The organism is Alcanivorax sp. DSM 26293 (assembly GCF_900107995.1).
In the GTDB taxonomy this organism is placed as follows: Bacteria; Pseudomonadota; Gammaproteobacteria; order Pseudomonadales; family Alcanivoracaceae; genus Alcanivorax.
Map to the genome: position 1 here is coordinate 259704 of NZ_FNUM01000005.1, position 41835 is coordinate 301538.

The 41835-nt window shown below is 59.0% G+C and carries 46 protein-coding genes and 1 riboswitch (1 of these 47 cut by a window edge); of the genes, 21 read left to right on the forward strand and 25 right to left on the reverse strand.

All coding sequences use genetic code 11. The features are described 5' to 3' along the window. Together C4S63_RS11145 and C4S63_RS11150 are read left to right on the forward strand one after the other, a co-directional pair. Positions 1-342, forward strand: partial view of an exo-alpha-sialidase gene (locus C4S63_RS11145; RefSeq protein WP_234999997.1) — the final stretch only. Its footprint begins 858 nt before the window's first position; only the last 342 of its 1200 coding nucleotides appear in the window; the start codon falls outside the window, past its left edge; it ends in the stop codon at positions 340-342. Then, positions 332-979 (forward strand): hypothetical protein, encoded by a 648-nt coding sequence (locus C4S63_RS11150; protein ID WP_103917593.1) that lies wholly within the window; start codon positions 332-334, stop codon positions 977-979. The genes C4S63_RS11145 and C4S63_RS11150 overlap by 11 nt, the downstream gene beginning before the upstream one ends. Here the strand turns inward: C4S63_RS11150 and C4S63_RS11155 are convergent. After that, positions 931-2475 (reverse strand): sodium:solute symporter, encoded by a 1545-nt coding sequence (locus C4S63_RS11155; protein ID WP_103917594.1) that lies wholly within the window; start codon positions 2473-2475, stop codon positions 931-933. The two genes, C4S63_RS11150 and C4S63_RS11155, sit on opposite strands and share 49 nt — an antisense overlap. A 72-nt stretch (positions 2476-2547) precedes the next feature. After that, on the reverse strand, positions 2548-3147 hold the full coding sequence (locus tag C4S63_RS17615) for a cold-shock protein (protein ID WP_082810900.1): 600 nt from the start codon (positions 3145-3147) through the stop codon (positions 2548-2550). A 263-nt stretch (positions 3148-3410) separates the two neighbouring features. On the opposite strand from C4S63_RS17615, the gene C4S63_RS11165 reads away from it, so the two are divergent. Continuing rightward, positions 3411-4457 carry a GNAT family N-acetyltransferase gene (locus tag C4S63_RS11165; RefSeq protein WP_103917595.1) on the forward strand — a complete coding sequence of 349 codons (1047 nt, stop codon included), beginning with the start codon at positions 3411-3413 and terminating at the stop codon, positions 4455-4457. A gap of 376 nt (positions 4458-4833) precedes the next feature. Here C4S63_RS11165 and C4S63_RS11170 read toward each other — a convergent pair whose 3' ends face one another. From C4S63_RS11170 to C4S63_RS11205, 8 genes are all read right to left on the reverse strand, one after another. Further along, positions 4834-5199, reverse strand: coding sequence for a hypothetical protein (locus C4S63_RS11170; protein WP_103917596.1), 366 nt, complete (start codon positions 5197-5199; stop codon positions 4834-4836). A gap of 194 nt (positions 5200-5393) precedes the next feature. Beyond that, positions 5394-7301, reverse strand: a complete 1908-nt coding sequence (locus C4S63_RS11175; protein ID WP_103917597.1) for a M48 family metallopeptidase — start codon at positions 7299-7301, stop codon at positions 5394-5396. Between the two features lie 10 nt (positions 7302-7311). Beyond that, positions 7312-7899 (reverse strand): LemA family protein, encoded by a 588-nt coding sequence (locus tag C4S63_RS11180; protein ID WP_062817435.1) that lies wholly within the window; start codon positions 7897-7899, stop codon positions 7312-7314. Between the two features lie 318 nt (positions 7900-8217). After that, complete coding sequence (locus C4S63_RS11185; RefSeq protein WP_062817434.1) at positions 8218-8673, reverse strand: DUF962 domain-containing protein; 456 nt, start codon at positions 8671-8673, stop codon at positions 8218-8220. Between the two features lie 160 nt (positions 8674-8833). Then, positions 8834-9745, reverse strand: coding sequence for a heme o synthase (gene cyoE, locus C4S63_RS11190; protein WP_063508476.1), 912 nt, complete (start codon positions 9743-9745; stop codon positions 8834-8836). Between the two features lie 2 nt (positions 9746-9747). Further along, the gene (locus tag C4S63_RS11195) at positions 9748-10818 is read right to left on the reverse strand and encodes a heme A synthase (RefSeq protein ID WP_062817432.1); all 1071 of its coding nucleotides are present in this window, start codon (positions 10816-10818) and stop codon (positions 9748-9750) included. A gap of 13 nt (positions 10819-10831) precedes the next feature. Continuing rightward, a complete protein-coding gene (locus C4S63_RS11200) occupies positions 10832-11446 on the reverse strand; it encodes a hypothetical protein (RefSeq protein WP_062817431.1) in 615 nt (204 codons plus the stop codon). Continuing rightward, positions 11446-12198 (reverse strand): SURF1 family protein, encoded by a 753-nt coding sequence (locus C4S63_RS11205; protein ID WP_103917599.1) that lies wholly within the window; start codon positions 12196-12198, stop codon positions 11446-11448. Before C4S63_RS11205 ends, C4S63_RS11200 begins: the two co-directional genes overlap by 1 nt. Positions 12199-12358: 160 nt before the next feature. Here C4S63_RS11205 and C4S63_RS11210 point away from each other — a divergent pair, with 160 nt between their 5' ends. Further along, positions 12359-12616, forward strand: coding sequence for a twin transmembrane helix small protein (locus tag C4S63_RS11210; protein WP_063508474.1), 258 nt, complete (start codon positions 12359-12361; stop codon positions 12614-12616). Positions 12617-13093: 477 nt separating this feature from the next. Here the strand turns inward: C4S63_RS11210 and C4S63_RS11215 are convergent, their stop codons facing one another. Next, complete coding sequence (locus C4S63_RS11215) at positions 13094-13423, reverse strand: DUF1820 family protein (RefSeq protein ID WP_062817428.1); 330 nt, start codon at positions 13421-13423, stop codon at positions 13094-13096. 401 nt (positions 13424-13824) lie between these two features. Here C4S63_RS11215 and coxB point away from each other — a divergent pair, with 401 nt between their 5' ends. From coxB to C4S63_RS11235, 4 genes are read left to right on the forward strand one after another with little or no spacing between them, the layout of a single operon-like run. Continuing rightward, positions 13825-15033: a cytochrome c oxidase subunit II gene (gene coxB, locus C4S63_RS11220; protein WP_062817427.1), complete on the forward strand. Its 1209-nt coding sequence runs from the start codon at positions 13825-13827 to the stop codon at positions 15031-15033. Positions 15034-15047: 14 nt separating this feature from the next. After that, entirely contained in the window at positions 15048-16655 is a 1608-nt protein-coding gene (ctaD, locus tag C4S63_RS11225) for a cytochrome c oxidase subunit I (RefSeq protein ID WP_062817426.1), read from the forward strand. A 29-nt stretch (positions 16656-16684) separates the two neighbouring features. Next, a complete protein-coding gene (locus C4S63_RS11230) occupies positions 16685-17260 on the forward strand; it encodes a cytochrome c oxidase assembly protein (protein WP_062817425.1) in 576 nt (191 codons plus the stop codon). A gap of 29 nt (positions 17261-17289) precedes the next feature. Continuing rightward, positions 17290-18168 (forward strand): cytochrome c oxidase subunit 3, encoded by an 879-nt coding sequence (locus C4S63_RS11235; protein ID WP_062817424.1) that lies wholly within the window; start codon positions 17290-17292, stop codon positions 18166-18168. Positions 18169-18428: 260 nt separating this feature from the next. Here C4S63_RS11235 and C4S63_RS11240 read toward each other — a convergent pair whose 3' ends face one another. The 3 genes from C4S63_RS11240 to C4S63_RS11250 form a co-directional block, all read right to left on the reverse strand. Further along, complete coding sequence (locus tag C4S63_RS11240) at positions 18429-19088, reverse strand: alpha/beta hydrolase (RefSeq protein WP_063508473.1); 660 nt, start codon at positions 19086-19088, stop codon at positions 18429-18431. Positions 19089-19216: 128 nt separating this feature from the next. Further along, positions 19217-22123, reverse strand: coding sequence for an RNA polymerase-associated protein RapA (gene rapA, locus C4S63_RS11245; RefSeq protein ID WP_103917600.1), 2907 nt, complete (start codon positions 22121-22123; stop codon positions 19217-19219). Positions 22124-22187: 64 nt separating this feature from the next. Then, a complete protein-coding gene (locus C4S63_RS11250) occupies positions 22188-22973 on the reverse strand; it encodes a helix-turn-helix domain-containing protein (RefSeq protein ID WP_103917601.1) in 786 nt (261 codons plus the stop codon). Between the two features lie 143 nt (positions 22974-23116). On the opposite strand from C4S63_RS11250, the gene C4S63_RS11255 reads away from it, so the two are divergent. From C4S63_RS11255 to C4S63_RS11270, 4 genes are all read left to right on the forward strand, one after another. Further along, entirely contained in the window at positions 23117-23503 is a 387-nt protein-coding gene (locus tag C4S63_RS11255; RefSeq protein WP_103917602.1) for a hypothetical protein, read from the forward strand. A gap of 132 nt (positions 23504-23635) precedes the next feature. After that, the gene (locus tag C4S63_RS11260; protein ID WP_063508469.1) at positions 23636-23815 is read left to right on the forward strand and encodes a hypothetical protein; all 180 of its coding nucleotides are present in this window, start codon (positions 23636-23638) and stop codon (positions 23813-23815) included. Positions 23816-23884: 69 nt separating this feature from the next. Beyond that, on the forward strand, positions 23885-24076 hold the full coding sequence (locus C4S63_RS11265; protein ID WP_063508468.1) for a DUF1272 domain-containing protein: 192 nt from the start codon (positions 23885-23887) through the stop codon (positions 24074-24076). Beyond that, positions 24063-24911, forward strand: coding sequence for an alpha/beta fold hydrolase (locus tag C4S63_RS11270; protein WP_160052760.1), 849 nt, complete (start codon positions 24063-24065; stop codon positions 24909-24911). The genes C4S63_RS11265 and C4S63_RS11270 overlap by 14 nt, the downstream gene beginning before the upstream one ends. A gap of 111 nt (positions 24912-25022) precedes the next feature. Here C4S63_RS11270 and uca read toward each other — a convergent pair whose 3' ends face one another. From uca to C4S63_RS11325, 11 genes are all read right to left on the reverse strand, one after another. Then, a complete protein-coding gene (gene uca, locus C4S63_RS11275) occupies positions 25023-28610 on the reverse strand; it encodes an urea carboxylase (protein WP_103917604.1) in 3588 nt (1195 codons plus the stop codon). Between the two features lie 86 nt (positions 28611-28696). Continuing rightward, positions 28697-29338 (reverse strand): urea amidolyase associated protein UAAP2, encoded by a 642-nt coding sequence (locus C4S63_RS11280; protein WP_103917605.1) that lies wholly within the window; start codon positions 29336-29338, stop codon positions 28697-28699. Positions 29339-29348: 10 nt separating this feature from the next. After that, a complete protein-coding gene (locus C4S63_RS11285) occupies positions 29349-30065 on the reverse strand; it encodes an urea amidolyase associated protein UAAP1 (protein ID WP_103917606.1) in 717 nt (238 codons plus the stop codon). 16 nt (positions 30066-30081) lie between these two features. Next, positions 30082-30873 (reverse strand): ABC transporter ATP-binding protein, encoded by a 792-nt coding sequence (locus C4S63_RS11290; protein ID WP_103917607.1) that lies wholly within the window; start codon positions 30871-30873, stop codon positions 30082-30084. Between the two features lie 2 nt (positions 30874-30875). Further along, positions 30876-31694 (reverse strand): ABC transporter permease, encoded by an 819-nt coding sequence (locus tag C4S63_RS11295; RefSeq protein ID WP_063508462.1) that lies wholly within the window; start codon positions 31692-31694, stop codon positions 30876-30878. A 61-nt stretch (positions 31695-31755) separates the two neighbouring features. Beyond that, positions 31756-32820, reverse strand: a complete 1065-nt coding sequence (locus C4S63_RS11300) for a putative urea ABC transporter substrate-binding protein (protein WP_063508461.1) — start codon at positions 32818-32820, stop codon at positions 31756-31758. Positions 32821-32876: 56 nt separating this feature from the next. Then, positions 32877-33016: riboswitch (guanidine-I (ykkC/yxkD leader) on the reverse strand. A gap of 232 nt (positions 33017-33248) precedes the next feature. Next, positions 33249-34034: a dienelactone hydrolase family protein gene (locus C4S63_RS11305; protein ID WP_062817410.1), complete on the reverse strand. Its 786-nt coding sequence runs from the start codon at positions 34032-34034 to the stop codon at positions 33249-33251. 82 nt (positions 34035-34116) lie between these two features. Further along, positions 34117-34464: a hypothetical protein gene (locus C4S63_RS11310; RefSeq protein WP_234999998.1), complete on the reverse strand. Its 348-nt coding sequence runs from the start codon at positions 34462-34464 to the stop codon at positions 34117-34119. A gap of 45 nt (positions 34465-34509) precedes the next feature. Continuing rightward, on the reverse strand, positions 34510-35052 hold the full coding sequence (locus C4S63_RS11315) for a glutathione peroxidase (RefSeq protein WP_103917608.1): 543 nt from the start codon (positions 35050-35052) through the stop codon (positions 34510-34512). 71 nt (positions 35053-35123) lie between these two features. Beyond that, a complete protein-coding gene (locus tag C4S63_RS11320; RefSeq protein ID WP_062817409.1) occupies positions 35124-35486 on the reverse strand; it encodes a HopJ type III effector protein in 363 nt (120 codons plus the stop codon). A gap of 192 nt (positions 35487-35678) precedes the next feature. Beyond that, positions 35679-36074, reverse strand: coding sequence for a hypothetical protein (locus C4S63_RS11325; protein WP_103917626.1), 396 nt, complete (start codon positions 36072-36074; stop codon positions 35679-35681). A 69-nt stretch (positions 36075-36143) separates the two neighbouring features. Here C4S63_RS11325 and C4S63_RS11330 point away from each other — a divergent pair, with 69 nt between their 5' ends. From C4S63_RS11330 to C4S63_RS11370, 9 genes are all read left to right on the forward strand, one after another. Then, positions 36144-36464, forward strand: a complete 321-nt coding sequence (locus tag C4S63_RS11330; protein WP_103917609.1) for a GIY-YIG nuclease family protein — start codon at positions 36144-36146, stop codon at positions 36462-36464. Continuing rightward, positions 36448-37038, forward strand: a complete 591-nt coding sequence (locus tag C4S63_RS11335) for a LemA family protein (protein WP_062817406.1) — start codon at positions 36448-36450, stop codon at positions 37036-37038. Before C4S63_RS11330 ends, C4S63_RS11335 begins: the two co-directional genes overlap by 17 nt. Beyond that, the gene (locus C4S63_RS11340; protein WP_234999999.1) at positions 37035-37751 is read left to right on the forward strand and encodes a YgcG family protein; all 717 of its coding nucleotides are present in this window, start codon (positions 37035-37037) and stop codon (positions 37749-37751) included. Before C4S63_RS11335 ends, C4S63_RS11340 begins: the two co-directional genes overlap by 4 nt. A gap of 14 nt (positions 37752-37765) precedes the next feature. Then, positions 37766-38377, forward strand: a complete 612-nt coding sequence (locus C4S63_RS11345) for a TPM domain-containing protein (RefSeq protein WP_062817405.1) — start codon at positions 37766-37768, stop codon at positions 38375-38377. Between the two features lie 281 nt (positions 38378-38658). After that, positions 38659-38871: a hypothetical protein gene (locus tag C4S63_RS11350; protein WP_062817404.1), complete on the forward strand. Its 213-nt coding sequence runs from the start codon at positions 38659-38661 to the stop codon at positions 38869-38871. A 164-nt stretch (positions 38872-39035) separates the two neighbouring features. Continuing rightward, positions 39036-39563 carry a hypothetical protein gene (locus tag C4S63_RS11355; protein WP_103917610.1) on the forward strand — a complete coding sequence of 176 codons (528 nt, stop codon included), beginning with the start codon at positions 39036-39038 and terminating at the stop codon, positions 39561-39563. Between the two features lie 77 nt (positions 39564-39640). Further along, the gene (locus C4S63_RS11360) at positions 39641-40006 is read left to right on the forward strand and encodes a molecular chaperone DnaJ (RefSeq protein ID WP_103917611.1); all 366 of its coding nucleotides are present in this window, start codon (positions 39641-39643) and stop codon (positions 40004-40006) included. A gap of 103 nt (positions 40007-40109) precedes the next feature. After that, positions 40110-40355: a helix-turn-helix domain-containing protein gene (locus C4S63_RS11365; protein ID WP_103917612.1), complete on the forward strand. Its 246-nt coding sequence runs from the start codon at positions 40110-40112 to the stop codon at positions 40353-40355. Beyond that, positions 40348-41586, forward strand: a complete 1239-nt coding sequence (locus tag C4S63_RS11370; RefSeq protein ID WP_103917613.1) for a type II toxin-antitoxin system HipA family toxin — start codon at positions 40348-40350, stop codon at positions 41584-41586. The genes C4S63_RS11365 and C4S63_RS11370 overlap by 8 nt, the downstream gene beginning before the upstream one ends. Positions 41587-41835: the final 249 nt, after the last annotated feature.

Sequence of the window (41835 nt, forward strand, 5' to 3'; positions counted from 1 at the left end):
GATGGGGGGCGTAGCTGGCAGGAACGCTGGACCTTTCACGATCGGGAGCGCTGGCGCGGGGAGGAAATGACCGAGCAGCAATTCTCTACCCTGATCCATCCGGAGTTGAACAGTGATGTGCCGCCGGAAGATCCCTCCCGGCTTCTGGATCGGGCTCGCCACAACAAGTGTGATGGTCGTCTCGGCTGCGAATTCCAGTACGACTACCCCTACATGATTCGGACCCGCAGCGGCGATCTGCACATGGTGTACACCTGGAACAAAACCGCCATCCGCCACCTTTGGCTGAAAGCGGATTCCGCGGCCCCAAACAGCAACGAGGAGCAGAATAATGACGCTTGATATTCTGGTCTGCGCCCTGGTGCTGGTGGCAGTACAGTTGCGCATCAGTGCCTCGCTGCTCTCCGTGCGCGGGCGGATAATACTGTCTGTGCTGGTGTTCGTTTGGGCGGTGTTGCCATTTCCCTGGGGGTTGGCCCCCTGGGCGAACAGTTATATTGCCGGCTTCAGCATTTCCTCAGGCCTGCTGGCGGTGCTGGCCATTCAGCATCGCATTGTCGGCCACTACTGGCTGCCCCTGAAACAGTTGCGCGGAGCCTGCATGATGCTGGTGTTGATGGCGCTGTGGTTCTACCCGATGAGCATGGGGTCCAGTTATACGGACCCGTACGCCCTGGGCTTCGGCAATTTCCAGTTCAGTACCGCGCTGTTGTTACTGGGGTTGCTGGCCTGGGTGTTGCGCGCCTATGCCACCTGTCTGATTCTGGTGTCCGCGCAATTGGCATTCGGTGCGGATCTACTGGTCAGTGACAATCTCTGGGACTATCTGATTGATCCCTGGCTGGTACTTTGGGCAGCGGGCTGGTTGATCCGTGATCGACTGTTGCAGGCGCGGGCCATGCCCGCGCCCGAAACTCCGGCAGCAAGCAGTCAGTCTTCGTCCGCCGCCAAGGCTGACGAGCTGTCCGCCGGCCAGTAACTGGCGGACAGATATCCCACCGCAAACATCAGCAGATTACCAATCAGGCCGGTGTAGTAGAGATCGAAAGGGGCGCTCAGTGCTTCCGGCAGCAGCCCCTTGTTGGTCAGGATCGTCCAGCCAGTGAATAGCAGGGTGCAGATGATGCCGCACCAGGCTGCCCGGGCATCCCCCCGGCGGCTGAAGAACCCCAGCAAGTACAATCCCAGCATGCCCCCGCCCAGCAACGACACCAGAATGGTGGACGTGTCCTGCAGCGTTTTGGTGTCTGCCTCATTCAGCCACAGGGCTCCGGCAATCATCAGGCCGGTAACGGCCACCGCGATGCCCCAGGCCACTTTCAGATAGTGGCGGTCATCCTGGCCGGGGTGAAAATGGCGACGGTAGAGATCCACCACGCTCACGGTCGTCACCGAATTGATGCTGGAATCCAGCGAACTCATGGCCGCCGCCAGGGCCGCAGCAATTACCAGGCCCGCTACGCCGGCGGGCAGGTAGTTAGTGATGAAATAGGGCATCAAGGTTTCAGCGCGAGCTTCGCCACTGAGAATGGCGCCGGCCTGGACATCCGGATAGACCTGAAAAAACACCCACAGGGCCGTGCCCAGAAACATGTAGAAGGCCCAGATGGGCAGCGCGGTGAACAGGTACACCCACAGCCCCTTGCGGGCTTCCGCGGTAGACTGGGAGGCACAATACCGCTGTACGGTATTCTGGTTGCTGGAGTATTCGGTGAGCCAGTTTGTCAGGCCGATCAGCAACATCATGGTGGCGGTTTTTTCGCTCAGCGATAGTGACCAGGAGGTCTCGCCGGGAGCGCCGTCCTCCCAGGGGGCAAGGGCAAATTTTCCGGCCTTGCCTGCCTGATCAAAAATTTGCCCGAGCCCGCCGGGCAGGGCCTCCAGTACCACCCACAGGCAGAGCAGCCCGCCCAGCAACAACACCACGGTCTGCAGCACATCGGTCCAGATCACCGCATCAATGCCACCAATTACCGTATACAGGCCCACAAAAAGCCCGCCGAGGACGATGGCCGTGGCAGGGGACAGGTCGGTGACCTGCTGGATCAGCAGGGACAGCAGCCACAGGATCATCGCCAGGCGCACTATCTGGGCGACGATGAAGGCAACGGCTCCGTAGACACGGATGGAGGGGCCGTAGCGTTGTTCCAGAAATTCATAGGCGCTGGTCATATTGCCGCGTCGAAAATACGGCAGGAAAACAAACGCCGCCACCAGCATGGCCGGCAACAGGGCCAGGTTGGGCAGGTAGCGAAGCCAGTCGGTCTTGAACGCGTCGGCCGGGTAGGCCAGGAAGGTGATGGAGCTGATGGAGGTGCCTACCAGAGACAACCCGATGACCCAGCCGCGAAAGCGGCGGCCACCCACAAAGTATTCCTCGGTACTGGTGTTGCGTCGGGAAAAGTAGATGCCGATGCCCAGCACCACACACAGGTAGCCCGCCAGGACCACCCAGTCAGCCGTTGCCAATGTCATTATTGTTCTCTCGATACAGGCAACCGGCGACCGGCAGCGCGCCTGCTGGCGTGTTGCCGGTCGCGAGCAGCGTTATTGTTCGATGTAGACGTTATCGGCCTGTTCGCCGCGGTCGGACATGCGGGTGTCAAAGCTGACCCGGGTGCCGGTGCGCAGGCTGCGACGACCACCGTTCTGTACCGCCTTGAAATGTACGAACAGTTCTTCGCCACTATCGGTGAGGATGAAGCCGAAGCCCTTGTTGGGGTTGAACCACTTCACTTCGCCACGCTGCTGGCCATTCCCGCCCACCAGCGGCAGTTTGGACGGTACCAGTTTGCCCAGTGGCAACAGCGGCAGCAGGTAGACCAGCACCGGCAGCCACAGCCACCATTGATCCGCAAAGACCACACTGCCATGGCTGGCCACCAGGCCGGCCAGATAGAAGAACACCGCCACGTGCAGAGGCAGGCGTTGTCCGCCACCCAGCAGACAAACCAGATTTACCACCGCCGCCAGCAGCAGGCCCAGGCCGGTTTGCTGACTGTGGATATTGGAGATTTTCACCACGGCAAGATTCTCGTGGAGGGTGACCAGTGCCATTTCCGGAGCAAAAAGCAGCCAGGCGCCGGGAATGGCCAGTAACAGGGCTGCAACCACATAAAAAACGGTCAGGGGTTTAGAGACATTCATGAAATTGACGTTACCTTGTTGAGCGATGAGTGATAAAAGTAGCTGATTCTGGCCAAAACGCCGCTGTTCCGCGGAGAATATGCGGTCACAATGGGTGGCGCCGGCCTGAAACAGTCTCTGTAAACCGCCGGGAAACGAGGCGGTATTGCACGGTGTCACTGTTTGCGACGGGATCCCAGCCGTCGACACAGGTTATTGAACCGTACAATTTGCGCATTGTACCCAAGCCGGCGACGAAACTCATGCGGCATTCTGGAGAGGCTGTGTCTGTATACCCCTTCCTAGGCAAGGATTTTTTCGATGCCCTGCAGGGCTGTGGGGCCGTTGCCCCGAAAACCGGCTGGCAACCCTGCCACCTGGAGACAGAGCAGGGCTGGATGCCTCTCTATCTGCGCAGCCATTCCCGGGGCGAGTATGTATTCGATTACAGCTGGGCGGAGGCCTATCACCGCCATGGCCTGGATTACTATCCGAAACTGGTCACCTCGATTCCTTTTACGCCGGTTACCGGGCCCCGTTGGCGTGGTGATCTGTCTGCAGCGTCGCTCTGGTCCGGGGTAAAGGACAGGATGGCTGAACATCAGGCCAGCGGCTGGCACCTGCTGTTTCCCGATGCCGCTGCGCGGGAACAGTTGCAGGAACTGCCATTGGTATCCCGGCAGGCCTGCCATTTTCGCTGGCTGAACCGGGACTACCGGGACTTTGAGGATTTTCTTGGCCAGTTCCAGTCCCGCAAACGCAAGAATCTGCGCAAGGAGCGGCGACGCGTCCAGGAGCAGGGGCTGACCATTACCCGTCATCATGGTGACCGGATCAGCGCCAGCGATTGGGCGTTCTTCTACCAGTGCTATGCCAGCACTTACCTGAAGCGAGGCCAGTTGCCCTACCTGAACGAGGCCTTCTTTTCGGCTGTGGGCGAGCGGTTGTCGGAACAACTGATGCTGGTACTGGCACGGGACGGAGAGCGTCCCGTGGCGGCCGCATTATATTTTTTCGATGCAGAGTGTCTGTACGGACGGTACTGGGGGTGTCTGGAAGAGCGGGATGCCCTGCATTTCGAGCTGTGTTACTACCAGGGCATCGAGTTTGCCATTGAGCAGCAGTTGGCGGCGTTTGATCCGGGAGTCCAGGGGGAGCACAAGATTCTCCGTGGCTTCGAGCCGGTGATTACCTGGTCCATGCACCATTTGCGTGAGCCGGCTTTTCACCGCGCCATTGCGGATTTTTGCCGGGAAGAGGCGGTGCACGTGCAGCGTTACCGGGAAGAGGCCATGACGCTGTTGCCGTTCAGAAAAGGGGGCGGAGACTAGCTACAAGCTACGCTTGTTGGGTAGGCAAAGGTTGGAAAATTCCCGGAATATTGGCGCTTCGACGAAGTCGCTGTGGGAACGGAGCGTAGCGAAGTAACGCACGTTGTTCCGTGCGGCCCGAAGGGTGAGCGAAGGGAATAACCCCGCTTGAGCCGCGAACCGCGCTTGCGCGGAAATCGGTCGCAGGGAGATCAGGAATGCCAGCGTTCGACAGGTCTATCCAAATCCCCCCCTGATGCCATCTCCCATTCGCCATGCGAGCATGGGCTCCAACGGGGTTGGTGGGTGGCATGGAAGGAATCGCGCCGCCAGCGACGCACCAGCGGCAAGCTGAATACCTTGCCGGAATTCCCGATCTTCGGTTTCGTATTTGGTGTTAAGCAGCCACTTGCTGTTCGCGCTGGTAGTAAATCGCCATGGTAACCAGATCGCAGAGATCGGCGTTGGGGTGGTCCGGGGATTTCGGCCCCAGGTTGGCGGTGACATCTTCCAGCTCGCTGCCATGGGGGTCATTCAGGTCGGCCAGGAACTCCCAGGCGTGGCCCTGATGATCCACCAGGGTGCCGGTGTAGACGCCATCATCAAAACGGCAAACGCTGGAAAATACGGTGCTGGTGAGAGCAAAGCCGCGGGCGGTGATCCAGTCAGTCAGCGCCGGGTCCAGGCTGCCGTCGCGGATTTGTGTGGTGATGCTGGCCACAGCATCCCAGGCATTGCGAGTGCTGGCTTTGTTCGGTTCCATGGCGTCTTCCTCGACCTTGCTTCCGGATCGTCCTTGAATGCGGCTGGCTTATCACACGGCTTGCGACCGGTGGCAGCGTTATGGCGATGACTGCATTGTGCCTGCAATCAAAAGCCGGTACAGCGGCGATTTGCCGCAAAAAGTGTAAGAGATATCGGACAAATGAACATTATTCATTTTTTTGATGTGCGCATTTAGCCGTGTTGTCGGCCTGCGAAAAGGGGCGGCAAGGGGCACTCCATCAAGGCGGCTATGGCGCGCAGCATTTCGGCTTCGCTCACCTGCACTTTGCCGTCCGCCAACACCAGGTCCGCCAGCCCGTCGATCACCGGGCCCTTGAGCAGGGGAGACAGGTCGGCAAGCCGATCCAGCGCCTGTCCCAGTCGTTGACTGCTGCACTGGGACAGAGGCAATAGGGTGCGAGCCTCCGGCAGCAGTCCATGACTGGCCTGTCGGAACAGGGCCCGGGCCTGCTCGTCGCGAGCGCCACTGGCCCAGGTCATCACCGAGAAGGCCAGTTGCAGCTCACCTGCCACTGAGCGGTAGCGATTGAAGCGGGTGTGACGGTTGCGCCTGGCGTGATCGTCGAGTTGCTGTCGAGCCAGGGCGACCAGTGCCCACTCAAACAGGGTGGTGCGCTGGTCGGCCTGGGTCAGGCTTGTCAGCCGCTCCAGAATAGCCTTGCGCTGGGCTGAAGGTTGCCCCTTGAGGGTAGGAAGTGCCAGATCGATGATGGGCAGGCGCAGTCGGCTGCCCAGCTCGGACAGTTGCTGGCGCAAGGGCAGCAGATCAGACAGGTGTTCGCCCAGGCCGGCGCTCTGCAGAAGGCGTTGTGGATCGCTGTCCGAGCTGCTGAGTATCAGCGCATACAGGGCCAGTTCGGCCTGGTGCGGGTTGTGAAGCTTTTTGTGCAGATCGGCAGGAAGGGTCTCCAGCAGGGTGCGGGCATAGCCCAGGTCCGCGTCGCTGACTGTCCCCACCCGCCGGGACGTTGCCGGCTCGGCCACAGTCGGCTCGACGCTGGCACCACTGTCTCCCTGGAATGCTGACACACCTTCCGGTACGGATGCGGTGGATGGCGTGGCGGCCTGGGTCGCCGAACGTGCGCGGCTGCGGGCCCGGGCAACCCAGTCGCTGCCCAGGGCGCCAAGACGGTCATCCAGCGGGGGGTGGGTGGCGAGCAGATTGCGAAAACGAAACCCCAGGGTTTCGCCGAAACACATATGGCTCATGTCTTCGGCGTGTACCGAATCCAGGTGGGAGCCGTCGCCGTTACGGATCTTGATCAACGCACCGGCCAGGCCGGCCGGGTTACGGGTGAACTGTACCGCGGAGGCGTCGGCCAGCAACTCTCGCTGCCGGGAAATGGCGGCCTTGATCAGCCGACCGAAAAACAGGCCCAGATAGCCCACCACTACCAGAGCCAGCGCTACCAGTATCAGGCTGTTGCCCTTGCGGTTGGAGGTGCTGCGACGGGAGGAGCCGCGCAGCATGAATTCGCCGATCTTGCCCACTGCCAGAATGCCCGCAAGCACGGCGATCAGTCGCAGATTCAGGCGCATGTCAGCGTTAAAAATATGACTGAATTCATGGGCGATCACGCCCTGGAGTTCGTCCCGGTCCAGTTTTTTCAAAGTGCCATGGGTGACCACCAGCACGGTTTCCGAGGGGCGGAAGCCGGCCACAAAGGCGTTAATCGCCTCTTCCTTGTCCAGAACATAAAACTGAGGGGCGGGGATGCCGGAGGCGATACTCATTTCCTCCACCACATTGATCAGTTTCTTTTCGTCGCCGTGCCGGGTATCCGGATCAATCGGGCGAGCGCCGAGCATGGCAGCAAGTCCCTTGCCTCCCCGCCGCAATTGCCAGGTCTTGAACAGGCAGCCACACACCATCACCAACAGGGTGAAGAGGGTGATCCAGAGCGTCAGAGGGTGACTAAACCACTGGCTGGGGGGGACCAGTCGTACGTCCATCCACACGAAGGCCAGCAGCAATGCCAGATTGACGCAGAGGACCACCGCCGCTACCGCGAGAATAAAATACAGGACCAGCAGTCCGGTCTTGCGGCGGGCCCGCTCCTGGTGCTGAAAGAAATCCATGGTGGCCGACTCAGAAGGTGACTTTCACCGCCTGACGCGCTTCCTCGGTTTCAATCTTGAGCAGTTGGGCTTCCTTGAAGCTGCCGAACAGGCCGCCGATAAAATTCTGCGGGAACTGTTCGCGGTAGGTGTTGTAGTTCATCACCGCATCATTGAACGCCTGGCGGGCAAAACCGATGCGGTTTTCCGTGCTGCTGAGCTCTTCCATCAATTGGGCCATGGTCTCGTTGGCCTTCAGATCCGGGTAGTTTTCGCTGAGGGCGAAGAAGTTGGCCAGGGAGCCGGAGAGCAGGGATTCGGCCTTGCCCAGATTGCGGACCGCGCCAGCATCGTCAGGATGGTCTGCAGCGGTTTTTTTGGCGTTCACTGCCTGATTACGGGCCTCAATCACCTGGGTCAGGGTATCTTTTTCATGGCTCATGTAGGCCTTGGCGGTTTCCACCAGATTGGGGATCAGGTCATGACGGCGCTGCAGTTGCACATCAATCTGGGCGAAGCCGTTCTTGAAACGGTTCTTGAGTGCAATCAAACGGTTGTAGACGGCGATGATGTAGATGATGACGGCGACGATCACACCGATAAAGATAAGAGTCCCCATGACGACAGCCTTCCCCGTGCAGTTTTATTGTGGCTATAAACTACTGCAAAAGTGTTAATGGGGAAAGGCGGCACTAGTAGGCGCCTGTAGGAACGGAGCGTAGCGGAGTAACGCACGCAGTTCCGTGCGGCCCGAAGGGTGAGCGTAGCCAGTACACCTCTTGAGGTGCGAATCCGAGCCCTGGCGAAGGAGTAGCGGTGATCCTTGCTTCAATGCTTTATCAATAAAATGCTTTTGGCGCTAACCTCTAACGCATCCCTCGCTATCGCTCGGTTCGCACCTCGAGAGGGCTCCTACAGTGGTTTCGTAGAGAGGCTGTCAGTATTTGATCCCCCACTTGCGATACAGAAATCCCATGATCCAGGCCGGACCAATCATCAGGTACTGGATATCCTCGAAGAAGGACGGTTTCTTGCCTTCCACTTTGTGGCCCCAGAACTGGCCGATCCAGGCGACCACGAACAGAACCAGGGAAACCCAGAAGACGCTGGCACCGCTGGCGGCAATCAGGGAGAGAACGAACAGGCAGGCCAGACTGAAAATCAGCATTCCCAGGGCAATGGGGCGGGAAAGACGTGCGTAATAGAGGGTGACGCCAACCAGGGTGAGAAAGGCCCAGAAGCCGGCGAAGAAGGGTGCAGGCAGTGCCCACAGGAACCCCACTATGCTGAAGAAGATCACCGGGACACAGATAAAGTGTACTTTCTTGTTCGTTGGGTTCTGGTGGCTCTCGCCGTAGGCGTCCAGCCACTCATCCATGCTGCGGGTAGTCATGATTTACTCCCTCGGTGTGTTTGCCGTTATCAGGAGTATCGCACCCAAAATGCAGCTCGGAAAGTTCGGCTGCGAGCGACGAGAAGCGAGTTGCGAAAGGCCAGGTCGGGCCTGGGGCTTGCTTTTCGCGACTCGAAACTCGTATCGGGAAATGTCTTGCTTACGCGCCAAGCCACCCGGCCACAGCCTGCGGCGTCACCGGCAGATAGTGATCCACCAGCAGCGCGGTGAACAGCGCGAACAGATAGGTAATGGAATAACCGAAGGTTTTCATCGGCAGCTTGGGGTCGGTGGAGAACCGCAGTCGCACCGCGTGGTAGAGAAACACCAGCCCGAGAATCAGGGCGCTGAGCAGGTAGATCAGGCCGCTCATACCGGTGAGATAGGGCAGCAGGGTGCAGATAAACAGCAGGATGGTGTAGTAGAGCACCGATTCCCGGGTAAAGGGGATGCCGTGGGTCACCGGCAGCATGGGGATATCTGCCTTGGCGTATTCGTCCCGGCGGTGAATGGCCAGGGCCCAGAAATGCGGTGGCGTCCAGACGAAGATGATCAGCACCAGCAGCCAGGCGTAGGGATGCACTTCCCCGGTGACCGCCACCCAGCCCAGTAGTGGGGGAATCGCCCCGGCAATACCGCCGATAACGATATTCTGAGGGGTGGCACGCTTCAGATAGAGGGTATAGACGAAGGCGTAGCCGACGAAGCCGAACAGGGTTAGCCAGGCGGTGATCGGATTGACCAGAAAATACAGCATGACCATGGATGCGGCCGCCAGCAGCACCGCGAAGGCAATGGCGGCTTTTGGGCTCAGCTTGCCGGCCACCAGCGGGCGTTTTTCGGTGCGTTTCATTATCGCATCGATTTTCTGGTCCATGATCTGGTTGATGGCCGCGGACGACATCATGGCCAGGGTCAGTCCCAGGAACGCCGGAATGAAGATCTCCATGGGCACCATGCCGGCTGGCTCGGTGGCCAGAAACATGCCGGCCACGGCGGTCACCATCAGCAGCATGACAACCCCGGGCTTGGTCAGGGCCAGATAGTCGCGCCAGGTGGCAGGTTGGCTCATGGTCACGCTCCTTGCGCTTTGGACGATGTTGACGCAGATGGTTTGCGCAGGCCGCATTTCACGTTGATGGCACGGATAAACAGCACCAGGCTGGCAAGCAGCAATACGGCCACGAAGTTATGGGCCACGGCCACATCCAGGGGAACGGCAAACATCACATTACTCAGCCCCAGGCCGATTTGCACCACCAGCAGGCCAAGGATCACCAGGGCAAAATTGCGGAAAAAGACGCTGCGGGCCCGCAGCAAGATTTTACCCACCAGTGCCAGCACCAGCAGGGTCACCAGCAAGGCGCCGAAGCGATGCATCACATGAATCGTGGTGCGGGCGTCGTTATCCAGCACGCCAAATTCGTAGTCCGGTTTGTCATGCTCGTGCCCCCAGAAAATAAAGGCCTCCTCGAAGTCCAGACGGTCCTGCCAGCCTTCTTCGCACACCGGCAGTTCGGTACAGGCGACCGCCGCATAGTTGCTGGCGGTCCAGCCGCCCAGCGCAATCTGCAGGATCACGGCTACCAGGGTGATCGAGGCAAGCGGTTTCAGCATGCGCACGTCGCAATCATTGAGGAAGCTGGGCCACCGGTAAAGCCGCGCCGTCAGCAGTACCAACAACGTGAATGTGGTGAATCCCCCCAGCAAGTGCAGCATCACGATGGTGGGTTGCAGCCCCATGGTGACGGTCCATTTGCCGAGAATCCCCTGGAAGATCACCAGAGCCAGCAGGAACAGGGGCAGTTTGACCGGTTGTTTCTCTTTTTTGCGATTGAGCAATGAGAGTGCGGCGATGATGAGAATTACCAGGCCCAGCTTGGAGGCAAAATAGCGGTGGACCATCTCCGGTACGGTTTTGTGCGCTTCGCGAAGGCTGCCCGGCATGGCGCTGTTGGTCGTGTTGACATGATCGATGGCTTTTCGAACATCCAGGTGTCCATAGCAACCGGGCCAGTCCGGACAACCCAGGCCGGCATCCGACAGACGTGTCCAAGCACCAAGGATAATGACGACTGACACCATAAGCACAGCCAGTACGCAAAAACGGCGCAGCCAGATTTGTGAGCGAGTAAGCGCTTGCATAGTTAGCGTTCCGTTAACCGATCAGAGACCCTTTCAGGGTGCGTTTGAGATCGACGCGGATGTTTTCCGCCTCTTCCAGGGTGGCATCCATGTTTTCGTGCGTGGGATAACGCATGAAGATCTGGCCGTCCGGGCTGACCAGGAAAATATCGCCAATCGGTTCACCGGTGGTCGTGTCGTAAACCGGTGCCAGGGCGGTATTCACGGTTTGCGGATCGGCATGAATGGAGACCATGCCGTCCACGTTATTGTTGAGGAAGTCGTTCAGGGCTTCGCTGGGCGGGGCCGTATGCAGGATTACGCGGCGCACCCTGTCCACATCGGCACCCAGGGTCAGGCGTACCTGGCGAATCTGGTAGTAGAGACCATTCTTGCAGCGGGTGTCACAGTCGCTGCCTGCCACATACAGGATGGTCCACAGGCCGGCCATGTCGTCGCCGTTATAGTTTTCACCCTCTTCATCGACGGCATTCAGGGTGGCCATGTCGATATGGGGAATCAGCAGTTGGCCCTTGTTTTCCCTTGGCAGTTCCCAGGGGTCTATCAGAAAGCGACCCGCCAGAAAAAACAGGATAAAAGGGGCAACGATTGCCACCAGAGTGGCAATGTTCTTGATCCGTGGAGACATTAGGTGTCCTCTCGGGTTCTGCGCCGGTTGCGCACGGCGGCGGCAACATATATCAGCAGTGCGGCCAATGCCAGTGCAAACCACTGCAGCGCATACGCCTTGTGTTTGTCCGGGCCCATGGGGGCGATGTCCTGCCAGGGGCGAGGCAAGGGCGCCTGGCCGCCCAGAGCCAGATCCGGGCGCACCCGGATTTCGAAGGGCGCCAATTCTACCCCAAGTTTTTCGCCAATGGCGTCAAAATCCACTTTCTGTACACGCAAAGGCCACTGATTGTCGGGCAATGGGGCATTCTGCAGGACAAATGTCTCCCGGGAGGGGCGATACACCGTGCCCTCCACCGTAATTGTCCCGCTGATGGCGGCTATCTCCGGCAACTGCTCCCGGCTGGCGCCGCGAGGCAGCCAGCCCCGGTTGATCAACACCCAATGATTCTCCGGGGTCTGCAGGGGGGTAAGAAGATAGTAACCGGCGATTCCATCACGGATGCGGTTGTCCAGCAGCACGTTGTGGGTGTTATCCAGTCTGCCGGAGAGCGCGGCTTGTCTGTGAAGGGGGGCAGGATCAGCCAGCAGGGCGGGCAGGCTTGCTGCCGGTTGGCGAGCCTTTTCTTCCTGTGTCGCCAGCCACAGACGTTTTTCCTCGGCCCGTTCCAGCTGCCACCAGCTCAGCCGCAGGCAGATGGCTACCACCGCAAGGGTAGCCAGAAAGGCGATCCAGGACAGAACCGGACGCCGGCTCTCGGTGTTTGACATGATCTTTGCTCTCGCGATTGCAGCATCCATGATGAATGGGCTGCAGCGGATAGTGCGTGCACTGGCCGGGGCGGCCATTACAATGGCGGCACAGTATAGTAAAGCCCGCTTGCCGCCAAGCGCGTGTCAAGACCGAGGGCCATCGAGACGGAGTGTATGTATGTGGTGGGTGAAACTGATAGTCATCGTGCTGTTGATTGCGGCGGTGGTTTCCCTGGGGCGGGCGCTGTTCTCCCTGGTCAAGGATGATGGCAGGTCCGGCAAGACCATGCGTGCCCTGGCCTGGCGGGTAGGGTTTTCGGCGGTGATCTTCCTGTTCATCCTGCTGAGCATGATGATGGGCTGGATTCAGCCTCACGATGTGAATCCCACCAAACGTTACGGTCAGCCCATCGAGCAGAGCGCCCCGGCCCAGTAACGCTCCCTGCTTGTAGTAAGAAGAAGCGGCTTGTAAAAGTCAGGTAAAAACGGGCCGGGTCCCCGAACTTCTCCTGAGTGCCGGCCTCTCACCTGACGAGCCCGCCGGGTGCGGGCACAGTGTGGTGAAGGGCCAGGAAATGGATGGCCAGGGAGCAGGATGCACTTCACCCCATCCTCGAATTGTCTGGAGGCTGCGTTATGGAATGGATAACCCGAGTGATGGTGGTTCTGTTCGTGCGGTTGCTGGCCCGGGCCGAGCAGGTGACGCTCAATACCGGCGACCCGCTGCGCGATTCGGCGAAACCCCGGGTTTGAACCCGATCACATTTTTTTCCGGTGGGTGGAACCTTTTTCCCCGCCGGTGGACCAATCAGGTAAGCAAGATACGTTTTCTCCTCTTGTAACATCAGGCAACCCTCGGGGCGTTCAGTAAGACTGGCGCCCTTCTTTTTTGTCTGATGTCCGGCGAGAAGGGTTACTTCTTGGGTGCCGGCCCCGGCGGCATGGGAAAAGCGGTGATATTGTTGCCGCTGGACTCGATGATCTTGCCGACGCCTTCCTTTTCCACCTCATCGATACGGATCACCGCGTGCAGGGGAATAAAGGAACGCATCACATCGTTGAATTCCCGTTTCAGCTTTTCCTCCCCCGGGTCCACTACCAGGCTGGCCCGCTCTCCGAACAGAAAGTCTTCCACCTCGACAAAGCCGTAAAGGTCGCTTTGGTATATCTGTGAGGCATAGATCTCGTACACATGACCTTGATTGTGGAATATCACCCGATAGATTTGACGTCGTTTTGACATGGATGTGGTACAAGCTGTGTGTGGTAAAGGGGAGCGGAGTCTAGCACGATGAGGGAGGGCTCGTATCTGCCTGAAAGGCTTGATAAACCCTACCTTTCGGCTGGACTTTGGCCATCCGAATGACTAGAGTTGGCGCCCATATATGCAGTGGGGCAATTTGCCGCACCTGTGGCTATCCGGCGAAATTGATCATGCTGATTTCTAGCTGTTTGATTTTATTGGATTTTGCCACCCGTATGATCCCTATTGGTGGCCGCCCCCTTGGTCGCTGAGGTCTGCGGGTCAAGGCGTTGGCTGCGGCTCCACCGCATCATCCTGAAACTTCGCTTTCCAGGTGCCGGTGACGGCAAAGAACAAGCGTGCCCTACGAGGCCATGCTGGGGAAAACAGGGAGCAAACGCATGCAGTCAACTCTGTTCCACCGCGCGGCGGCGGGTCTGACGTCACTGATGATCAGTGGTATGACCTTCGCCAGCGACTGGACCGAACGTTCCGACCTCGACCTGCGACCGGGGGTGACCCAGGTCAGTCAGGATATTCAAGATCTTCACACCACCGTGCTCTGGATTGTGACCGTTATTGGTCTGCTGGTGTTTGGCCTGATCGTGTATTCCATGATCCGCCATCGCCGCGCCAAGAACCCCAATCCGGCCACCTTCCATGAGAATGTCTTTCTGGAAGTCCTCTGGACCGTGATTCCCTTCGTGATTCTGATCGCCATGGCGGTGCCTGCCACCCGGGTTCTGGTGCAGATCGACGACAGCGCAGAATCGGAACTGACGGTGAAGGTGACCGGCTACCGCTGGAAGTGGAGCTACGAGTACCTGACCTACGAAGACGACAACGACATTGGTGTGTCTTTCTTCTCCAACCTGGCGACTCCCCCGGAGCAGTACAACAACCCGGTGCTGTCCGGTGGTCTGTTCCCCTATGGCACCGCCAAAGAGCTGGTCGGCAAGGAAGCTCCCGAGAAAGATCACAACTACCAGCTGGAAGTGGATAACAAGCTGGTCATTCCGTCCGGCCAGAAAGTTCGCTTCCTGGTAACCTCCGACGACGTGATCCACTCTTTCTGGATCCCCGATTTCGGTGGCAAGAAAGACGCTATTCCCGGTTTCGTCAATGAAATGTGGGCCAAGGTTCCGGAAGGCAAGGAAGGCACTTACTACGGTCAGTGCGCCGAGCTTTGCGGCAAGAACCACGCTTTCATGCCGATCGCAGTGGAAGTGGTCAGCCAGGACGAATTCAAGACCTGGATTGCCGAAGAGAAAGAGAAAGCCGCCTCCGGCCCTGACCTGACCCCGTTCAGCGGTCTGGATCAGGCCATGGAAGAAGGCAAGCAGGTCTATGCCAGCGCCTGTGCACTGTGCCACGGCGCCAATGGTGAAGGTGGTATCGGTCTGCCGTTTGCGGGTACCGATTTCTCCACCAAGCCGGAGTACCTGAACGAACACATCGATGTGCTGGTTAATGGCCGTGCTGCCATGCCTGCATTCAAGGCTCAGCTGACTCCGCGCCAGATTGCCGCGGTAGTGACCTACGAGCGTAACGCATTCGGCAACGACACCGGCGACCTGATCCAGCCCGCCGACGTTAACGACCACGAATAAGGGAGGGGATAGCAATGTCTACTGCAGCTGCAACCCATGATGATCACCACGATCATCACCACGCCCCGACCGGCCTGAAACGTTGGCTGTTCAGCACCAACCACAAAGATATCGGTACTCTGTACCTGTGGTTCAGCTTCGCCATGTTCCTCGCTGGCGGCTTCATGGCCATGGTGATCCGTGCCGAGCTCCTCGAGCCCGGCATGCAGTTTGTCGATCCGGAATTCTTCAACCAGATGACCACCGTACACGGCCTGGTCATGGTGTTTGGTGCGGTAATGCCCGCCACGGTTGGCCTGGCCAACTGGATGATTCCCTTGATGATTGGTGCGCCGGATATGGCGCTGCCGCGGATGAATAACTGGTCCTTCTGGATCCTGCCTTTCGCCTTCGCGATCCTGATCGGTTCCGTGATCATGAGTGCCTTCGGTGATGGCAACCCCAGTGCGCCGAACTTCGGTTGGACTTTCTACGCTCCGCTGTCCACCAAATATGGCCCGGACTCCACGGACCTGTTCATCCTGTCCGTCCACATGATGGGTATCTCTTCCATCATGGGTGCCATCAACGTGGTCGTTACCGTCTTCAACATGCGTGCCCCCGGCATGACCCTGATGAAGATGCCGCTGTTCGTCTGGACCTGGTTGATCACCGCCTTCCTGCTGATCGCGGTTATCCCGGTACTGGCCGGTGCAGTCACCATGATGCTGACTGACCGTCACTTCGGCACCAGCTTCTTTGATGCCGCCGGTGGTGGTGATCCGGTCCTGTTCCAGCACATCTTCTGGTTCTTCGGGCACCCCGAGGTGTACATCATGATCCTGCCGAGCTTCGGTATCGTGTCAGCGATCATCCCGGCCTTTGCCCGCAAGCCGCTGTTCGGTTACGCCTCCATGGTGTATGCGACCGCGTCCATTGCGCTGCTGTCCTTCGTGGTCTGGGCCCACCATATGTTCACCGTGGGCATGCCGCTGGCCGGCACCCTGTTCTTCATGTACATGACCATGCTGATCTCCGTTCCCACCGGTGTGAAGGTGTTCAACTGGGTGGCCACCATGTGGCGCGGCTCCATGAGCTTCGAGCTGCCGATGAAGTGGGCCATCGCCTTTGTGGTGCTGTTTACCTGTGGCGGTCTGTCCGGCCTGATGCTGGCGATCACTCCGGTGGACTTCCAGTACCATGACACCTACTTCGTGGTGGCGCATTTCCACTATGTACTGGTGACCGGTGCGATCTTCTCCATCTTCGCTGCTGCCTACTACTGGCTGCCGAAGTGGTCCGGCGTGATGCCCAACAAGACCCTGGGTGAGCTGCACTTCTGGAACTCCCTGATTTCCGCCAACCTGCTGTTCTTCCCCATGCACTTCGTGGGTCTGGCCGGCATGCCGCGTCGTTACGCTGACTACGCGCTGCAGTTTGCGGACTACAACTTCTGGATTTCCATTGGTGGCTTCTGGTTCGGTCTGTCCCAGCTGCTGTTCCTTGCGGTCGCCGTGCTGTGCGCCATGAAGAAAGGCGAGAAAGCCCCGGCCAAGCCGTGGGATGGGGCCGAGGGTCTGGAATGGGAAGTGCCGTCTCCGGCGCCGTTCCACACCTACGACACCCCGCCGGTGGTCAAGTAAGTCCCGGATAACGGACAGGAGCGGGCACCATGAGTGAAAAACAGCTCAGCGTGGAAGAACGCAACCAGCGTACGCTGAAGAAGCTGTTGATCTGGGCGGTAGCCATGTTCGGCTTCGCCTTTCTCATGGTGCCGTTCTATAACGTTATTTGTGACATCACCGGTCTCAACGGCAAAACATCCAGTACGGCAGCCACCGATGTTCCCGAACAGGTGGTGGCTGACCGTACCGTGACCGTGGAATTCATTACCCAGAAAGGCGATGGTCTCACAGGAGAATTCACCTCCGAGACCAAGCGGGTCAAGGTACATCCGGGGGAAATCACCCTGGTGCATTTTTACGCCAGCAACCCGACATCAAAGGACATGATTACCCAGAGCATCCCTTCCGTGTCACCGGGGGAAGCTGCGCGCTACCTGCACAAGACCCAGTGTTTCTGCTTTGATCAGCAGACCCTGGCGGCTGGAGAGCGCAAGGACATGCCGATGATTTTCTATCTGGACCCGGAAATTCCCGGTCACATTAATCAATTCACTCTGTCCTATACGATCTTCGATGTGACAGAGCGGGTCGCCGGTAAAAATAACAGCGTGGCTGTGAACTGATAACAGCCGGTTGTAGAGGAGATTTTCGAATGGCTACTGAAAAGTATTACGTTCCCGAGAGCAGCCCGTGGCCGCTGACCGCGTCCATCGGCCTGTTCATGACCGCCATTGGCGGTGCCAAGTTCATTCAGCAGAGCACCATGGATACCATGGAGCCGAACTTCTTCGGCAAGCCGCTGTTCTTCATTGGTCTGGCCTGGTTGCTGCTGGTGATTGCCGCCTGGTGGCGCGACACCATCAAGGAATCCGTGGGCGGTCTGCACAGCAACCAGCTGGGCGGGTCCTATCGCCAGGGCATGCTGTGGTTCATCTTTTCCGAGGTGATGTTCTTTGCCGCCTTCTTTGGCGCCATGTTCTACACCCGCTGGTTGATCATTCCGTGGCTGTCCGGTGAAGGCTCCAACGCCATGACCCACGAACTGCTGTGGCCGGGTTTCCAGGCCATGTGGCCGCTGACTGTGACCCCGGACGGTACCACCACCACGCCCATGGGGGCCTGGGGTCTGCCGGCCATCAACACCGCCATCCTGCTGGTCAGCTCCATTACCCTGACCATTGCCCACCACGCTCTGCTGGAAAACCAGCGTGGCAAGCTGATCATCTTCCAGGCCATCACTGTGGTACTGGGTGTCATCTTCCTGGGTCTGCAGGGCCTGGAATATGTGCACGCCTATGACATGGGTCTGACGCTGGATGCAGGCATCTACGGCAGCCTGTTCTTCCTGCTCACCGGCTTCCACGGTGCCCACGTGACCATCGGGACCATCTTCCTGTTTATCACTCTGATCCGTGTTATCAAGGGTCACTTCAGCCCGGATAACTGCTTTGCCTGGGAAGCGGGTGCCTGGTACTGGCACTTTGTGGACGTGGTCTGGCTGTTCCTGTTCGTGACCGTTTACTGGTTGTAAGCAGGCGGCAGCACGCTTCACGCTGCAGGCAACACCAAAAAAGCCGCGCTCCGAGAGGAGCGCGGCTTTTTTTGTTTTGATCTGCATGGTGTGAGCAACGCCCCGGCGAAGGGCCGTTATCGAGGCGCCATTGTGAATGGCGTTGGAAAGAGAGTAGAGATGACCGCGTTGGAGCCTTGCTTGCAAGGCGAAAGGCTATCCTTTTTCACAAAGCCAGCCAAGACTCGCCTTGCAAGCAAGGCTCCAACAGAAAGGGAAGATCAGTCTGAGAGTACGCGGCTCAGCCACTGCCCGATATCGCGGATCTGTTCCAGGCAGACCATGTGCTCCATGGGATAGGTCAGGTATTCCGGCGCGAAGCCCATAGTGGTCAAGGTGTCTGCGGCGCGACGACCCAGCACTTCCGGGACCATCGGGTCCTGGCTGCCGTGGCAGATCATGACGGGCAGGGACGCATTGGCAGCAGACGGTGTGACCGGCATGGCCATATAGGTGGACAGGGTCAGCAGCCCGGCCAGCTTCTGCGGGTAGCGCAATGCAGCCTGGTAGGCAACGGCACCGCCCTGGGAGAAACCGGCGATGACGATCCGATGGGCGGGAATGCCGCGCTGGATTTCCCGTTCGATCAGAGCGTCTACGGCATCGGCGGACGCCAACACGCCGGCCTCGTCCACCTTGCGGTCGATATCCATGGCCAGAATGTCGTACCAGGCGGGCATTACCATGCCGCCGTTAACGGTGACGGGAATGTCCGGCGCATGGGGAAAGACAAAGCGTACCGGCAATCCAGCGGGCAACTGCAACTCCGGCACGATGGGCTCGAAATCGTGGCCACTGGCCCCAAGGCCATGCAGCCAGATCACGGTAGCCGTGGCGTCGCCGGCCGGCTCGATTTCCACACACTTCAACAGTTCGCTCATGCTTTGTCCTTTGGGGTTTGTGCAGATGGGAAGGCAGTGGCGAGTGACGAGTTGCGAGGAGCGAAAGGCAAACCCCGGCAGCCATCAAGGTTTTCGCTACTCGTCCCTCGCAACTCGCTCCTCGTTTTTTAGGCCCCGCCGGCCACAATCACGCGCACGGCTTCCAGCTGACAGCGGGCTTCGCCGAGTACTTTTTCCAGCGCCTCAGTCTGGGCTTCCAGCGCCTGGATCTCCTCATCGCGCACCGCCGGGTTCTTGGCTTGCAGGGCTTTCAGACGGGCCAGTTCATGGGCCTGTTCCCGGCGCATTTTTTCCAGGGCATCGTCGATGGTGCCGCGGGCCTCTTCGACGGCGCGGGCTTCATCGGCCTTGAGCAGTTTGTCCAGCAGCGGTTTCTGGCTGCCGACAATCTTGCGGCTCAGTGGCTTGTCCATCTTGTGGCATTGCTGGCTCAGGCCCTCGTGGCTGATCGCCTGGCTGATGTTCTTGCCGTTGGCATCCAGCAAGTGGCGAATCACCGTGGTGGGCAGGAAGCGGTCCGCCTGCAGGTATTTGGGGGCCACCGCATCGATGGTGTAGATGGCCTCGATCAGCAGGGTGCCGGCATTGATCTTGGGGTTTTTGAGCAGACTCACGGCAGCCTTGCCACGGTGTTCGGTAAGCAGCATGTCCAGGCTGCCGGTGACCATGGGATGCTCCCAGGTAAGGAACTGCATGTCATCCCGGGCCAGGGCGGTGGCTCGGTTGTCGGTCATGGTTACGCCTTCCTCCGGCAGCCCCGGGAAGGCATCGCGCATATGCGGGCCGGGTTTGAGGATCACGGCGGTGTCGGAATGATCTTCCTGATCCACACCGTAGCGATCGAAGACCCGCTGCATGAAGGGCAGGGGGCTGTCGTTATCGGAGTCGGCGAGGGCCTGTTTCAGTTGTTCGGCCCGATCGTTGTCGAAGGAACTCAGCTCCAGCAACCGGTCGCGGCCGGTTTCCATCAGGGTATGCAGTTCATCGGCAATGGTGCGGGTCTCCGACACCAGGGCATCAATGGCGGTGTATTCCGGGTCGCCACACAGCAGCGGTTCCAGGGCATCGCGGCTACGCAGGTAGATGTCGTGGCCGGCCGGGTTGGTGTGCTCGAAGGCATTCATGCCTTCGTGGTACCAGCGGAACAGCACTTCCTGGGCGTGGGCCTCAAAGTAGGGCACATGGATCTGGATGTCTTCAGTCTGGCCGATACGGTCCAGCCGGCCGATGCGCTGTTCCAGCAGGTCCGGATTCAGCGGCAGGTCCAGCAGCACCAGATGGTGGGCAAACTGGAAGTTCCGGCCTTCGGAGCCGATCTCGGAACAGATCAGCGCCTGGGCACCATCCACATCATCGGCGAAGAAGGCGGCAGCCCGGTCCCGCTCGATCAGGTCCATGTCCTCATGGAACATGGCCACGTTCATGCCCAGCTTGTAGTTGCAGTGGGCATGCAGATCGGTGGCGGTATGGCGGTTGGCACAGATCACCAGCACCTTGTCTTTGCGGTGTTCCTTGAAGAACTTTTCCAGCCAACTGACCCGAGGGTCCAGGGTGCACCAGCGGTCGTCGTGGAACAGGGTTTCCGGGTGCAGATGGCCTTCCCGTTCCTCGTCGCTGTCGTACTGGTATTCCTCCGGCAGCGGTAACGGAATGCCGTGCACGTGGCGGGTCGGGAAGCCGGCAATGTTATGACGGGTGTTGCGGAACATGACCCGGCCGGGGCCCGAGCGGTCCAGCAGTTCGGCCAGAATTGCCTCACGCTGGTCTTCACTGATGGTCATGTCCGGCAGCAGGCGGGCTGCCTCGGCCTTCAGGTCAGCGGACCAGCTGTCCTCGTCATGGAGCTTGCCGGCCAGGCTGGCGATTTCCTGGTAGTGGGTCTGTTCCTCGCGGAAGGCCTCCAGGCTGGGGTAGCGATCCGGGTCCAGCAGGCGCAGCCGCGCATAGTGGCTTTCCAGGCCGAGTTGTTCCGGGGTGGCGGTGAGCAGTAGCAGGCCATGGGCCTGGCGGGCAATGGTCTCTACCCGCTGGTAATCGTCGCTGGGGGCGTCTGGCGCCCATTCCAGGTGGTGGGCTTCGTCCACCACCAGCAGGTCCCAGTCGGCAGCCGCCAGCTGGTCGATATCGCACTCGGCGAGAAAATCAGTGCTGCACAGGATCAGCTGTTCACTGAGAAAGGGGTTGTCCCAGGTCTGCTCTACGGCCTCGTCGGTGTCATCGCCCCCGTCGTTTTCTGCGGCGGCTTTTTCCTCTTCGATAATCTGCGCCAGCATATCCTTGATGCTGGTTTGCGGCTGCAGCGCGTTAAGCCGCTCCGCATCGAAAATGGAAAAGTGCAGATTGAAACGACGCACCATTTCCACAAACCACTGGTGCACCAGCGGTGAAGGCACCACCACCAGTACCCGCTTGGCACGGCCGCTGAGCAATTGCTGATGGAGAATCAGACCGGCTTCGATGGTCTTGCCCAGGCCCACTTCATCGGCGAGCAGTACCCGGGGAGCGAAGCGGTTGGCCACCTGGTCAGCAATGTAGAGCTGATGGCCGATCAGGTCGATGCGCGGGCCACGCAGGCCCTTGATGGTGGACTGCTGTTGTTGGCAGTGAGCGTTCAGCGCATCCACCCGCAGTTCGAACCAGCGGTTGGAGGACAGCTGGTTGGACAGCAGACGATCCAAGGCGGTAGTCAGGCGCAGTTTGTGGCCCAGGTGGGTTTCCGGCACCGGCTGCACGTCTTCTGGCTGGCCCAGTGGGTGGGCCATGTAGACCTTGAGCCCGTTGAGTTCGTTGACCTCGGTCACCACCAGCTCCAGCTCGTCGGCGGTGCGGATGGTATCGCCGGTGCTGAAGATGACCCGCGACAGGGGCGCGTTGTTGATGGCGTAGGTACGCTCCTCTTCTACCGCCGGGTAGCCCACGGTGACCAGTCGGTAATCCAATTCCTTGATGATGCCGAGGCCCAGTTCGGTTTCGGATTCGCTCAGCCAGCGCTGGCCGGGGGTAAAATCAGTCATTATCACTGCCGGTTGATTCTCGGGGGGCGAATTATACGGGTTTGCGCCTGCCCCTTCGATGGGGTTATTGAATCTGCTTGCGAAACCAGCGTCGGGTGGCGTCATCGGCGGGGAAAAAGTGCTCGATACACAGCTCTTCCATCACCACATCCAGAGCGGTGCCGAAACTGGCCAGGGTGGAGAAACTGCGCAGGCGTTGCCCGGCCAGGTGGATATCCAGAGCCAGCATGGGCTCGTTGCGGTCGCTCGGCGGGTCCCGGTGGAGCAGGGTCTCCACATCCGCTAGTGCTCCGAGGCGTTCCAGCAGGCGGGTCAGCGCCGGGGTCGGACGGGCTTGCTGGTCCCGATGCAGGCGCCGTAACAGAACGCTTGCCACTTCTTCCCAGTTGGCCAGAAAAGGCCGGTAACCCTGGGGGTGAAACACCAGCTCCACCACATTGGTGGTCTGCGGGAAGGGGCCACGCTCCTGCATCATCATGGCCATCAGCTGTTGCTGTGCCTGATTGGCCATCAACACGTTCCACTGGGCATCCAGCACCACGGCAGGGAAAGGATTGTGATTGACCAGCATGACCTCCAGCGCCTGGCGCACCGGTGCCATGGACTCGCTGTCCAGATCGGTTTCACTGAAGGCCGGGGCATAACCGGCGGACAGCAGCAGCCGATTGGTGTCCCGGCAGCTCAACTCCAGCTCCATGGCCAGACGTTTGAGCATCTGCGAGCTGGCCTGGCTACGGCCGGTCTCGATAAAACTCAGATGTCGACTGGAAACGTCCGCACGCAGAGCCAGATCCAGTTGGCTCAGGCGCCGTGTCTTGCGCAGTTCAGCGAGTATCTGTCCGGTCTGCATGGGCTCTCCTGGAGCGGGGTTGTCCGAGTGCCGGGTAAGCATGCAAGAGCGTGGCAGGCTTCACCATTACCTCTGAGGTAATTGTTCCTCTTCCCTGATCAGGGAAATCTGAATGTACCACTTAATCAAATCGGAGGTGCATCATGCCTTGGACGTCTCTTAAATCTGCTCTGCTGTTCAATGCCCTGTGTTCTACCATTTTGGGAGTGATTCTGCTGTTTTACCCCAGTGCCGTGGCGGCGCTGATGGGTGAGTTCAATCCGCTGATCCTGATGGTACTTGGCGCTGGGCTGCTGCTGTTTGCCGCCGATGTGGCCTGGGCGGCTACCCGCAAGCCGATTTCTCAGCTCCTGGCCAAAATGATCACTACAGCGGATGCTGCCTGGGTGGTGGCCACCCCGGTGGCCATGATCGTGGCCGCTCCCTGGCTGTCCTTTTGGGGCCAGATCCTGCTGCTGGATGTGGCGTTACTGGTGGCGTTTTGTGCGCTATGCCAGCGGCGGGGCCTGCAACGTCAACAACTGGCCTGAGCGAGTGCCGGGGCCTGGCAGGGGCTCCGGTTTCTTTATCAAGGAAATGACATCTCTCGCCATGGGCTGCTGACGCGTTGAACGGGAAATTACGCTATCCTCGGTGGATCGTTATCAAGATGTGCTGTGGTCATGGGCGATATTCTGCCGTTCAAGAAACCGGAAAAGAAAACCCCGCGCAAAGGCATGTGTCAGCATGGCTTTCATAAATGGGTGGTGTGCAAGGACAAGCAGTTCGATGTGAAGCAGGGAAAGCTGGTGACGGTGTATCGCTGCGAGCGCTGCGGCAAACAGAAAGTGAAGGCCCACTAGCTGCGTGTTGAAGAGCCAGTTTCACGCTGAACATGCAACGGGCACTTCGACAGCCTGCAAGGACATTTCATGCTGAAGATGAAAACACAGTGCGAGACCTGCCAGCGTCTCTTGTCGGCCCAGGCAGAAGCCTATATCTGCTCCTACGAATGCACCTACTGCGTGGACTGTTGCACCGTCCATGCGAGCCGTTGCCCCAATTGTCAGGGGGAGCTGGTGCGTCGCCCCCGCCGTCAGGAGGCCAGCAATGAGAGCGGCTGAATCCGTCTCCCTGCCTGCCGGTGCCGGTTATAGGCTTCCCTTGCAGTGGTTTGCCGCCGAGGCTGCTGCTGCCACGGTGGTGGTGATGCCGGCGTTGGGGATGGGGGCACGGTTCTATCAGCCCCTGGCTTTGGCGATGCAGGACAAGGGCATTAATGTGGCTCTGCTGGAACAGCGCGGCCACGGCGACAGTCCATGGCGTGCATCGCGCCGTTGTGACTGGGGGTTTCGAGAGACCCTGATCAATGAAATCCCCGCCGCCCTGGAATGGCTGACGGCCACCGCGCCGCATCAACCAGTTTATCTGATGGGCCACTCCCTGGGCGGGCACTATGCCGCCATGGCGGCAGGGCTCTATCCTCAACAGGTGAATGGGGTGATTCTGGCTGCCTGCGGCAGTCCCTGGGTGGGAGGCTTCACCGGTGACACTGCACGGAAGTTAAAATGGCTCTGCAGACTGATTCCGCCGGCCTGTGCGTTGCTCGGCTATTACCCCGGAAAGCAGTTGGGTTTTGGGGGCCGTGAGGCCCGGACGCTGATGACTGACTGGCTGGCCGTGGCAAAAACCAACCGCTATCAGGCCAGTGGTCTGAGCCAGGACCTGGACAGTGGCATCGCCGCCTATACCGGTCCGCTGCTTTGCCTGCGCATGCAGGATGATGCCTATGCGCCCCGGGAATCGGTTCACGCGGTCAGCGACAAATTCATTCAGGCCGAGGTGGAACATCGTGTCCTCAATGCCCAAGTATTGGGTGACAAGGCGGACCACTTCCGCTGGGCGCGCAAACCTGAAGCGGTCACGCAGACCATAGCGACCTGGTTGGATAATCTCTGAAAAAGCGCAAAGGCCTGGCTGGAGGGTCCCCTCTCCCTTGAGGGGAGAGGGACAGGGAGAGGGTGAGAGGCACCAAGGCTGGCCCATCGCTCCAGCCTTGTTCCTGTCGGTTCAGTCCAGCACCATGATCGCCTGGCCGGCATTGATCTGCTGACCTTCCTGGCGGTTGATGGCAACCACCTTGCCGCTTTCCGGGGCGCTGATCTCGATTTCCATTTTCATGGATTCCAGTACGGCTACCACGTCGCCTTCGTTCACGGCGTCCCCTTCGCTCACGTTCAGTTTCCAGATGTTGCCGGCCACCGGGGACTCCACCGGGGTGCCGGCCACCTCTTCGGTGACGTTGTCTGCATCCAGATCCTGTGCGGACTGGAAGTGGATCTGGCCGCTCTCCACCCAGCGTTGCAGTTCTTCATCAAAGGCCCGGTTACGTGCTTCGGTGAATTGGGTAATGTCCTGCTGGTTGTCATCCAGAAAACGCTGATACTCGCTCAACTTGAAGGTGGTTTCTTCCACCTTGATGGGATAGTCCCCTTTGGGGAAATCCCGGCGGATCTGGTTGAGCTCTTCGTGGCTGACTTCATAGAAGCGAATCTGGTCGAAGAAGCGCAGCAGCCAGGGTTTGTCGAAGGCCCCGGTTTTTCGGTAACGGTTCCACATCTGCAGGGTGCGGCCCACGAACTGGTACCCCCCGGGACCTTCCATGCCGTACACGCACAGGTAGGCGCCGCCAATGCCCACGGAGTTTTCCGCGGTCCAGGTGCGGGCCGGGTTGTACTTGGTGGTGACCAGCCGGTGACGCGGATCGTAGGGCGTGGCCACCGGCGCACCCAGATACACATCGCCCAGCCCCATGACCACATAGCTGGCGCTGAACAGGATCTCTTTTACCTCATCGATGCTGTCCAGGCCGTTGATGCGGCGGATGAATTCCAGGTTGGAGGGGCACCAGGGGGCATCCTTGCGCACTGACTGCATGTATTTCTCGATGGCCTGGTGGCAGGCCTGGTCATCCCAGCTCAGCGGGATATGTACGATCCGGGAGGGCACCTCCAGATCATCCTGTTGTTGCAGGGCCCGTTCGGCTTCTGCCAGCGTTTTCAGCAGGGTGTGACGGGGCAAGCGTTGCGGATCGAAATGCACCTGCAAGGAACGGATGCCCGGGGTCAGCTCAATCACGCCGTTGAGATTCTGTTCTTCCAGCCACAACATCAACGCATCCGCCCGGAAGCGTAAACGCAAGTCCAGCACCAGCGGGCCGTATTCCACCAGCAGGTAGCGATCACCGGCGGCGCGGTAGATCACATCCACGCCCACTTCCTGCTCTGACAATGTATTGAGGATCGGCGAGGTGATGGGCGCACTTTCTACCTGTTTTTTCGGCTCACTGAGTGAAGACAGGCAGGCGTCCTGTTCAGCCGCCAGGGCGTCCGCATCTCCCAGGCTGATGGACTGGAAGCGCAGGGTGTCGCCGGCCTTCAGCTGACCCAGCTTCCAGCGGTCGGCCATGACCACCGTGGCGGGGCAGACAAAGCCACCCAGTGACGGTCCGTCCGGGCCCAGGATCACCGGCATGTCACCGGTGAAATCCACCGTGCCCACGGCGTAGGCGTTGTCATGAATATTGGACGGGTGCATGCCCGCTTCACCACCGTCACTGCGCGCCCATTCGGGTTTTGGGCCCACCAGACGAATACCGGTGCGGCTGGAGTTGTAGTGCACCTGCCAGTCGGTGGCGAAGAACATGGCCATGTCGTCGTCGGTGAAAAAATCCGGCGCGCCATGGGGGCCGTAGATCACTCGCAGGGTCCACTGTTTGCCCAGCCTGGGTTTGAGACTTTCCGGGATCGTCACCTTGCTGGCGGCGCCGCTATCTTCAGAAAAGTGCAGCACATCCCCGGTGCGCAGGGCACGACCGCCGTGGCCGCCAAACTGGCCCAGGGTAAAGGTGCTGCGTGAGTCCAGGTACGGAGTGCACTGGATGCCACCGGCGATGGACAGATAGGCCCGGGCGCCTTCGCCGCTGACCTTGCCCAGTTTCAGTACCTGGCCAGGTTTTACGGCAAAGGCCTGGTAAGTTTTCAGCGACATGCCATCCAGGGTGGCCTGCATGTCCGCACCGGTGAGGGCAATACGGGTGGCCTGATTGAATTTCAGGGTCGGGCCGTTAAGGGTGAATTCCAGTCCGGCGGCATTCTCATCATTGCCCAGCAGACGATTACCGAGACGGAAGCTGAGGCTGTCGAAGGGGCCGGACGGTGGCACGCCCACCGGCCAGTAGCCGCTGCGACCCGGGTAGTCCTGCACCGTGGTCATGGTGCCGCCGGCCAGTACATCCAGGGTAAAGGGGGCGTAGCTGAAAGCATTCAGGTAGCGGGTGGTCATGCGGCCTTCTGCGAACACCGGGTCGGCGAGGATGGCGCGGACATAGTCCCGGTTGGTTTCGATGCCTTCCAGGGTGATGCTGTCCAGCGTGTCGCTGAGTGCGGCCAGGGCGCTGTCACGATCCCCTTCGTGGATGATCACCTTGGCCAGCATGGGATCGAACAGGGGAGAGACGTTGAGGCCGGCTTCCACCCAGTGATCGATACGCAGTGCATTGCCATCCGCCTGCGGAAACTCCACGGCAGTGAGCAGGCCGGCGCTGGGCTGGAAATCCTTGTTGGGATCTTCCGCATACACCCGTGCCTGAATCGAGTGGCCGTCAGGATGAAAGGGGCCGAGGGAATCCAGTGGTGGCAGATCACCGGCGGCCAGCTTGACCATCCACTCCACCAGATCCACGCCGAAGACCTGTTCGGTGACACCGTGTTCCACCTGCAGGCGGGTGTTCACTTCCAGAAAATAAAACGCGTTGGAACCCTGGTCGAGAATGAATTCCACGGTGCCGGCATTGCGGTACTGCACCGCTTCCATCAGGGCCCGGGCGGTGTCCTGCAGTTCGCTGCGGACTTCATCCGGCAGATTGGGCGCGGGGGTTTCTTCCAGCACTTTCTGATGGCGGCGCTGGGCGGAACAGTCTCGCTCGCCCAGGGTGATGGCCCGGCCCATGCCATCGCCGAACACTTGCACTTCGATATGGCGGGCGCGGGCGATGTATTTTTCGATAAAGACGCCGTCATTGGAAAAGTTGTTGGCACTGAGGCGGCGCACGCTGTCCCAGGCCTTGTCGAGACTGTCCGCGCTTTCGCAGATCTGCATACCGATACCGCCACCGCCGGCGGTGCTTTTCAACATCACCGGATAGCCAATCTCTTCAGCCGCTTTCAGGGCCGCATTCTTGTCGATAAGCAAGTCGGTGCCGGGCAACAGGGGTACGCCGGTTTTTTGTGCCAGTGTCCGGGCGGTGTGTTTGAGACCAAAGGTATCCATCTGCTCCGGCGTGGGGCCGATAAAGGCAATGCCACGGGCCTCACAACCTTTCACAAAATCCGGGTTTTCACTGAGGAAACCATAGCCGGGGTGGACGGCATCCACGCCGTGCTGTTCCATCAGCGCAAACAGTTTGTCCTGGTTCAGGTAGGTCTCGCGAGCGCTTCCCTCGCCAAGACAGTAAGCCTCATCGGCCTGGCTCACATGCAGGGAATCCCGATCCGCTTCGGCAAAGACGGCAACGGCTTTCACGCCTAGGGTCTTGAGGGTGCGGGTGACACGGGTGGCGATGGCGCCGCGATTGGCAATCAGAACCTTGTTGAACATGGCATTGTCTCTTCGACAGGCGACGGGTCGTCCCGTCGATTCACACCTTGGCCGCCGAGGTCGTCCCCGGGGAAATTGATCGGTACTCAGTCGTTCCAGATCAGGACTTCAATGGGTGTCGGGTTATAGCCGTTGCAGGGGTTGTTCAGCTGCGGGCAGTTGGAAATCAGGATCACCGTATCCATACGGGCGATCAGTTCCACATACTTGCCCGGTGCAGAAATGCCGTCTTCAAAGGTGAGTCCTCCGTCGGCAGTCACCGGCACATTCATGAAGAAATTGATGTTGTGGGTGATGTCCTGCTTGGCCAGATGGAATTCCGGGTGTTCGTTCACGGCCAGCATCCAGCTGTCGCGACAGGCATGCATGCAGCGCTTTTCCAGGTCGTAGCGGACAGTGTTGCTTTCCGTGGCACAGGCGCCGCCCAGGGTGTCATGACGACCGCAGGTGTCGGCGACAATCTCCAACAGCGGATTCATGCGGTTGCTCATTAGTGTAGTGCCGGCGGTGAGGTACACATTGCCCTGTTCACGGATGGTGTCCATGGCGCTATATCGCTCGGCGGGATCCTCGGCGCTGTAGAACAGGGTGTCGGCGGCCTGGTTACCTTCCAGGTCCAGCAGACGCACGGTCTGACCCTTCTTGATGGTGCGGATAAAATAATCACCGGCAGCCACCACTTCACGGAAGCAGGCCTGTTCCGGTTGTCGTGTGCTTTCCTTGATCATGGTCAGCTCCTTATAAACCCAGATGATAGAGGCGGTTGTTTTCAAAGGCGCGACCGTTTTCCGGACGGAAGTTCTTGCAATAGTCATCGTCAGCAACCGGATCGGCTTTCCGCATCTCAATCTGTACCGGTTTCATCGGGTATTCCTCTGACGGATTCAGCGGATGTGGACAGGTGTGGAGAATCACCAGGGTGTCCATCTCAAAGCGAAGAGTGATGCTGGCGCCGGGCGTTGCCGCAGATGCATCGAACACCAGGTTGCCGTCGTCATCGGTGGTCACTCTGGAGAACAGGTTCAGGTTGGCGGCCATGTCCCGTTCGGTGAGGCCGTATTTGGCCAGCTCGGTAAGAAAGCTGTGCTCGCCGCTCAGCGTCCACTGGTTGTGGCAATCCTGGTAGGAGCGCACCGCATATTTTTCCTTCAGGGTTTTCTCGCTGAGGGTGCCGCATACGGTGTCATGCCAACCAAAATCGTCTTCCACGATAGAGGCGAACACCCGGCCCATGTCCGAGTACAGGCAGTGGCCTTTACTCAGCTTGAAGGTGTGCTGGCCCTTGAGACTGTCCGGGGCGTTATAGCGTTCCAGCAGCATTTCCGGGTTGTACATCAGCACCGACAGGTTGGCGCCGCCTTCCTTGTCGGTAAAACGCAGCTGCATGCCGCGTCGTACCCGCAGCGACCAGTGGGCGCTGCCAGGCAGGAGGGTGGTGTAAAGGCTTTCGTTCATGGCGAAGTCCTAGTTGTCACAGGATGTTGTTAAGAACGCGGCTGGTCTCGCCCACGTTCTGGTTGATATTGCTCAGGGTGCCGCTGGCGCAGTCCCCTACCGGCAGGTCATAGGTAACCTTGGCGCCATAGGCATTCGGTGCCTGCGGGTCCAGCCGGGGCTTGTCAAACACCCACAGGCGAGTGCCAAGGTAGAACCCCTCGGTGATATCGTGGGTGATCATGAATACGGTCAGGTTCTGCTCTTTCCACAGGCTCAGCACCAGTTTGTGCATGTCCGCCCGAATACCCGGATCCAGGGCACCGAAGGGTTCATCCAGTAGAAGGATACGGGGACGTTTGATCAGTGCCTGGGCCAGCGCCAGGCGTTGCTGCATGCCGCCGGACAATTCATGGGGATACTTATCGGCAGCGTGATCCAGCCCCACGGATTCCAGCATTTGCAGTGCGGCCTGGCGGAGCTGTTTGCGTTTCTTGCCCATGCTGATGCCCAGCCAGCGGCTGGCTTGCAGTTCGCCACCCAGCATCACGTTTTCCAGTGCGGTCAGGTGGTTGAGCACCGAGTAGCGCTGAAACACGATGCCGCGGCTTTCATCCGGCTCGCTGGGCAGGGGCTTTCCATCCAGCAACAGCTCACCGCGGCTGGGCGCCTCGGTGCCCAGCAGCATTTTCAGGAAGGTGGTCTTGCCGCACCCGGAGGCGCCGACAACGGTGACGAATTCGCCTTCCCGCACAGTGGCATTGAGCCGTTCCAGCACCACCTGATCGCCATACTCCTTCCACAGGTTTTTCATTTCGATAATGGCCATGGTCAGTGTCCTTGCTGATGGAACCAGGGGTAGCGCCATTGCGAATAGCGACGCAGCAGGAAGTCGATGGCAAACGCCAGCAGGGTGATCCACACCACATAGGGCAGAATCACATCCATGGCCAGATAGCGCCGCACCAGGAAGATGCGATAACCCAGCCCTTCGGTGGCGGCGATAGCCTCGGCGGCGATCAGGAACAGCCAGGCCGGGCCCAGCGACAGCCGTACGGCACCGATCAACCGTGGCATCAGCTGGGGCCAGACCAGCCGGGTGATGATCTGCCAGGTATTGGCGCCCAGGGTTTGTAACTTGATGATCTGCTCGTTGGGGATTTCCAGGGCACGCTGTTGCAGATCACGAATCAGAAACGGGGTAATACCGATGATGATGAGCATCACCTTGGCCAATTCCCCCAGGCCAAAAATAATAAATAGCACTGGCAGGATCGCCATGGGTGGCACCAATGACAAACCGGTAACCAGGGGGGACAGAGTGGAGCGGATATAGGGAATGGTGCCATTGCCGATCCCCACCACCAGGGCAATCAGGGCACTGATGGCCACGCCGATGCCCAGCCGTTGCAGGCTTGCCAGGGTGTCGTTAAGCAACAGATAGTCGCCGCTGCGTTTGCTGGGTTCGAATGCCATGCGCTGGATGGCATCCACAAAACTGCCCAGCGCCGGCAGCAATTTGTCATTGGGGTTTGCCGTCAGACGCGCATCGGAGGCCACCATATAGACAATCAGCAACAGCACGAAAGGCAGCAGACCCAATGCCCAGGTGCCCACGCGTCCCGGTTGACGGTTGATCAGTTTTTTCATGGCAATTCCCGGTGATGGTTGAAGCGTCAGACGCCTTGATCCGGCGTCTGACGGTTTTTCTCTACAGCGTTCCTTCCGCTGCCATTGCCATGTAATCCGGGATAAAGCGCAGCTTCACATTGCTGTCGCTGCCGTAGATGCCTGCGGGCGTTTCAATGCCCACAAAGCCGGCGTCAGGGGCGCCTTCGCCCAGTAGCCCATGCTGGAAGGAAAATTCCGCCACTTTCTGCATGGTGTCTTTCAGCTCCGGGCTGTTGACGAAGGCCACGGCCTCGGCGGGCTGATAGAACATGCGGGTGGATTCCAGTTGCGCTTCATAGCCGGCCAGGTCAGTGCCGGAGGCGTTGGCCATGAAGGTCCGGGCGGCCTTGCCGGCCTCATCATCGGCGGACATGGTGGCCATGATTTCGTACCAGGCGCCGGTGAGTGCCTTGCCGAATTCCGGGTTGGCTTTCAGGGTGTCGGTGTTGACCACCATCAGGTCGATGATTTCACCGGGGATCTGCGCCGAGTCGAACACCTTGTGGCTGTCCGGCATGGCGGTGATTTCGCTGAGCAACGGGTTCCAGGTGGCCACGGCAGTGACACCTTTGGTGGTGAAGGCGGAAACCAGATCCGCATCCGAGGTATTCACCACGGTCAGGTCGCGCTCAGTCAGCCCCACGGTTTCCAGTGCCCGCGCCAGCAGGTAGTGGGAAACGGACAGTTCCACCAGGTTCACCTGCTGCCCCTTGATGTCGGCCAGCTTGTCGGTGCCTTTAAGGACCACGCCGTCGTTACCGTTGGAGAAGTCACCCACGATCAGGGCGGTGGAATCCACGCCGCCGGCGGCGGGAATGGTCAGCGCGTCCATGTTGGTCATGGCGCAGCCGTCATAGGCGCCAGCGGTGTACTGGTTGATGGATTCCACGTAGTCGTTGATCTGCACCACGTCGATTTCGATGTCGTACTTGTCGGCCCATTTGTCGACGATCTTCTGTTGGGCGCCATAATCCCAGGGCATCCAGCCCACATAGATGGACCAGCAGATGCTGAAGGAGTCTTTGGCCAGTGCGGTCACCGGCATGAGGGAAGTGAACAGGGCAATTGCTGCAACGGCAGCGGTCTTGCGTACGGAAAGGGTCATCTCGGACCTCCTTGGCTACGGACGATGAGGAATCCAATGACAACGTGGTCATCGTGTCCTCCCGGGCTTTTGTCCCGCCGTGTAACCTTCAGCCGCGAATCATGCCAACGACTGCAAGAAGGTCGACTGCTCTCGGACCAGGCATCGGCTGCGCTATCTGTCGGCGCAGGCGACCGGAACCCTAGCGGTCTATTGGTTCAAATTGTGTTGAGTTGGAAGCCTCTGAATGACTGGGCATGCAAGGAGTCATTGAGAAGCTTCCTAATGGCAACGTGGCCATTCGATTCCTCTCTTTGAAACGAAGCAAAGGGGATGCCAAGTGGTGATAGTAAGAAAAATCAGTAGGTTGGCGCAGAGGGAAAACGAATCGGGAAGAAAGGTGGGCAGTGACGGGGCATTGCCAGCAGCAATGCCCCCAACTGGTGCGGTTATTCCGCGTGGGGTTGATGTTCGATGAAATCCACCAGCGCCTGCCAGCTCACCTGGTCCGCATGGGCATCGTAGCCCACCGGCATGTCAAAGCGTTCCGCCACCGCATCCGCCTTCGGATTGGTGAAACTGTGTTTGACGCCGGGGAAGCTGAGCAGCTGGAAATCGGCACCGGCCTCGGTCATTTCCTTGACGAAGCCGGTGACCTGTTCGGCGGGAACCATCGGGTCGGCCTGGCCGGTCGCCGCCAGAATACGCGCCTTGATGTCACCTGGCTGGGCGGGTGTGTCGGTACCCAAAGTGCCATGGAAGCTGGCTACACCGGCCAGATCGGTCCCCATGCGGGCCTGGTTCAGGACCACGCCACCGCCGAAGCAATAGCCAATGGCGAACAGGCGACCGGCTTCTACCTGTTGCTGTTTCAGCATCATCTTGCGGGCGGCTTCGAAACGGGCATTCATCTTCTCCGGCTCGGCCATGGCAGATTTCATGAAGGCTTCCGCATCCTTCGGGTGAGTGGCCACCTTGCCGGTGCCATACATGTCCACCGCCAGGGCGGTATATCCGGCCCGGGCCAGCATACGGGCACGGTCGCGGGCATAGTCGTTCAGCCCCCACCATTCGTGGATCACGATCACCCCCGGGCCGGGTTTTTTCTGTTTGTCATTCAGGTACATGATGCCGGTGCCGAGATCGTCGGGCAGGGTGACACGGGTTTCAATGATGTCGCTGAATACGGTTTGACTCATCATAAACAGGGATACCATCAGCAGCAGTCGTTTCATTGCAGGTCCATCGTGGTAGTGGGTTGGGGCGCCTCTCGATCACCGATTGCGAAGGCGGGCTTGCAGGATATTCGGAGACTTCCTAGTCGTGCCATACCCAGCGTAGCGGTTCACCGAAATCGTCGTAGATCAGCTTGCGGCTGGGGCGTGGGGTCAGCCGTTGGCGGCGAGGTTTGTGCTTGCGCGCATCAATAGCCGCAGCCACCTGGCTCAGATCCGTGCGTTCGGGCTGTCGTGGGCCGTTGAACAGGACAGTCTGGTGTCCCTTGCTGTGGACAGGATCCGTGCCACTCACGCCACGGGGGATCTCCTTGATCTTTCCGCCCTTGGACAGATAGCGCTCCATGTCGCGCTCAAGCTGGTGGCGTTGCTGTTCTTTGCTGCTGCGAACCTTCACAGGACTCACCGCCGGATAATAATGGGTGACCATTCACAATATCAGCCTCTGGGGGAGGCATCTACCTCCTGACCGGGCTCACTGGGCCAGCGCATCGCGGATGGCCGCTTCCAGCTCTCCCCCTCGCGGCTCGGCGGAGGCCGGGAAATGGCGGATATCCTTACCGTCCGCGGAGATCAGGTATTTGTTGAAGTTCCAGCCCGGTGCCTGGGTGGCGGCGCCCAGGGCCTGGAATACCGGGTTGGCGCTGTCGCCTTTCACCGCGCTGGTGGCTGCCATGGGGAAGGTGACGCCGTAATTCACATAGCAGACTTCCGCTGTATCGGACTCGCTGTCCAATTCCTGACGAAAATCATCCGACGGGAAACCCAGGACGATCAGCCCCTGTTCCCGGTAAGTCTGGTACAGCGCCTCAAGATCCTTGAACTGGGGGGTGTAACCGCACTGGCTGGCGGTGTTGACCACCAGTGTCAGCTTGTTGCGGGTTAGCGCGCACAAATCCAGTGTCTGCTGGGAGTGCAGCTTTCTGACGGTGGTGTCCAGGGCGTCGGCACACTCATCCGCCGCTTGCGCCGCAGGGGTCAGTAACAAGACAAAAAGAAAGCCCAGGTAACGGACCATGATGATCACTCCATGAAATTGTCTGCACAGGATTCATGAAAGCTGATCAAGATGGCGCGAAGAGAGTCACATTATCGGGCAACCAGTGCCGGAGTCTCGAAATGCACCTGTTTCAGGCCATGGCGCATAAAGGTACGGATATTGGCGTGGTCGCTGCCTTCCGGGTTCCCCAGCACATCGTGGCGGAAGAAATGCCCGAAGCAGGCGAGCGTCTGCTCATCGGACAGATTATTGAGCTTGGCGAACGCGAAAATCTTGCAGGACCCCTCATTGGTGCCGGCTTCATTCACCACCTGGTCGTCACCACTGCCATTGGTAAAGCGGGCAGGGGTGTAGTCATAGTGCTCGGCGATGACCTCTTGAACCTGCTCGAAGGCAACGGCATCGGGAACCAGTTTCAGAGCAAACAGCAGGGTTTGAAGGGAATTGCTCATGGGGAGTCCTGTTCCTGTCAGAGAAAGGCGCAAAGGGTAGCGGCATCAACGGAACAGGGGAAGGGGGGGAGACATGGTTACCCGTTGGAGCCTTGTTCACACAGCGAAGAGGTTCTCAAACCACTTTGGGTATTCGCCTTGCCAGCAAGGGTCCAACGGTGGGTGCTGCCCGTTCTTCTTTCGGAGAGCCCGTTACTGTAGCGCCGGGTCTTTCGGCATCACCATGCCCGTGCCCTGCAGCGGGTCACAGTTCTTCAGCACCACCTTGCCTTCGAGCATGTTGCCCCGGGAATATTCCTGGAAGATGCACTCGTTGGTTTCCGGGTTGTAATTCTGGATCCACAGGTTGTCGCCTTTCCAGGTGGCACCGATGTGGTACTGCTCTGCAGGCACCTTGATGTTCATGGTGCCGCCAAAGCGTTTCACAAAAATCTGTTCCAGCCAGAAGTAGTAGGCCAGGGTTGCCACCAACCAGATTACGGCGGCAATAATCAGTGCGGGTTTCCATTTGCCCAGGCGAACGCCGATGCCGAACAGGGCACCGATGACAAGTACCGCAACGAGAAACCAGTAAAGGTAGGTAATCATGTTTTCTTCCTTGTTGTCTGAATCGTCTCTGGCATCATAGCAGCCAGTAAAAAGCGGGATGTAAAAACCATGCAAGAGTGGTGGGTGTATATGCTGCGCTGTGCGGACCGGACGCTCTATACCGGTATCAGCACCGAGCCGGCTCGACGCCTTTACGAGCACAACCACAGCCCGAAAGGTGCACGTTACACCCGTGCCCGCCGGCCGGTACAGCCGGTGCTGCTGGTGCCTGCGGGAGACCGGGCGTCGGCATCGCGGCTGGAAGCTCGGCTCAAGCGGTTGACCCGTCGCGAAAAACAGCAGTTACTGGCGAACCTGCGCGATGACAAGCGCAAGGAACCGCTGTCATTCTGGATTGAAGGAGCAGAGAACCATGACACTTTGGCGTAGCCTTTTTCTGGTCATGCTGGCCGGCTGGCTCAGCGGCTGTGGCATCAACAACATTCCCACCTATGACGAACAGGTAAAGGCCGCCTGGTCGCAGGTGGAAAACCAGTATCAGCGCCGGGCAGACCTGATCCCGAATCTGGTCAATACCGTGAAGGGCTACGCCAGTCACGAGAGAGAGGTGCTGGTGGACGTGACCGAGGCGCGGGCCAAGGTGGGGTCCATCCAGGTGGATGGCAACATACTCAATAACCCGGAAAAACTGAAACAGTTCGAGCAGGCCCAGCGTCAGCTCGGCTCCGCCCTGCAACGGTTGATGGTGGTGGCGGAACGCTACCCGGACCTGAAGGCCAATCAGAACTTCCTGGCCCTGCAGTCGCAACTGGAAGGCACCGAAAATCGCATCAGCGTGGCGCGCCGTGATTACATCGCCGCCGTGCAGCAGTACAACACCGAAATCCGGACTTTCCCGGGGCGGCTGTGGCACAGCTTCCTGTACAGCGACATGGAAATCCGTGAAACCTACGAAGCCACCGCTCAAGAGGCGGATCAGGCGCCGGCCGTCAGCTTCGAATGATGCGTTTATTCTCGCTGCTGATCCTGTTGTTGGCGTCGCCCTTGTGGGCGGCGCCGGAATTTCCCGAACTCACCGGCCGGGTGGTGGACAACGCCAACCTGATGACCGCCGCCCAGCGTCAGAGCCTGAGCCAGGCACTGGCCTCGGCGGAACAGAACACCTCCAACCAGGTGGTTGTGGTCACCCTGGCAGATCTGCAGGGCTATGAGATCGCCGATTACGGTTACCAGCTGGGCCGTCACTGGGGCATCGGTAGCAAGGAATCCGATAACGGGGTCCTGCTGATCGTCGCCCCCAATGATCGCAAGGTGCGTATCGAAGTGGGTTACGGCCTGGAGGGGGTGCTTACCGATGCCCTCTCCAGCGTCATCATCCAGCAGGAAATCCTGCCCGCCTTCCGCCAGGGCCAGTTCTACGGTGGCATCCAGGCCGGTGTCACCGCTATACAGGCAGCCATCAAGGGCGAATATCAAGGCGAGCGCCAACCCCGTGACAAACCCAGTGGGCTCAAGGCCCTGCTGATACTGATCGGCATGGTCGTGGTCACCTTCCTGCTGTCCTTTGGCGGCGGCGGGGGCCGGGGAGGCCGACGTGGCGGCATGTTTATGCCGGTGCCCATGGGCGGCTTTGGCGGCGGTGGTGGTTTCGGTGGCGGCGGCTTCGGCGGCGGCGGTGGTGGATTCGGAGGCGGTGGCGCTTCCGGTGGTTGGTAACGGGGAGATTAAGAATGTTGCTGGATAAGAATGCACAGGATGCCCTGGCCCAGGCCATCAACGCCCAGGAAAAACGCACGGATGCCGAGTTGGTCACCGTGCTGGCTCGCCAGGCGGATGACTATCGTTATGTGACCCTGCTGTGGGCCGCGCTGCTGTCCCTGCTGGTGCCGGTGGCGCTGTTATTCCTGCCGGTCTGGCTGACGCCCTTTGAAGCCTTGCTGCTGCAATGGGGCGTCCTGCTGGTGCTGGCGGTACTGTTCCGCCTCAAGCCGGTGCAGTTCCGGGTCGTGCCCCGTCGCCTGCAACGGATGCGTGCCGCCGGCCTGGCCCGGCAGGCGTTTCTGGAGCAGGGCCTGCACCGCACCCGTGGCGGCACCGGTCTGCTGATTTTCGTCAGCGAAGCGGAGCACTACGTGGAAATCCTGGCGGATCAGGGCATTGCCCGACATGTGGACGACAGCGAGTGGCAGACCATCGTGGATGCCTTCATCGCCCGGGTGAAAGCCGGCCGGGTGGCGGAAGGCTTCCAGGAATGCGTGGCCGCCTGCGGCGACAAACTGGCCACCCACGTGCCCGCCACGGAGTCCAAAAACGAGCTGCCCAACCACTTGATCGTGCTCTGACCGACGAACGGTTAACTCCTTCATTTTCCTCACAAAAAGCCTGCCCTGTGCAGGCTTTTTTACTGTGAAATCAGATATTTGACCGAATTCGCATTTTCTTGAATATGAGCAAACAGGGTTATTGCACCGGGTAAAAGCTTCCGGTAACAAGAGAGAGCAAAGGTAAAACTCACGAATAAAAATACCGGCTCACCCCGAATAAGGACTGAGCGGTCGTCACCTCAAAGCAGGGTCGCCATGGACCTTGATGTAGCTGCTTTGACACAGCGAGGAGAGAGACGATGAGACTGTTTCGCGAAAAGAGCGCTGCTGCCATCCCCCCGGTGTTGATCACCGAGTCCAACGACGTGGAGCGCCTCAAAGCCATTGCCCGCAACACCGCTGCCTTCGATCTGGGTGTCCAGGAGGTGGAATGGGAAAACGACCTCCCCGATGATCACGGCTGCATGCGCCTGAAACTCAGCGGCGACTATTACTTTGTGATCCGTCCCTGAGAGTGCGGGTCGTCTTGCGATATACCCTGATGTGGGTAGCCGGCGTGAAGTCAACCGTTACAGGCGAAGAACGCGACGCCTGAGACGGCGCTCACCCCTCTGGTATCCTTCCTGCCTCGTGATAAAGTCGTACCTGAATCAACAATGATCGCAGGGAGCGACACATGAAAACCCCTTTGCTTGCTACCACCGCCATCCTCGGCGCTATCACTCTTTCCACCCCGGTCTTTGCCTCTCACAGTGTCTATGGCGTGCTCAAAGGCGGCTGGACCGATCTGGATGACCGGGATATCCCCTCCGAAGTGGACACCACCGATACCACCGTCTCGCTGCTGGGTGGCGTCAGCTTTCCCCTGGCCCGCGATAGCTTCTCCGTTGGCGTAGAAGGCGGCGCGGTGTGGCTGGGTGACTACGGCGACGGCAATGAAGTCGATATTTCCGGCATCGAAGCCGCCGCCATCGGCAAGGCCCGCCTCGCCACCGGCACCGACCTGTTCCTGCGCGCCGGCGCCCTGCGCTGGGACGCGGAATTCGACCACGGCAGCGACGAAGACGGCACCGACGGTTTCTGGGGGGTGGGCTTCAGCTACGGCCTCGACAACCTGAAATTCCGCGGCAGCGTGGACCGCTATTCACTGGATGACGCGGATGTGGAGGCGTATACGCTGGGGTTGGAGTATCGGTTTAACTGATTAACCCCGCCTCCGGTTTTGTAGGAGCTATGCTTGCATGGCGAATGGAGCTCGCTAGTCACAGAGGAAGTGATGGAATGCAGGAAGTAAGATCGAATTTGTACCCTTGCCGGCATTGTAGTGAAACAGGTATTTGCACATCCGGTGAAGAAGGAAAAAGCTGCCGGGCTTGTGTGAAATATCACGAATTGAAAGGCCGGGAATTTACCGGCCTGGCGTGTGGTACCTGTGGAGGGCTGGGGCAGTCAGAACCCATAACAGAGAGAATGAACAAGCGAATCAAGCCTGTGCTGGCGATGATTATCGTTTTCTCGGTCCTTATCTTTATCTTTCTTTTGGCACTGACCAAGAATCCACATTTCCCCGAGTTTCTGGCTTTTGGTGGCACTCTGATTGGAGGGATAACAGCGTTTTATTTTAATGCCAAGAGTGGCAGTGCATAGTAGGTTCTTCATATTGAGATTGGGATATGGGGTGCATATTTTTACTCATATATAAGTAAATTATCGCCATAATGTTGATATTTACTCATATAAGAGTAAATATATGGCTATGGATATTCTCCCCGAAATCGGCCAGAACCTCCGCCTGGCGCGTCGTAAGTCATACCCTGATGACACCCTGGAGGACTTTGCCCTGCGCATTGGTGTGAGCAGGGCGACGCTGCAGCGGATGGAGAAGGGAGATCTGAGTGTGTCTCTGGGCAAATACTTCCAGGCGGCAACCTTGCTGGGCCTGGAGGCGCCTTTCCATACCTTGCTGAAGCCAAAGCAGAGTCTGTTCGATGATTAGGCAGCGCTACGACCTGTACCTGAATACCCGGCAGACCGGCATCGTCCATGCCGCGGACGTGGTGCTGGTGGAGGAATCCGGTTTCCTGACCCGGGTGGGCTTTCGATATCGGCCGGACTATCTGGCTGAGCCCTCGGCGTTCCCCATCGATCCGGTGCAGCTTCCCCTACAGAGCGGTCCTTTTGAATTCGAATGCCACAGGGGGGCAAGCCCTGCCTTTCTGGATGACTACCTGCCGGATAACTGGGGACGCAAGATCCTGGTGCAACTGGCGCTTTTCAGAGACAAAGAAAAGCTCAATGCCTATAGCGTCATTGATACGTTGGCGATGCTGGGCAGCAGCCGCATCGGCGCCATATCACTGGTCCGACAGGGTGAGGCGCCGCAGTTTGATTCGGGGTACGCCATCGATCAACTGGGCGCTGCGGAGCAGGCGGCCCAGCAGATCGATCAGATAGACCTGGGCGGCGTCGACCTTGATGAAATGAGCCTGCTTTACCTGGCCAATGCAGGGACCGGCGTGGGCGGCGCCCGCCCGAAAGCCCTGTTGTTTAATGGCGGGGGGCAGTACCTAGCCAAATTCAACCGCATCACCCATGACAGCTATAACAATGCCCGGGTAGAGCTGGCTTGCTTGAAGATGGCCCGTGCGGCGGGCATCCGGATGCATGACGGCAAGATCATTGAAGGGATCAACGGCCGTGAAGTGTTGTTGCTGGACCGTTTTGATATGGATGGCCCGGCGAGAAAACACCTGATTACCGTCAACGGACTTCTCAAGGAACCTGCCTCGCAGATGGACCTGGGCCAGGCGTTCCGTTACGACCATGTCAGCGACCTGATCAAGAAATATTCCTGCCAAGTGGAAGAGGACCTGATACAGCTTCTCAAACTCATGCTTTTCAATCGCGCCATCAACAATACCGATGATCACGAGCGCAACTTCAGCCTGATGCACAGCGAACAAGGCTATCACCTGGCACCGGCCTATGATCTGGTGCCGAGCCTGACCACCAACATGCACCATGCCGCCAGCTACCAGTATCAGGCTTACCCGCCAACACCTACCGAGGCGCTAAACGAGGGGAGAATTTTTAAATTACCCCGTGGCAAGGTGGAGAAGGCAGCGCGGGAGGTGATTGGTGCAGTTGAGCTGTGGGTGGAGTTCGCCGCAAATGTTGGGGTTGCTGATGAGGATATTGAGAAGGTATCCCGAGTGATCAAGGTCTAGGCTTGGGAAGTAGATGATTAATGGGTGCGACTTGCCGTTGATGACCGTTGTGCCATAAACCAGTATCCGAGATGTTAAATACAACTCTATAGGCGTTGCATGTCTCTAGTTATAGACACCACAGACTATGTTGGAAAATATCAAGAAGCGCATCTGGTAATCACCCCGAAATTTAGCCCTGCTCAAAAGTAGAATTTTCTCGTAACCTAGCACGAAGGAGATTCTGCATGAAGAAGTCACGATTTTCGG

Coding starts and splice junctions, on each gene's coding strand:
- C4S63_RS11265 (WP_063508468.1), top strand. CDS start 23,885: ATGCTGAAGATGAAAACACAGTGCGAGACCTGCCAGCGTCTCTTGTCG.
- C4S63_RS11250 (WP_103917601.1), bottom strand. CDS start 22,973: ATGCAGACCGGACAGATACTCGCTGAACTGCGCAAGACACGGCGCCTG.
- C4S63_RS11195 (WP_062817432.1), bottom strand. CDS start 10,818: ATGCAAGCGCTTACTCGCTCACAAATCTGGCTGCGCCGTTTTTGCGTA.
- C4S63_RS11210 (WP_063508474.1), top strand. CDS start 12,359: ATGTGGTGGGTGAAACTGATAGTCATCGTGCTGTTGATTGCGGCGGTG.
- cyoE (WP_063508476.1), bottom strand. CDS start 9,745: ATGAGCCAACCTGCCACCTGGCGCGACTATCTGGCCCTGACCAAGCCC.
- C4S63_RS11235 (WP_062817424.1), top strand. CDS start 17,290: ATGGCTACTGAAAAGTATTACGTTCCCGAGAGCAGCCCGTGGCCGCTG.
- C4S63_RS11325 (WP_103917626.1), bottom strand. CDS start 36,074: ATGATTACCTACCTTTACTGGTTTCTCGTTGCGGTACTTGTCATCGGT.
- C4S63_RS11355 (WP_103917610.1), top strand. CDS start 39,036: ATGAAAACCCCTTTGCTTGCTACCACCGCCATCCTCGGCGCTATCACT.
- C4S63_RS11340 (WP_234999999.1), top strand. CDS start 37,035: ATGATGCGTTTATTCTCGCTGCTGATCCTGTTGTTGGCGTCGCCCTTG.
- C4S63_RS11200 (WP_062817431.1), bottom strand. CDS start 11,446: ATGTCTCCACGGATCAAGAACATTGCCACTCTGGTGGCAATCGTTGCC.
- C4S63_RS11330 (WP_103917609.1), top strand. CDS start 36,144: ATGCAAGAGTGGTGGGTGTATATGCTGCGCTGTGCGGACCGGACGCTC.
- C4S63_RS11240 (WP_063508473.1), bottom strand. CDS start 19,088: ATGAGCGAACTGTTGAAGTGTGTGGAAATCGAGCCGGCCGGCGACGCC.
- C4S63_RS11260 (WP_063508469.1), top strand. CDS start 23,636: ATGGGCGATATTCTGCCGTTCAAGAAACCGGAAAAGAAAACCCCGCGC.
- ctaD (WP_062817426.1), top strand. CDS start 15,048: ATGTCTACTGCAGCTGCAACCCATGATGATCACCACGATCATCACCAC.
- C4S63_RS11215 (WP_062817428.1), bottom strand. CDS start 13,423: ATGTCAAAACGACGTCAAATCTATCGGGTGATATTCCACAATCAAGGT.
- rapA (WP_103917600.1), bottom strand. CDS start 22,123: ATGACTGATTTTACCCCCGGCCAGCGCTGGCTGAGCGAATCCGAAACC.
- C4S63_RS11175 (WP_103917597.1), bottom strand. CDS start 7,301: ATGGATTTCTTTCAGCACCAGGAGCGGGCCCGCCGCAAGACCGGACTG.
- C4S63_RS11295 (WP_063508462.1), bottom strand. CDS start 31,694: ATGAAAAAACTGATCAACCGTCAACCGGGACGCGTGGGCACCTGGGCA.
- C4S63_RS11280 (WP_103917605.1), bottom strand. CDS start 29,338: ATGATCAAGGAAAGCACACGACAACCGGAACAGGCCTGCTTCCGTGAA.
- C4S63_RS11270 (WP_160052760.1), top strand. CDS start 24,063: ATGAGAGCGGCTGAATCCGTCTCCCTGCCTGCCGGTGCCGGTTATAGG.
- C4S63_RS11155 (WP_103917594.1), bottom strand. CDS start 2,475: ATGACATTGGCAACGGCTGACTGGGTGGTCCTGGCGGGCTACCTGTGT.
- C4S63_RS11230 (WP_062817425.1), top strand. CDS start 16,685: ATGAGTGAAAAACAGCTCAGCGTGGAAGAACGCAACCAGCGTACGCTG.
- uca (WP_103917604.1), bottom strand. CDS start 28,610: ATGTTCAACAAGGTTCTGATTGCCAATCGCGGCGCCATCGCCACCCGT.
- C4S63_RS11255 (WP_103917602.1), top strand. CDS start 23,117: ATGCCTTGGACGTCTCTTAAATCTGCTCTGCTGTTCAATGCCCTGTGT.
- C4S63_RS11170 (WP_103917596.1), bottom strand. CDS start 5,199: ATGGAACCGAACAAAGCCAGCACTCGCAATGCCTGGGATGCTGTGGCC.
- C4S63_RS11360 (WP_103917611.1), top strand. CDS start 39,641: ATGCAGGAAGTAAGATCGAATTTGTACCCTTGCCGGCATTGTAGTGAA.
- C4S63_RS11305 (WP_062817410.1), bottom strand. CDS start 34,034: ATGAAACGACTGCTGCTGATGGTATCCCTGTTTATGATGAGTCAAACC.
- C4S63_RS11300 (WP_063508461.1), bottom strand. CDS start 32,820: ATGACCCTTTCCGTACGCAAGACCGCTGCCGTTGCAGCAATTGCCCTG.
- C4S63_RS11290 (WP_103917607.1), bottom strand. CDS start 30,873: ATGGCCATTATCGAAATGAAAAACCTGTGGAAGGAGTATGGCGATCAG.
- C4S63_RS11365 (WP_103917612.1), top strand. CDS start 40,110: ATGGCTATGGATATTCTCCCCGAAATCGGCCAGAACCTCCGCCTGGCG.
- C4S63_RS11180 (WP_062817435.1), bottom strand. CDS start 7,899: ATGGGGACTCTTATCTTTATCGGTGTGATCGTCGCCGTCATCATCTAC.
- coxB (WP_062817427.1), top strand. CDS start 13,825: ATGCAGTCAACTCTGTTCCACCGCGCGGCGGCGGGTCTGACGTCACTG.
- C4S63_RS11320 (WP_062817409.1), bottom strand. CDS start 35,486: ATGAGCAATTCCCTTCAAACCCTGCTGTTTGCTCTGAAACTGGTTCCC.
- C4S63_RS11285 (WP_103917606.1), bottom strand. CDS start 30,065: ATGAACGAAAGCCTTTACACCACCCTCCTGCCTGGCAGCGCCCACTGG.
- C4S63_RS11150 (WP_103917593.1), top strand. CDS start 332: ATGACGCTTGATATTCTGGTCTGCGCCCTGGTGCTGGTGGCAGTACAG.
- C4S63_RS11370 (WP_103917613.1), top strand. CDS start 40,348: ATGATTAGGCAGCGCTACGACCTGTACCTGAATACCCGGCAGACCGGC.
- C4S63_RS17615 (WP_082810900.1), bottom strand. CDS start 3,147: ATGAATGTCTCTAAACCCCTGACCGTTTTTTATGTGGTTGCAGCCCTG.
- C4S63_RS11205 (WP_103917599.1), bottom strand. CDS start 12,198: ATGTCAAACACCGAGAGCCGGCGTCCGGTTCTGTCCTGGATCGCCTTT.
- C4S63_RS11345 (WP_062817405.1), top strand. CDS start 37,766: ATGTTGCTGGATAAGAATGCACAGGATGCCCTGGCCCAGGCCATCAAC.
- C4S63_RS11350 (WP_062817404.1), top strand. CDS start 38,659: ATGAGACTGTTTCGCGAAAAGAGCGCTGCTGCCATCCCCCCGGTGTTG.
- C4S63_RS11310 (WP_234999998.1), bottom strand. CDS start 34,464: ATGGTCACCCATTATTATCCGGCGGTGAGTCCTGTGAAGGTTCGCAGC.
- C4S63_RS11315 (WP_103917608.1), bottom strand. CDS start 35,052: ATGGTCCGTTACCTGGGCTTTCTTTTTGTCTTGTTACTGACCCCTGCG.
- C4S63_RS11335 (WP_062817406.1), top strand. CDS start 36,448: ATGACACTTTGGCGTAGCCTTTTTCTGGTCATGCTGGCCGGCTGGCTC.
- C4S63_RS11185 (WP_062817434.1), bottom strand. CDS start 8,673: ATGACTACCCGCAGCATGGATGAGTGGCTGGACGCCTACGGCGAGAGC.